Origin of the sequence: Paenibacillus terrigena DSM 21567 (assembly GCF_000374845.1) — a bacterium.
GTDB lineage: Bacteria > Bacillota > Bacilli > Paenibacillales > Paenibacillaceae > Paenibacillus_K > Paenibacillus_K terrigena.
The window spans coordinates 780429-838099 of record NZ_KB895412.1; the positions used below are offsets into that span (position 1 = coordinate 780429).

The 57671-nt window shown below is 48.2% G+C and carries 60 protein-coding genes (2 of these 60 cut by a window edge); 49 read left to right on the forward strand and 11 right to left on the reverse strand.

Annotated features, from left to right (window positions below; translation table 11 throughout):
- The 7 genes from C558_RS0103545 to C558_RS30275 form a co-directional block, all read left to right on the forward strand.
- Window positions 1-1553 carry the 3' portion of a histidine kinase gene (locus tag C558_RS0103545; protein ID WP_018754852.1) on the forward strand. 790 nt of this gene lie to the left of the window's left edge, so only the last 1553 of its 2343 coding nucleotides appear in the window; its start codon lies beyond the left edge, outside the window; it ends in the stop codon at window positions 1551-1553.
- Window positions 1546-2202: a response regulator transcription factor gene (locus C558_RS0103550; protein WP_018754853.1), complete on the forward strand. Its 657-nt coding sequence runs from the start codon at window positions 1546-1548 to the stop codon at window positions 2200-2202. Before C558_RS0103545 ends, C558_RS0103550 begins: the two co-directional genes overlap by 8 nt.
- A gap of 61 nt (window positions 2203-2263) precedes the next feature.
- On the forward strand, window positions 2264-3100 hold the full coding sequence (locus C558_RS0103555) for an ABC transporter permease (protein ID WP_018754854.1): 837 nt from the start codon (window positions 2264-2266) through the stop codon (window positions 3098-3100).
- A gap of 166 nt (window positions 3101-3266) precedes the next feature.
- A complete protein-coding gene (locus C558_RS0103560; protein ID WP_026263702.1) occupies window positions 3267-4004 on the forward strand; it encodes an energy-coupling factor transporter transmembrane component T family protein in 738 nt (245 codons plus the stop codon).
- A 43-nt stretch (window positions 4005-4047) separates the two neighbouring features.
- Window positions 4048-4635: an ECF transporter S component gene (locus C558_RS0103565; RefSeq protein WP_018754856.1), complete on the forward strand. Its 588-nt coding sequence runs from the start codon at window positions 4048-4050 to the stop codon at window positions 4633-4635.
- Window positions 4632-6116 carry an ABC transporter ATP-binding protein gene (locus C558_RS0103570; RefSeq protein ID WP_018754857.1) on the forward strand — a complete coding sequence of 495 codons (1485 nt, stop codon included), beginning with the start codon at window positions 4632-4634 and terminating at the stop codon, window positions 6114-6116. Before C558_RS0103565 ends, C558_RS0103570 begins: the two co-directional genes overlap by 4 nt.
- A gap of 83 nt (window positions 6117-6199) precedes the next feature.
- The gene (locus C558_RS30275; RefSeq protein ID WP_156825969.1) at window positions 6200-8905 is read left to right on the forward strand and encodes a putative bifunctional diguanylate cyclase/phosphodiesterase; all 2706 of its coding nucleotides are present in this window, start codon (window positions 6200-6202) and stop codon (window positions 8903-8905) included.
- A 10-nt stretch (window positions 8906-8915) separates the two neighbouring features.
- On the opposite strand, the gene C558_RS0103580 is transcribed toward C558_RS30275, so the two are convergent.
- Window positions 8916-9389, reverse strand: coding sequence for a MarR family winged helix-turn-helix transcriptional regulator (locus tag C558_RS0103580; RefSeq protein WP_018754859.1), 474 nt, complete (start codon window positions 9387-9389; stop codon window positions 8916-8918).
- A gap of 165 nt (window positions 9390-9554) precedes the next feature.
- Between C558_RS0103580 and C558_RS0103585 the strand changes: the two genes are divergently transcribed.
- Window positions 9555-9974: a hypothetical protein gene (locus C558_RS0103585; RefSeq protein ID WP_018754860.1), complete on the forward strand. Its 420-nt coding sequence runs from the start codon at window positions 9555-9557 to the stop codon at window positions 9972-9974.
- A 127-nt stretch (window positions 9975-10101) separates the two neighbouring features.
- Here the strand turns inward: C558_RS0103585 and C558_RS0103590 are convergent, their stop codons facing one another.
- Window positions 10102-11364, reverse strand: coding sequence for a BaiN/RdsA family NAD(P)/FAD-dependent oxidoreductase (locus C558_RS0103590; RefSeq protein WP_018754861.1), 1263 nt, complete (start codon window positions 11362-11364; stop codon window positions 10102-10104).
- 238 nt (window positions 11365-11602) lie between these two features.
- Between C558_RS0103590 and C558_RS30280 the strand changes: the two genes are divergently transcribed.
- From C558_RS30280 to C558_RS0103625, 6 genes are all read left to right on the forward strand, one after another.
- Window positions 11603-13201: a two-component system sensor histidine kinase NtrB gene (locus C558_RS30280; RefSeq protein ID WP_211220729.1), complete on the forward strand. Its 1599-nt coding sequence runs from the start codon at window positions 11603-11605 to the stop codon at window positions 13199-13201.
- Between the two features lie 26 nt (window positions 13202-13227).
- Window positions 13228-13929 carry a hypothetical protein gene (locus C558_RS0103600; protein WP_018754863.1) on the forward strand — a complete coding sequence of 234 codons (702 nt, stop codon included), beginning with the start codon at window positions 13228-13230 and terminating at the stop codon, window positions 13927-13929.
- 299 nt (window positions 13930-14228) lie between these two features.
- Window positions 14229-14663, forward strand: coding sequence for a BrxA/BrxB family bacilliredoxin (locus tag C558_RS0103610; protein WP_018754865.1), 435 nt, complete (start codon window positions 14229-14231; stop codon window positions 14661-14663).
- Between the two features lie 94 nt (window positions 14664-14757).
- On the forward strand, window positions 14758-15567 hold the full coding sequence (gene nadE, locus C558_RS0103615; RefSeq protein WP_018754866.1) for an ammonia-dependent NAD(+) synthetase: 810 nt from the start codon (window positions 14758-14760) through the stop codon (window positions 15565-15567).
- A 155-nt stretch (window positions 15568-15722) separates the two neighbouring features.
- Window positions 15723-16247, forward strand: coding sequence for a PadR family transcriptional regulator (locus tag C558_RS0103620; RefSeq protein WP_018754867.1), 525 nt, complete (start codon window positions 15723-15725; stop codon window positions 16245-16247).
- Between the two features lie 28 nt (window positions 16248-16275).
- The gene (locus C558_RS0103625) at window positions 16276-17802 is read left to right on the forward strand and encodes an MDR family MFS transporter (protein ID WP_018754868.1); all 1527 of its coding nucleotides are present in this window, start codon (window positions 16276-16278) and stop codon (window positions 17800-17802) included.
- 40 nt (window positions 17803-17842) lie between these two features.
- Here C558_RS0103625 and C558_RS0103630 read toward each other — a convergent pair whose 3' ends face one another.
- Entirely contained in the window at window positions 17843-19207 is a 1365-nt protein-coding gene (locus C558_RS0103630; protein ID WP_018754869.1) for a Na+/H+ antiporter NhaC family protein, read from the reverse strand.
- 45 nt (window positions 19208-19252) lie between these two features.
- The gene (bioA, locus tag C558_RS0103635; protein WP_018754870.1) at window positions 19253-20620 is read right to left on the reverse strand and encodes an adenosylmethionine--8-amino-7-oxononanoate transaminase; all 1368 of its coding nucleotides are present in this window, start codon (window positions 20618-20620) and stop codon (window positions 19253-19255) included.
- Between the two features lie 218 nt (window positions 20621-20838).
- Here bioA and acpS point away from each other — a divergent pair, with 218 nt between their 5' ends.
- Window positions 20839-21249: a holo-ACP synthase gene (gene acpS / locus C558_RS0103640; protein WP_018754871.1), complete on the forward strand. Its 411-nt coding sequence runs from the start codon at window positions 20839-20841 to the stop codon at window positions 21247-21249.
- A gap of 30 nt (window positions 21250-21279) precedes the next feature.
- On the opposite strand, the gene C558_RS0103645 is transcribed toward acpS, so the two are convergent.
- On the reverse strand, window positions 21280-21633 hold the full coding sequence (locus tag C558_RS0103645; RefSeq protein WP_018754872.1) for a c-type cytochrome: 354 nt from the start codon (window positions 21631-21633) through the stop codon (window positions 21280-21282).
- Between the two features lie 137 nt (window positions 21634-21770).
- Between C558_RS0103645 and mutY the strand changes: the two genes are divergently transcribed.
- Window positions 21771-22892: an A/G-specific adenine glycosylase gene (gene mutY, locus C558_RS0103650; protein WP_018754873.1), complete on the forward strand. Its 1122-nt coding sequence runs from the start codon at window positions 21771-21773 to the stop codon at window positions 22890-22892.
- 65 nt (window positions 22893-22957) lie between these two features.
- Here the strand turns inward: mutY and C558_RS0103655 are convergent, their stop codons facing one another.
- A complete protein-coding gene (locus C558_RS0103655; RefSeq protein ID WP_018754874.1) occupies window positions 22958-23569 on the reverse strand; it encodes a superoxide dismutase in 612 nt (203 codons plus the stop codon).
- Window positions 23570-23943: 374 nt separating this feature from the next.
- Here C558_RS0103655 and C558_RS0103660 point away from each other — a divergent pair, with 374 nt between their 5' ends.
- The 11 genes from C558_RS0103660 (at window position 23944) to C558_RS34160 (ending at window position 32209) form a co-directional block, all read left to right on the forward strand.
- Window positions 23944-24366, forward strand: a complete 423-nt coding sequence (locus tag C558_RS0103660) for a GNAT family N-acetyltransferase (RefSeq protein ID WP_018754875.1) — start codon at window positions 23944-23946, stop codon at window positions 24364-24366.
- A 76-nt stretch (window positions 24367-24442) separates the two neighbouring features.
- A complete protein-coding gene (locus tag C558_RS0103665; RefSeq protein WP_018754876.1) occupies window positions 24443-25000 on the forward strand; it encodes a DUF402 domain-containing protein in 558 nt (185 codons plus the stop codon).
- A 6-nt stretch (window positions 25001-25006) separates the two neighbouring features.
- The gene (lepB, locus tag C558_RS0103670; RefSeq protein WP_018754877.1) at window positions 25007-25588 is read left to right on the forward strand and encodes a signal peptidase I; all 582 of its coding nucleotides are present in this window, start codon (window positions 25007-25009) and stop codon (window positions 25586-25588) included.
- 220 nt (window positions 25589-25808) lie between these two features.
- A complete protein-coding gene (gene queG / locus C558_RS0103675) occupies window positions 25809-27515 on the forward strand; it encodes a tRNA epoxyqueuosine(34) reductase QueG (RefSeq protein WP_018754878.1) in 1707 nt (568 codons plus the stop codon).
- Between the two features lie 99 nt (window positions 27516-27614).
- Window positions 27615-27833, forward strand: coding sequence for a YneF family protein (locus tag C558_RS0103680; protein ID WP_018754879.1), 219 nt, complete (start codon window positions 27615-27617; stop codon window positions 27831-27833).
- Between the two features lie 18 nt (window positions 27834-27851).
- Window positions 27852-28445 (forward strand): GTP cyclohydrolase I FolE, encoded by a 594-nt coding sequence (gene folE / locus C558_RS0103685; protein ID WP_026263705.1) that lies wholly within the window; start codon window positions 27852-27854, stop codon window positions 28443-28445.
- Window positions 28446-28596: 151 nt separating this feature from the next.
- Window positions 28597-29442 (forward strand): electron transfer flavoprotein subunit beta/FixA family protein, encoded by an 846-nt coding sequence (locus C558_RS0103690; protein WP_040674359.1) that lies wholly within the window; start codon window positions 28597-28599, stop codon window positions 29440-29442.
- A complete protein-coding gene (locus C558_RS0103695; RefSeq protein WP_018754882.1) occupies window positions 29439-30461 on the forward strand; it encodes an electron transfer flavoprotein subunit alpha/FixB family protein in 1023 nt (340 codons plus the stop codon). The genes C558_RS0103690 and C558_RS0103695 overlap by 4 nt, the downstream gene beginning before the upstream one ends.
- Window positions 30454-31749, forward strand: coding sequence for an FAD-dependent oxidoreductase (locus C558_RS0103700; protein ID WP_018754883.1), 1296 nt, complete (start codon window positions 30454-30456; stop codon window positions 31747-31749). The genes C558_RS0103695 and C558_RS0103700 overlap by 8 nt, the downstream gene beginning before the upstream one ends.
- Entirely contained in the window at window positions 31746-32042 is a 297-nt protein-coding gene (locus tag C558_RS0103705; protein WP_018754884.1) for a ferredoxin family protein, read from the forward strand. Before C558_RS0103700 ends, C558_RS0103705 begins: the two co-directional genes overlap by 4 nt.
- Before the next feature lie 5 nt (window positions 32043-32047).
- Window positions 32048-32209, forward strand: a complete 162-nt coding sequence (locus tag C558_RS34160) for a hypothetical protein (protein ID WP_018754885.1) — start codon at window positions 32048-32050, stop codon at window positions 32207-32209.
- 66 nt (window positions 32210-32275) lie between these two features.
- Here the strand turns inward: C558_RS34160 and C558_RS0103715 are convergent, their stop codons facing one another.
- The gene (locus C558_RS0103715) at window positions 32276-32731 is read right to left on the reverse strand and encodes a DUF6843 domain-containing protein (RefSeq protein ID WP_018754886.1); all 456 of its coding nucleotides are present in this window, start codon (window positions 32729-32731) and stop codon (window positions 32276-32278) included.
- A 192-nt stretch (window positions 32732-32923) separates the two neighbouring features.
- Here C558_RS0103715 and C558_RS0103725 point away from each other — a divergent pair, with 192 nt between their 5' ends.
- Together C558_RS0103725 and C558_RS30285 are read left to right on the forward strand one after the other, a co-directional pair.
- Window positions 32924-33898, forward strand: coding sequence for a phosphotransferase (locus C558_RS0103725; RefSeq protein ID WP_018754888.1), 975 nt, complete (start codon window positions 32924-32926; stop codon window positions 33896-33898).
- Window positions 33899-34034: 136 nt separating this feature from the next.
- Window positions 34035-34838, forward strand: a complete 804-nt coding sequence (locus C558_RS30285; protein ID WP_018754889.1) for a YqjF family protein — start codon at window positions 34035-34037, stop codon at window positions 34836-34838.
- A gap of 84 nt (window positions 34839-34922) precedes the next feature.
- Here C558_RS30285 and C558_RS0103735 read toward each other — a convergent pair whose 3' ends face one another.
- Both C558_RS0103735 and C558_RS0103740 read right to left on the reverse strand, forming a co-directional pair.
- Window positions 34923-36068 (reverse strand): Fe-Mn family superoxide dismutase, encoded by a 1146-nt coding sequence (locus tag C558_RS0103735; protein ID WP_018754890.1) that lies wholly within the window; start codon window positions 36066-36068, stop codon window positions 34923-34925.
- Between the two features lie 87 nt (window positions 36069-36155).
- Complete coding sequence (locus tag C558_RS0103740; RefSeq protein WP_018754891.1) at window positions 36156-37139, reverse strand: alpha/beta hydrolase; 984 nt, start codon at window positions 37137-37139, stop codon at window positions 36156-36158.
- A 441-nt stretch (window positions 37140-37580) separates the two neighbouring features.
- Between C558_RS0103740 and C558_RS0103745 the strand changes: the two genes are divergently transcribed.
- Window positions 37581-38324 carry an IclR family transcriptional regulator gene (locus C558_RS0103745; protein WP_018754892.1) on the forward strand — a complete coding sequence of 248 codons (744 nt, stop codon included), beginning with the start codon at window positions 37581-37583 and terminating at the stop codon, window positions 38322-38324.
- A 95-nt stretch (window positions 38325-38419) separates the two neighbouring features.
- On the opposite strand, the gene C558_RS0103750 is transcribed toward C558_RS0103745, so the two are convergent.
- Entirely contained in the window at window positions 38420-38728 is a 309-nt protein-coding gene (locus tag C558_RS0103750; protein ID WP_018754893.1) for a winged helix-turn-helix transcriptional regulator, read from the reverse strand.
- A 184-nt stretch (window positions 38729-38912) separates the two neighbouring features.
- Between C558_RS0103750 and C558_RS0103755 the strand changes: the two genes are divergently transcribed.
- The 3 genes from C558_RS0103755 (at window position 38913) to C558_RS34165 (ending at window position 40355) form a co-directional block, all read left to right on the forward strand.
- Window positions 38913-39302, forward strand: a complete 390-nt coding sequence (locus tag C558_RS0103755) for a DoxX family protein (RefSeq protein ID WP_018754894.1) — start codon at window positions 38913-38915, stop codon at window positions 39300-39302.
- A gap of 26 nt (window positions 39303-39328) precedes the next feature.
- Entirely contained in the window at window positions 39329-40036 is a 708-nt protein-coding gene (locus C558_RS0103760) for a pirin family protein (protein WP_018754895.1), read from the forward strand.
- Window positions 40037-40199: 163 nt separating this feature from the next.
- Window positions 40200-40355: a hypothetical protein gene (locus tag C558_RS34165; protein WP_018754897.1), complete on the forward strand. Its 156-nt coding sequence runs from the start codon at window positions 40200-40202 to the stop codon at window positions 40353-40355.
- A 95-nt stretch (window positions 40356-40450) separates the two neighbouring features.
- On the opposite strand, the gene acnA is transcribed toward C558_RS34165, so the two are convergent.
- Complete coding sequence (gene acnA, locus C558_RS0103775; RefSeq protein WP_018754898.1) at window positions 40451-43165, reverse strand: aconitate hydratase AcnA; 2715 nt, start codon at window positions 43163-43165, stop codon at window positions 40451-40453.
- 298 nt (window positions 43166-43463) lie between these two features.
- Between acnA and C558_RS34925 the strand changes: the two genes are divergently transcribed.
- The 16 genes from C558_RS34925 to bioB all read left to right on the forward strand — a co-directional run.
- Window positions 43464-43598, forward strand: a complete 135-nt coding sequence (locus C558_RS34925) for a hypothetical protein (protein ID WP_018754899.1) — start codon at window positions 43464-43466, stop codon at window positions 43596-43598.
- A gap of 183 nt (window positions 43599-43781) precedes the next feature.
- Window positions 43782-44024 carry a hypothetical protein gene (locus C558_RS34415; protein ID WP_211220730.1) on the forward strand — a complete coding sequence of 81 codons (243 nt, stop codon included), beginning with the start codon at window positions 43782-43784 and terminating at the stop codon, window positions 44022-44024.
- A 367-nt stretch (window positions 44025-44391) separates the two neighbouring features.
- The gene (locus tag C558_RS0103790; RefSeq protein ID WP_018754901.1) at window positions 44392-45408 is read left to right on the forward strand and encodes an amidase domain-containing protein; all 1017 of its coding nucleotides are present in this window, start codon (window positions 44392-44394) and stop codon (window positions 45406-45408) included.
- Between the two features lie 68 nt (window positions 45409-45476).
- Complete coding sequence (locus C558_RS0103795) at window positions 45477-46607, forward strand: D-alanine--D-alanine ligase (protein WP_018754902.1); 1131 nt, start codon at window positions 45477-45479, stop codon at window positions 46605-46607.
- A 94-nt stretch (window positions 46608-46701) separates the two neighbouring features.
- Window positions 46702-47025: a hypothetical protein gene (locus C558_RS0103800; RefSeq protein ID WP_018754903.1), complete on the forward strand. Its 324-nt coding sequence runs from the start codon at window positions 46702-46704 to the stop codon at window positions 47023-47025.
- A 72-nt stretch (window positions 47026-47097) separates the two neighbouring features.
- A complete protein-coding gene (gene uvsE, locus C558_RS0103805; protein ID WP_026263707.1) occupies window positions 47098-48075 on the forward strand; it encodes a UV DNA damage repair endonuclease UvsE in 978 nt (325 codons plus the stop codon).
- 141 nt (window positions 48076-48216) lie between these two features.
- Complete coding sequence (gene fabI / locus C558_RS0103810) at window positions 48217-48987, forward strand: enoyl-ACP reductase FabI (protein ID WP_018754905.1); 771 nt, start codon at window positions 48217-48219, stop codon at window positions 48985-48987.
- 232 nt (window positions 48988-49219) lie between these two features.
- Window positions 49220-50086, forward strand: a complete 867-nt coding sequence (locus C558_RS0103815) for an inositol monophosphatase family protein (RefSeq protein ID WP_026263708.1) — start codon at window positions 49220-49222, stop codon at window positions 50084-50086.
- 95 nt (window positions 50087-50181) lie between these two features.
- Window positions 50182-50424: a hypothetical protein gene (locus C558_RS0103820; RefSeq protein WP_018754907.1), complete on the forward strand. Its 243-nt coding sequence runs from the start codon at window positions 50182-50184 to the stop codon at window positions 50422-50424.
- Between the two features lie 75 nt (window positions 50425-50499).
- Entirely contained in the window at window positions 50500-51288 is a 789-nt protein-coding gene (locus C558_RS0103825) for an ABC transporter ATP-binding protein (protein WP_018754908.1), read from the forward strand.
- 2 nt (window positions 51289-51290) lie between these two features.
- A complete protein-coding gene (locus tag C558_RS30290) occupies window positions 51291-52946 on the forward strand; it encodes a hypothetical protein (RefSeq protein ID WP_018754909.1) in 1656 nt (551 codons plus the stop codon).
- A 214-nt stretch (window positions 52947-53160) separates the two neighbouring features.
- Entirely contained in the window at window positions 53161-53613 is a 453-nt protein-coding gene (locus C558_RS30295) for a MarR family winged helix-turn-helix transcriptional regulator (RefSeq protein WP_211220731.1), read from the forward strand.
- A gap of 83 nt (window positions 53614-53696) precedes the next feature.
- Window positions 53697-55361 (forward strand): FAD-dependent oxidoreductase, encoded by a 1665-nt coding sequence (locus C558_RS0103840; protein ID WP_018754911.1) that lies wholly within the window; start codon window positions 53697-53699, stop codon window positions 55359-55361.
- Between the two features lie 64 nt (window positions 55362-55425).
- Window positions 55426-56721, forward strand: a complete 1296-nt coding sequence (locus C558_RS0103845; protein WP_018754912.1) for a stalk domain-containing protein — start codon at window positions 55426-55428, stop codon at window positions 56719-56721.
- Between the two features lie 136 nt (window positions 56722-56857).
- Window positions 56858-57583 carry a dethiobiotin synthase gene (gene bioD, locus C558_RS0103850; RefSeq protein WP_018754913.1) on the forward strand — a complete coding sequence of 242 codons (726 nt, stop codon included), beginning with the start codon at window positions 56858-56860 and terminating at the stop codon, window positions 57581-57583.
- 1 nt (window position 57584) lies between these two features.
- A protein-coding gene (gene bioB, locus C558_RS0103855) for a biotin synthase BioB (RefSeq protein WP_018754914.1) crosses the window boundary here: on the forward strand, window positions 57585-57671 show its 5' portion. It continues 912 nt past the right edge of the window; 87 of the gene's 999 nt are visible here — the first part of the coding sequence; it begins with the start codon at window positions 57585-57587; its stop codon lies beyond the right edge, outside the window.

The window sequence follows — 57671 nt, forward strand, 5'->3', positions numbered from 1 at the left end:
TTAAATTCATGTTATTCGGTAATTTCATGTCGTTTTTTCCTTTTGTTTTTTTGTATGCGCTCCCGTGGATCTTGATCCATCGCGAGATTATCTCGGCGAGTACGGCAGCGATATTTCTGTTTCTATTACCGATTATTTATGTATATTTGATGGCTGCCAATCATTTGCTTGATATTGAGTTTGTGCTCGATCGATTGCGCTATTACTGTCTATTAGCTGTTATGCCAACGTCGGTTATTCTCATTGGAGTTTATTTTTTAGTCAGACAGCGTGAGGATGTATTCATCAAGTGGGCTCAAATGTTCATATTTGTATATATCGGAGTTATTTTGTTTTTATATGTCAAAGATATGCTCGATTTCAGGTTCCGTAAGAAGTTGTTCATCGGTACCTATAACTTTCAATCGAGTCTAGATCGATTCTCTAGTCAGATTAGCAAGATGATGAAGGTTCCGGATCTAGAGGAGCGGCTGCTTCGTGAAGTGCTCGACGTGCTTCCTGTGAAGTCAGCTGCACTGCTAGAGATGAAGAATGATGAGGGACACATTGTATTTATCCGATCGCAAGGTGATTTTCTACCAGCGCAAGAAGAGAGACTAACGGAGGAATTACAAGGCAAGATTCATGATTATGCCGTCGGTGATTGCATTAAGATTGACTCGGGCCTTTGCTGTGTCATCGGCAAACATCAAAGAGGGCATAACCTGTTATGGATATGCAGCAAAGAGAATCGCGTGCAGTTTAACCGTGATGAACTGGTGTGGTTACAGACGATTTCCAATTATGTCAGCATGGTGTACGAGAATTTACAACTAATTGAAGGAGTCATTATGGATTTAGAAGTGCGTTCACACGGGAAGGCTCCTGCATGGGTGCTCCGGATGCTATTTCAATTAACGGAGAAAGAAAGACGGCGGCTTGCTGCGGATCTACATGACTCTGCGCTTCAGGACCAACTGCTGTGGTATCGCAAGCTCGAGATGATTCTGGAGGAGACAGCGTTTGAACCAGAAGTGAAGGAACGACTCACTCAGATCAAAGAAGGTCTTCTGGATGTCGTACACCAGATTCGAGAGACGTGCAATGAACTGCGCCCACCGTTCCTGAAGGAAATGGGGATTGTCGAAGCGATTGAGAATCTGTGCAACTATGCTGAGTTCCATTCGAACTATTCCGTTGATTTTAACTATGATGGCTTTAATCTAGAGCTTGACGATGAATACGTGTTGACGATCTATCGGATTACACAAGAGTTAATGCGGAATACGACCAAGCATGCCAAAGCGTCAAATGTCGAAATATTACTGCGTCAGAATCATGAGCATATCGCGTATGTCTATCGTGATAATGGGGTTGGGATGGATATGGTCCAACTGCAGTCTTCCTTCAGTCATATGGGGCTGTCCGGAATTCGTGAACGGGTATCCGGGTTCGAAGGGGAGACGATGTTCCATTCTGCCGTCGGTGAAGGATTCGAGGTCATTATTACGCTGCCTTATCAGACCGTGCCGAGCAGCCAGTACGCCATTGCCAGGGGGGTCGTAAATGATTGAAATTTTGCTAGTGGATGACCATCCATCTGTTGGAGAAGGCACGAAGATCATGATTGAGAAGGAACCGGATATGAATGTCACGGTGGTCTTCTCAGGTCTCGAAGCGCTTCAACTGATTCGAGAGAATAAATACGATATTATGTTGTTCGACCTGAATATGCCTGGGATCAGTGGACTCGAGTTGACGCGCAGGGTGATGTCGATCAATTCAGGGTTCACGGTTCTGATCTACTCTGGCTACGATATTAGCGCACACTACAATATATTAATCGAGTCTGGTGTGGCAGGATTCATCAGCAAGACTTCGTCTCGTGAGCAGTTGATTGCGGCGATTCGATGTGCTCTGCGGGGTGAAGCCGTCATTCCAATTTCGCTCTTGAAGCAGCTAAGACGCAATGACATTCGTTCTGGAACGGGTCTCAGCCAGAAAGTTGAAGATGTCTCGATCAATGAGAAGGAACAAGAAATTTTGCAAGAAGTCGCCAACGGGTTAAGTAATAAAGAGATCGCAGGATTGCTCATTATGAGCCAGCGGACGGTCGAATATAACTTAACAAGGATATTTGAGAAGTTGAATGTACGATCAAGATCTGAGGCGATTATTGTAGCCAAACGGCTTGGATTAATTCATATTCAAGAGTTTATGTAGTTAACGAACGTTGATAATGGATAGAGACGGGGGATATGATGATATGTTTTGAGGAAGAACTATGAGATTGATTGGGAGCGTGATCGTGCGGGCTTTCATGGAACAAATCCGTACGCGATTCTATCTCGTTACAACGTTCTTCATGAGTCTATTCGTCATTGGTATATGCTATGCGGCCGACGGACAATCCCTTGCCGAACTTCCTATTTCCAAAGGGGAAGTGTATCTGCCCATCTATATTTTACTCGTCGTATTATTCGTCATTATCGTGGAATGTGGGGTATCGGCTGGGAAATCAATCTATCGTGATCGCGAGCTATTTAAGATAAAAGTTCATAAACGGTATAAGGACTTTGCCTTGATATTTATGGGGAAAATTATCGGGATTGGTACCGCAGGTGTGATCCAACTCCTGGTTATCGTCATTTTATCTCGGGTGTTATTGGATTATTGGCAGCTTGAGGCCGTAATGCTGAATTCGCAAATTTGGCTAGATTTACGTCATTTGACGCCATCCTTATTCGCATTTATGCTGTTATTTTTCGTCCTCGGTTATGGGCAGTATGTAGGATTATATGTCACGATCGGTTCGGTGCAGAAAAAAAGCTATATGCTGTTGTTGATGTTCATCGTAACCATTCTATTTATTGCAATGATCATGTTGTGTTTCTTCATTCCTGGTGTAGATCATGAGTTGCTGCTCAAAGTAGGGTCGATGTTCCCTTATTCGGCGCCGTTCTTTATGATTATTCGTTTAAGTACTGAGGATCTGACTTGGTTTCAGTTCATGATGCCGGTGTTCATCATGATTGGAGCGATATGGATTAGCAATTGGCTCACGATTCGTTATTATGAAGTCGTGATTCGCAAAATGAAGAAGCCGATCTCCCTGGTGTAGGGGGATTGGCTTTTTTCTTAAAATATAAGAATTTATAAGTTTCACGGATAAGCTGTTCTTATATTTCTCGCTTAAACGCTTTACGTCCTTTGGAAAGACGCCGAAGGCGTTTATGCTTGTGGGGATAGACATTTATCCAGGTTTCCTCCATACTGATACACAGAAAATGAACGACGGAGTTGTACTGATGCATCCACTCGCTAAATTAATAGCTGTTCTCTGTACTACGATTCTCGTACTCACGTACTCCACTGCTATGATTCAAGGGGTCATCTTCCTTGTAGTTGTGGCCATAGGGTTATCGCTTGGGAAGCATGTAAGACGTGTTTTTGGTAAAATGGCACGTTATTTGCTCGTATTCGCCATTCCGTTCTTTTTCATCCAATGGATTTGGCTTCCTGGCAGCACGCCTTGGTTCACATGGGGGCCTCTGCAGGTTACCTATGAAGCACTCAATTATGCCGCTGCGATTACGTTCCGACTGATGACGTTATTTCTTACTTCTGCGATGTTCATGGCAATGACCGAGCCCCGGGATGTCGTGCTGATGTTGACACAGCAGCTTCGTGTGCCGTACCGCTTTGCCTATGCAGTATCGCTTGCCCTACGGTTTCTGCCTATCTTGTCCGAAGAAGCGGAGACCATTCGCACAACCCATCAGATCCGTGGGATGAAGCCGCCTAGGGGTGTACGGGAGCATGTTCAGGCATGGAAGCGATTTTCGATCGCGCTTTTCACGAATTCGGTTCGCCGCATGCAGATGACAGCAAGTGCGATGGATACCAAAGGGTTCGGTGCTTACCCGGATCGGACATATTGGCGAGAGAACCCCGTTTCCATTTTTTCGTGTGTTGCCATGGGGGTATACCTAGCAGCAACGGCGTTCTGTTTATATCGTTTTTAATTTTATTTATCATATTAAATTATAAGCAAAGGAAGATGAAAGCATGTCTACTCCGACAACCAAACTTCAACGTTTTACAACGATTGAGATTGTATTGATGGCGATATTGGCTATGGCGAATGCAGTATTAACCGTATTCCTATCTTCGGTGAATCAATTCTTAACGACACTTGGAGGACCGATTGCAACCTCTACCATCGTTGGCATCTATATGATTTATGGTGTACTTGCGATGTATATCATTCGTAAGCCGGGAACAGCATTTATTACGTTCATGTTAGGTGCGACGGTTCAGACCCTGCTCGGAAATTCTTATGGCATGGCTGCATCTGTAGTGGCTGCGCTATGTTATGCACTGGCGGTTGAGCTGATCTGCATGCTCTTCCGATATAGACGATGGAACGTAGGTGTTATGATGACCATTGGCTTCTGTGCTGTACCGCTATGGTTTATTTTCGCCGCGAATATGTTCGGCTATCTGAAATGGGGCCTGCCGCAACTGACGATTGCACTCATCGTACGCTGCATTAGCGGGATCATCCTGTGTGGATGGCTTAGCAAAATGATCGGGGATGCGATGGCACGTACGGGGTTACTCCGAACCTTCAATATTGGTAGAGATGCCAAATGACACGACAGCAAGTTCTGATCGAATGTGATCACGTGACATATACGTATGAGGGGGAGGAGCGCCCTGCTGTTCGGAATGTGTCGCTGACGATTAGACAAGGAGAATTCGTAACGATCTACGGGCCGAATGGCAGCGGGAAATCGACCTTATGTCAGATGATGAATGGTTTGATTCCCGGACAAATGGGCGGACAGATGCAAGGCAAAATGACCGTACAAGAGTACGAATTGCAAGGCCATGCAGAAGAAGTCCACCAGTTGTCGCCGCAGATCGGATTTGTCTTTCAAGACCCAGATGCACAATTAGTCGTGGGCAGCGTAGAAGATGAACTTGCCTTTGCTCCAGAGAATTTGCGCATAGAGCGAGCGGAGATCATCCGGCGATTGGAAGAAACACTTCGTCAGGTTGCAATGGAGGATTATCGAGATCGCCATGTGCATCAACTCTCTGGCGGACAGAAGCAGAGGATTGCTATCGCCGCTGTACTAACCATGAAGACACCTATTCTGATCTTAGACGATGTCACCTCGAGTCTCGATGCAGCAGGCAAGCAATCCATCTTCAAGCTACTGCATGCCCTGCATGAACAAGGGGTCACTTGCATTGCGACCGCATCGCGATTCGATGCGATTCCTCGCGGGACAACGCGATTAATCACGATGAAATCGGGTGAGATTCAATCGGACGAGTCCATTACGAATGTGAAGCAATTACCCGTATTCCTATCATCTCTCGAATCCGTGAAGACAGCGGAATCCAAGCGACATATTGCCGTTGAGCCGATCATCGAGGTGCGCGAGCTTACGTATCGATACCCGAATGGTCATGTTGGTCTGAAGCCTTGTTCATTCAATTTATTCCCTGGGGAGATTGCGGCGCTCACAGGCCCGAATGGGTGTGGAAAGTCAACGCTGACGAAGCTGCTTATGGGTCTGCTCCCGGCAGCTAAAGGGACAATTCGTATGCAGGGTAAGGATATAAGCAAGTCCTCAATCTATGATCGTGCGAAATGGCTTAGTTATGTGCATCAGCAGCCAGAACATCAGTTTATTGCGAATACGGTCATGGAAGAGTGTATGTATAGCTTACGTATGATGCGAGAGCGCCGTCTAGATCAGACATCGAATCAGAGTTTGATGGAGGAGCAAGGTAAGCAGATGCTAGATCGGATTGGATTGTATGAGAAGCGGGATCGGCACCCGTTCCAGTTGAGCCAAGGGGAAAAGCGGCTCTTGAGTGTTGCTTCGATGTGGTTGACTGATCCGAAGCTGCTCATTCTGGATGAGCCAACAAGCGGCCAGGATCTAGCGAATACGCAGCGGATGTTCGAACTCTGTACGGATATGGCGGAACACGGAGTATCCATCCTCGTCGTTACACATGATCAGCGGTGGATCGAATCGTGGGTGACCCGGACGATGCAGCTTGATTCATTAGCGGTCAAAAGCGAAAAATATAGGGATTCATTAACCAATAAGTAGGAAAAACAAATTAAATGTCGAACCTATTAAAGTAAGGTTTTTCCATAATTTTGCTATAGAGGGTGTTCGATCTGTCTCACAAGTTGAATCCGCTTTCTACCTATCGCTCATTGATCGCACTTGTCTGTTGTATTGGATTAGCGATGCTCGGGACGCAATGGGTTATTGATTTTTCGTATGGTGCGCGAATTTTCTTCTGTAGCGCATTTCTATTTATTATCTTATATTTATTCGGACCATACTGGGCAAGCGCATCAGCGATTGTCGTGAGCATGGTGTCCTATTTTGTGCTGGAAAGCTCGATATATGTGCTCTTAATTTGTGTTGAAGTCATCGTTGTCAGTACCGTATTTACGCAGAAGAAGCGATTCCTGTTCATATGGGATGGGCTGTTTTGGCTTTTCCTGGGGGCGCCGTTAGCAGGGCTAATTTATTATTTGCAGATGGGCACATATGCTTCAGAGATGTATCTGCAAGTTTTTATGATTGCAATGAGCGGATTATTGAACGGCTTACTTGGAGATGTCATGATTACCTATCTACCATGGAGGCGATTATTCCCGAAGCTGAAGAAACGCTCCATATATTTGAATCAGCTATTAACGCATCTCTCCATTGCGGCAGTCATCGGACCCTTTCTCTTAAATATGTATATGGATAGCTTCCAAATTCGAAATCGGGTGGAACACGATTCTAGGTTGTTGGTGCAGACGCAGATGCAGCATATGCTGAATGAGATCGAACGTCTCCAGCAAGAAGCGAGAGATAAACGCACGACACTTCAAAAAACAATTCTTGCAGGGGGCCTCGTACAAGAATTGGTCAATAAATCGGCGAATGGCCCGATCTCGATTGGATTGTTCTACTCGAACGGCCAACTTGCGGGCTCGACGGACGGCAACACATTCCTGCAGCACTACAATCGCATGAAGGCCGAGGAAATGACGCAGATTGAATCAGAAGCTTCGCTGGAAGAGCTAGGCGTGGTAAGCACCAAATTGAATACGAAGAGTTACTTCTATCAATGGATTCCGGTCAATACGCATTACAGCTATGAGACATGGCGGTGGAACCATGGTTATTATGTGTTAATTACGGAGCTGCAGGGCTTGAACCCAAGCAAGGTCGTTGCCTATATCCCGATATCGTATTATCAGCAGGGAACGATTCTAGCTTATACCAATAAGTTTATTATGATGTTCACCTTTTGCTTGGTTGCGGCGATTGTCTCGCTGTTCTTCAATTCATATCTGATGTTGTCGCTTAATCAATTGATGAAGATGACGACGGATTTACCTGAGAAATTGAAGCGTCAGCAAGTATTCGCATGGCCTCGAACAGCGATCCACGAGATTGGATCCTTGGTGACGAATTTCCGAATCATGTCGGATCGCGTAGTCGAAATGTTCCATGAAATGCAGCATATGAACAGTCAGTTAATCGAACAGACCGAGATGCTCGCGAAGTCGGAGGAACGTCTGGAGCAGCTGGCGTACTACGATTCTTTGACAGGGTTGCCGAACCGCTATCAATTCACGGTCTATCTCGAGCAGGCGATCACCGAAGCTTCATTGCATGGGCAGGACCTCGCTGTGATGTTTATTGATTTGGATCGATTTAAACATGTGAATGATACGCTCGGTCATGATGTCGGGGATATGCTGATCGCCGATGTATCCAGACGATTGGCCAGCATCTTCCATGATCGGATGCAGCGATCCAGCTGTGCAAGGCTAGGTGGGGATGAGTTCGTCGTCGTCTTGCAAGACGTGAAGCGGAGTGAAATTGACCATTATGCCGAAGTGATTATCGAGAACATATCAAAGGCCTTCTTGATTCAGTCTCATGAATTGTTCGTAGCGGCAAGCATTGGGATCAGTCTATACCCGCAGGACGGCGATAGTCTAACATCCATGCTGAAGAATGCCGATACGGCGATGTATGTTGCGAAGGACAAGGGTGGCTCCTGTTATCAGTATTATCATGAGATGACGACGGAGCATATCCCGGAACGAATGATGCTGGAGAATCAATTACGCAAGGCCCAGGAACGCGGCGAATTGCTGCTGCATTATCAGCCATTACTCGACGATCGTGGGGAATTGATTGCCGCAGAAGCGTTGATTCGGTGGAATCATCCGATTCATGGCTACGTTTCGCCATCGCAGTTCATCCCGTTAGCTGAAGAGACCGGACTCATAATACCGATTGGGGAGTGGGTGCTTCGGACCGCATGTCTACAGCATTTAGCGTGGGCTACGGAGGGCCTCTCCAAAATTCAGATGAGTGTGAACGTATCCCTGCGGCAATTTTCCAAAGATGATTTTGTTGCATCGGTAGATCGTGTATTGCAAGAGACGGGATTTGATCCGCGGTATCTAATACTAGAGATTACGGAAGGTTATGTACATCACGATATGGAACGTGCCATTGACGTCTTGAGACAGCTGAAAGAGCGTGGTATCCAGATTGCGATTGATGATTTCGGTACCGGATATTCTTCATTAAGCCGGTTGCGGAATCTACCGATCCATATGATCAAATTGGATCAATCGTTCGTTCGTCATTTGCCATCTGATCAGGTGAATGCTTCTATTGTAAAGACAGTAATCCAGCTCGGCCATAGTCTTGAGGTTGCGGTGACAGCGGAAGGAATTGAGACAGAAGAGGAGCTTGCGTTCTTGCGAGACAGCGGCTGCGATAAATTCCAAGGTTATTTGTTCAGTAAACCAATGGAAGCGGATGTATTTGCGTCCATCTATACCGCAGCATTGACAGGAAGAACCTGACCCCCAGAGGTCAGGTTCTTTTCATTGTAGACGGAGTTGTTCGATCCGCTGTAGTACCTAATTTTTTGAGTAGGCGCATCGTTAATGCCTTCTCTTCTTCCGTTAGACCGCTCATAGCTGTCGCAATCGCACGAGTATGTTCGGAATATATCTTGTCCATCACGGCTTTACCTTCATCTGTGAGTTCTGTATTGATGACACGGCGGTCCTTGGAGCAATGCTTGCGCCGTAAGAGTCCAGTCTGTTCGAGTTTATCAATGACATAGGTTACGTTACCGCTCTGGAGGAGCAGCTTGGAACCAATTTGTTGGACGGGTTGAGATCCTTTCAGATACAATACTTCTAATACAGCGAATGCGGTAGGGTTGAAGCCTTGTGTTTTGCTGCTTAGATTGAAATGCTCAGATACGCTTTTGAACGCTTTGGCGAATACGTGGAATAATTGAACGGATGGATCTAATCGTCTTTCCTCAAGTTCCTGCAAACTCTGCACCCCCTTTATACGATTGGTTATGCGATTATCTTACGGGATAAATAGGTTAAATTTAAATAACTTTTATCACATCTAATGATTCTTACGAACATGAATCTTCCTAGAAAAGGGTATAGTATCGGATAGGTATTGAATTTTGATGAGAAGGGGGATTCGATGCAACACACAGCAATTTCGTTTCAATTCCGTGACCCTCACAGCGCTAAGCTAGCTTATGATATGATGCAAGAACTTGGCTACGAGCCGATGCTCGACAATGCTGTAGGGACGGAGTTGCATATTCATGTGGAACATACCGATTTAACATCGGCGCTAGAGATTGCTCAAGCGTATGGCGGCGAGTTACAGGAGCAAGCTGAGATGACGGAAATGGCTGTTCATGATGAAGCCTACGGCTTGGACCATTTCATCCCCGTTCCTGCTCATGTGGTGAACGAGGATTGGGTGGATGGCTATGCAGACGGTCCGGCATTTCGCGAAGCCGATCATTATGAGAATCTAGATCTGCGAGATGAAGATCATTTGGCTTATGTTGATGAGACAACGGATCATTTCTCAGGTGAAGTAAAAATATAGCGAAGTACCCATAAAGTGATGTATTGGCTTCGAAGCAATTCAGGTGCTTCGCGGGGAACCCGAAACTTTCTGAATTCTACACATAAGAAGAAGGTGGCGAATCGTAATGATCCGCCACCTCTTTGTATTATTTACATCGCTGAGCTGCGCTCATCCCAGCCGTATAGCCTGTTGTGAAGGCCGCCGTAATGTTATAGCCCCCCGTATATCCATGAACATCCATGACTTCACCGCAGAAGAAGAGCCCTTCCGCGAGCTTGGACATCATGGTCTTCGGATCGATTTCCTTCAGATGTACGCCCCCGCCGGTGACGAAGGCTTCTTCGATGGAGAGCGTCCCGTTCGCCTGCATCGGGAATTCCTTCATTAGATTCGCAAGCGTAAGCCAAGGCTGCTTCGGAATGTTATCGAAAGTTGTATCTTCCTGAAGGCCAGCAAGCTTCAGGAACAAAGGTATCAGCCGTTCAGGAAGCAGTGGTTTAAGGACATTCTTAATCGCTTTCTTCGGGTCTTTTCGTGCTAAATCCAAGGATGCTTGATAGAGCTCATCAACGGACATATTGGGAAATAAATCGACGGTCACGCGTATCAAGCGGGTATCGAATTTTTTCTGTGCTTTGACGACGAACTGGCTTGCGCGAAGTGCTGCGGGACCCGAGATGCCGAAGTGGGTGAACAGCATATCTCCTTCATGTTCAATGATTTTCTTGCCCTTCGGATTCCACACCGAGAGTGTAATATTACGAAGCGACAAGCCTTGAAGCTCCTTGCTGCGAATGAATGGCTCCTGGACAGTAATCGGGACTTCCGTGGGAAATAATTCTGTTATTGTATGACCGGCTTCCATCGCCCAAGGATAACCGTCACCTGTCGAACCGGTCTGAGGAACAGACTTTCCGCCTGTCGCGATGATCACGGTGCGACTGCTTACTGTCTCCCCTGACCGGAGCCGTACGCCGACGGGGACATTGTCGCGATATTGAACCTTGTCGACGGGACGGTTGGTGCGAATCTCAACCCCGAGCTTTCGCGCCTTGCCAATCAGAGCATCCACAACGGTCTTGGCTTTATCCGAGACCGGGAACATCCGTCCGCGATCTTCTTCTTTGAGGGCAATCCCTAAATTTTCGAAGAATCGAATGATGTCTTTATTGCTGAAATGTGCGAATGCACTGTGCAAAAATCGGCCGTTCCCCGGAATATATTGAATCAGCTCGTCGATCTCCTTCGCATTGGTCACATTACAGCGACCGCCGCCTGAAATCCCTAGCTTCCGTCCGAGCTTGTCCCCCTTATCGATCAATAGCACCGAAGCTCCGTGCTCCGCAGCTGCGATGCTGGCCATGAGTCCCGAAGGTCCCCCGCCGATGACGATGACGTCATATTTCATGATGATGTGCTCCTTTAATTCATTTTCATGACTCTATTGTAACGTGTTTCGTTCTTGTTTAAAATTCTAAACTCTAAAACGCATATATTGTAAAAACCTGTAACTTGTGATTTAATTTTTGTAATTATATATATTCCTGAGGCCGGTGATCGTTTCTGTGATTTTTACGCCAATTAAAGAAACCTTCTTACAAGAACTCATTGCATTGTTACCTGCATTTATGCTTCAAATATGGACAATGAGACCCAAATTATCTGGTCTGCTTAGTAATTTCAGAATATTGTTTGCATTCTTTTGCATGATTGCCTTTCTATTATCCATGGCTTTCTCGTATTGTACGCCCGATGAGTTTTACTATGATTTCCGAGTGGTACCTCTATTGATTGGCATCCTGTACACTGGATTTCGATCGAGTTTCGCATTGGCTGCGATTTATATCGGTGCGCATTTTCTGTTCTTTGATCAAGGAGAGTTATGGAATCTTCCGAGTGATGTTGGCCTCTATCTCATTCCTATCGCCATGTATTTTATTCCTCAATTTCGAGTAGGTGATGCATCCAAGCGTGTTCGCATTGTTACGTATATCGTTGTTGTTGGGATGATTTTTTCTTATGTCGACTACATAGTTAGTGTTCGCAGCATGATGGTTCAATTGAATTTTTCTAAAGTTCTATTTGAGGTGCTGTTCAGCGGGATTTGTATGCTTACAGCCTATTTATTGCTATTTTTCATTGAAAGTATTCTAGAGAAGATGTCACTGCAAGAGCAGCTCCACCAAGTATCGGGCCAATACCATCAAGAAGCGCAGACAATGAAGCAGCTCATCGATGCCACACCGCTCGGCGTTATGTCGGTCGATAAGATGGGGAATGTGACGGCGATTAATGATATGATGCTGCGACTATTCCAAGTGCAGGGCCAAGTACGAAGCGAAGACCTGATTGGGAAGCCGTTCAATTATTTGCGCAAGCATTATGGCATGGAGTATCCGGATATTCAGTTGGCACGTTCCTTGCAAGGCGAGAAGACCAATGCAGAAGTGCTCCAATATAACGAGAAAATACTCATCTCCACGATCTCGAGTATTCGTAATCCGAAGACAGATGAAGTTGTAGGTGCGGTAGGGATGGCGCATGATGTGACGGAGCTTCAAATGCTGCGCACGGAGATTGGCAATTTGGAGCGGCTTAGTCTAGTTGGGCAAATGGCGGCGAGTATTACCCATGAGATCCGGAATCCGATGGCCGTCGTACGAGGGTTCGTCCAATTGATGCGCGAGAAGAGCGATCAATCGCTGCATGATTATTATCGCATTGTGTTAGAAGAATTGGATCGTGCGAATATGATTATAAATGACTTCCTCTCCTTGGCGCAGAATCGCATTGTGGAGACGGAAGAGAGTCATCTGCACGATATTGTAAACGATTTAAGTCCTCTCCTGTGGGCGGATGCGAATTTGCGCGGACTCGGGATCGATATGCGTTTTGCATCAGATGTTCCACATTTGCATTTGAATGAGAAGGAAATTAAGCAATTGATATTGAATCTAGTGCGTAATGGCATGGAAGCGATGAATGGCAAGGGGACGCTAACGATTGAGACGAAGCGGGTGAAGAATGCGGTTCAGCTCATTGTTCAAGATACAGGGGAAGGCATCCCACAAGACACGCTGGACAAAATGTTCGAACCGTTCTATACGACGAAATCCAAGGGTACGGGCCTTGGTCTGCCGCTGTGTCTGAGTATCGTAGAGCGGCATAAAGGCAAGATCGCCGTTGATTCTGTACAAGGACAAGGGACGACATTCGTCGTTACCTTCCAAGCAGATGTCGCATAACAAGAGATCGGAGGGAAGCATCGAAGATGAATTATGCGTGGTCCCTAGGTCCCTTTATTCTAACGCAAACGACACTTTTGTATGTGATATCGACGTTCGTAGGGGTTGCTGTCATGCTCTGGAGGCTGTACTTGGATGGTGAGAAGGTTCGGGTATGGCTGGATATTTTCGCAACCTATCTGATGATCGTTGTCCTATGTTATAAATTTGGTTTCTTATTCGATGACCCAGGGATTCTGCTTCGAAGTCCTCGGGTTATCCTGTTCATGAGCGGCGGATCGACTGGGGGATGGGTCATCGGGGTCTTCTGTATGCTGGCATTCACCTATCGCGGGATGAGTCGAGGCTTACTGTCTTTTCGCGTCCTCGCGAATATCTTGCCCTATGGTTTCGCGGTGATGGGGATTTCCGCGTATGCCTTGCAATGGTTCTGGGATCCATCGCTCCTGAGTGCGGTACGCCTTCTGCTGCCGCTCGGACTCTTGATCGTGCTTCTGCTCCAGCGCGGTACATTGCGAGAAGGAAATCATCTGGCGATATTTCTTGTGGGGCTTGGGATCGGCGGCATGGCACTGTCCATCGTGGAGCCACATCTGGGCGGATCGCTAGGGAAGATCACCACCTGGATTGGCTTAACAAAAGCCCAGTGCAGCTGGGTCGGCATAGCCCTGATTGGGATGTGGCTCCTTCACTTGAAGCGGCGGATGAAGCCGGATAATCCCTCCTGATGCGGAACATAATAGGAGGGAGCTCAAGGAAAGGAGGCCGATTTCGTGGCAAAAGATAAGGAAAAATCTAAAAATCGGAATGCAGGTCCGTACAAACCTTCCCAAGATGGAATGGATAAGAAAACGGACGTGGACAGCCCAAATCGTCCGGCTACCTAATCACATGAAGAGGGAGCGCCAATTGGCGTATCTCAGCCTTGTGAAGCAAGGGTTTTCCCTTGCTTTCATTCTTTATGAATGTATAATAAAGGGTAGCAATAATAAGTTTGTTGCTAAGAATTCGTAAGGAGTGAAAGCAAATGTCAATGTCTTTTGATCGATATATGAAAGATATGGTTCAACCGATGCGAGACGATCTTACTCGTGTTGGAATTGAAGAATTAACAACACCGGAGGCGGTTGAAGAGAAATTACCGACTGCAAAAGGTACAACACTTCTCGTGATTAACTCCGTATGCGGCTGCGCAGCAGGCCAATGTAGACCAGGTGTTGCAAAAGCGTTGCAGCATGAGGTAACACCGGATAACTTATTCACGGTATTCGCTGGGCAAGATAAAGAAGCGACTGCCAAAGCACGTGAGTACTTATTGCCTTATCCTCCTTCATCCCCTTCGATCGCGCTATTGAAGGATGGCGAATTGGTTCATTTCGTTGAACGTCATAGCATTGAGAACCGTGGTGCAGATGACATTGCGGCTGAATTGACGGCAGCATTTGATCGTTTCTGCAAATAAGATGCTTCCCCGTCGTTACTCGTGAACGGCGGGGATTTTAATATGGTTAATGAAGTACATAAGAACACGTAACTTAGAATAAGGCGGTGTCGACATGAGTTTGCAGCAGGAGATTATTGAACGGCTTGGAGTCAAGCCTTCCATTCGAGTAGAGGAAGAAGTTCGGAAGCGGGTAGATTTTCTAAAGAAGTACGTAACGAAGTCAGGCGTAACAGGGCTTCTGATTGCGATTAGCGGCGGGATCGACAGTGCCGTGGTTGCAGGACTATGTAAACAAGCAACAGACGAGCTCAGCCAGGAGACAGGGCGCGAATATATGACCCTCGGGGTATTCCAGCCTTATGGCACACAGGAAGACATCGATCACAGCTATGAAGTGGCTAAGGCATTCAACCTGAAGCATACGGTGGAGACGAATATTGAAGATGCCGTCAATGAGATCGCGCTTGAGACGGAGCATGCGTTCAAAGCGTTAAGTATCCATCGCCACATCAGCATTCCTGGCAAAGGCAATGTTAAAGCGCGGACACGGATGGTCGTGCAATATGCGCTTGCTTTTGACCTGAACTTGCTCGTGGTTGGAACGGATCATGCTTCGGAGGCGATTACTGGTTTCTACACGAAGTGGGGCGATGGCGCCGTTGATATTACGCCGCTGAGCACGCTCAACAAACGTCAAGTTCGCGAGCTTGCAGCACATATCGGAGTGCCGAAGAGCGTACTGGATAAAGCACCAACCGCAGGACTATGGGAAGGCCAGACAGACGAGGGCGAGCTTGGGATCACGTATGATGAGAACAGCGATTACCTCGAAGGGAAGGACATCCCGCAAGCGGCGCGCGAAAAGCTGGAGAAGCAGTATTTGAAGACCGAACATAAGCGCTCTGCGATTCCGGGGATTTAAATTGAATATAAGATTGGCATAGGAACCATCGACCCAAGGTCGGTGGTTTTTTTGTTGTGTCATTTTATATATATTGACTTGATATATATCGAAATGATATATTATCTCCATTAAGAAGGGAATAAATTACAGATCATGTATGCGGAGGGACAGAAATGAACAGTCAGGATGTCATTCTCGGGATGCTGCTCAAGGGCCCGATGTCGGGATACGATATGAAGCAAGTATTTCAGAGTGTGTTTTCTTATTTCTATGATGCAAGTTATGGAACCATCTATCCTACCTTAAGTCGAATGGAGAAGGATGGACTAATCACGAAGGAGAGTGTCGTACAGGAGGCGAAGCCGAACAAGAATGTCTATGCGGTTACGGCGCAGGGGCGTGCTGCGTTCATGCAGTATATGCATAGTGAGATAGAGCCAGAGAGCTTCCGATCCGATTTATTGATGCGCATGTTTTTTGGTGAATTTGTCGACAAGGAAGTGGTGATTGGGTGGTTTGAACGCGAAATTGACAAGAAGGAACAACAGTATCAGCAGCTTAGCGGCGGGTATCAGGAGTTTGCAAGGTTGTGCAGCCCTACGAAGCGATTATGTGCGGAATATGGGATGGAGTCACTCGCCCATGCGATTCAGTTCCTGAAGAAAGGGCTTCGAGAAATTCGTGCATTAGAAGTGTAGAAAAAGAATTAGAGGAGTGGGAGAACCGATGGATTTTTCCAAACAAAAAAGAGGACTCATTATTCTGGCGATGGCGTTAGGACTATTAATGTCTTCCCTCGACAACACGATTGTATCGGCGAGCATTGCCAAAATTCTTGACGATTTTGGAGGCTTCAGCCAGTTATCTTGGGTATTCACGGCATACATGTTAGCGACGACGAGCACGATGCTGGTCCTTGGGAAAATGTCGGATTTATTCGGGCGAAAGCTATTCTATCTCATTGGGATCGGCTTGTTCATCTTGGGTTCCGCATTATGCGGCGTTGCACAGAGCATGGATCAGTTGATTTGGTTCCGTGCGCTTCAAGGGATTGGCGCAGGGGCGCTTTTTCCGATTAGCTTTACGATCATATTCACGATCTTCAAAGATCCGAAGGATGGCGCGAAGTTAAGCGGCGTAATGGCAGGGATTTTCGGTCTGTCCTCCGTCGCAGGACCGCAGCTTGGCACCTATATTACCGAGCATTGGGGATGGCGATGGTGCTTCTACGTCAATCTACCTATCGGGATTGCATCGTTCCTCGTCTTATTGTTCGCACTGAAGGAGACGCGTTCGGAACGGAAGCCGAAAGTCGATTATTTAGGGACGTTTCTCCTCGTCATGACTTGTCTCTCGGTAATGCTCGCGATGGAATGGGGCGGCAAGGATTATGCATGGAGCTCGTGGCAAATTCTTGGTCTGTTCGGTGTAGGGCTGATCGGTTTAATCGCTTTCATTCAGGTAGAGAAGCGAGCAGAGGAGCCTGTCCTTCCGCTTGAAATTTTCCGGAATCGAGTGGTTCTCGGCACGAGTATCATCAGCTTCTGCCAAGGCGTGATGATGTTCGGCGCGATTACGTATTTGCCGATCTTCTCGGTCGCGGTGCTCAATCATGCGAATACGAATAGCGTCTTAACCCCGATGATGGCTTCGATGATATGTGGGACGATCGTGAGCGGGATGCTCATGATGAAGTTCAAATATCGTACGCTGATGACGATTTCGATGCTATTCGGCGTAGTGACGTCAATTCTGCTTATTACAGCATCGCGTCAGATCGGTAACTTCGAGATGATCCTGATCATGATTCTACTTGGGTTCGGTGCGATTGGCCCGATGATGAGTATTGGGCAGAATGCGATGGCCAACAGCGTCGATCCACGTTATATGGGCGTCAGCTCATCCATTGTTGGCTTCTGGCGCAACATCGGTGGTGTAATGGGTGCATCGGTGATGGCGGTGATCGTCAATCAACAACTCAAGGGATTTATCGAGCAGGGTGCAGCCCAGAATCATATTCCAGCGGGACAAATTAATACGCTAGCGAATCCGGAAGTGTTAATGCATGCGACAGATAAAATTCCAGCGACCATCTTAAGCTTTTTGCGCGATTCCATGGGATCTGCGATTAATCAAGGCTTCATTCTGAGCTTGTGTGTGGCGGTCGTTGGCGTTATCGTAGCGCTGAGCATCGGCAACAGCAAGTTCCAGGCGCCGAATCGGAAGGGCGAGACGGGAATGAGCGCTGAGTAATTTTGTATGATAGAGAAAGAAAAAAAGAACGAGCTATCCTTTACTGGGATAGCTCGTTTTGGCGTGATGAGGAAATCCGTTTCATATTGACCAGATCGATGATGTAAGAAGTGATCACCGTAAGGAGCGGCAAGCTCCATAGGAAAATCGCATAGGGCACATACGAAGCGATTGGGATGCCGATAATGGTGCCGCACAGCACAGCGAGCAGATTCCAAGGAATCATAGCGGCTGCAATGAGCGCTGTATCTGCGATGACACGGGATAGGTGCTCGCGTGGGAATTTCCGCTCCCAGAGCGGGAGGAGATTCCGTCCGGTCATCATGATTGGCAGCGTTTGGGTACAGGATAGCAAGCCTAAGATGATGCCGAACAAACCGGTCCGCAGCGTACCTGAGGTCATGGATGGTGCTGTGCCTAGTATTTTCTCCATGTAAGGTTGTAACGTGCCGGTTTTCTCCAATATCCCGTTATACGCTCCAGCGAGTGCGATCAACAGGACCAAGTCCAGCATTTGAAGCATGCCTTTGGTATGAAGGGAAGGCAGTTCAGCGAGATTGTATCCACGCCATAAGGAATGGAGCCAGTCGACGAAGGAGACCTGCTGCAGCCAGGTACCAACGATGATGCTGGCGGCGATGGACAGGAGGAACGCGTACTTCGTCTTGAGACGGAATACATTCGCTCCGAGCAGGATGATCACAGGGATCAAGAGCCAGGGGGACAACTCAAAATGGGCGCTGAAATTCGTCGTCGGCATGGTGACATGCTGTGCATTCCAATCCCCTCGTAGGTCAAAGATCCAATAAAAGGCTAGCGAACATAGCACAGCTGCTATCGTCGTTGGTATCAGCTTCGGATATTGCTTGCGGACCGTCGTGCCTGTCGAACTGGCAAGCAATTGATGGGCACTGGAAAAGGGAGAGGTCCGGTCGCCGACGAATACGCCAGAGACCAAAGCTCCTGCGAGCAGAGGAAGCGGGATTTGAAGCACCGCCCCCATCCCCATGAGTGGAATGCCAATGGCACTAAGCGTGCCTGTTGACGTGCCTAGAATCATCGAGACAACCGCACAGAAGACGAAGGAGAGTGTGACCAAGTAGGTGGGGTCAATCAACTGCAGCCCTTGCTCGATGAGGTAAGGGATGGTGCCGCTCTCCGTCCAAGCCGGAATAATAAGACTGACGAAGAGGAGAATCCAGACTACCTCTTTGGTATGCAGAACGCCTGACTTGATGCTCCGCCCCAGCGAGCTCCAGGATGTACCGGCCTGGATCGTGAAGAAGATCAGCGATCCAAGGCCGAGCAGGAAGCCAAACGCTAACGGAATGTGCATGAAATAGGCGAGCAGTAGCCCGGCAATCGTCAAGCTAATCATGATGCCCAATTGAAGCGGACGAATCATGGGTCGGTTCCTCACTCTCTCTCGATATGACAATTTATATTCGAATCATGAACCCAACACGCGTTGGAATACGCGCAAGGTGCGTTCGGTAATCTCTACAACTTGCTCTGGCGTCGTACTGAGCGGAAGCCAGTAATAGATCGTATCGCCGAGTGGGCGGAGGATTAATCCTTCTTCGAGCCCTGCTTGATAGATGCGATTGCCGATGCGCGTTCCGGATTCGAATGGCGAGCGGCTGGCCGCATCCTGATACAAATCCATCGCGGCAATCATGCCGATCTGGCGTACGTCGGCGACTTGCGGCAGTGCTTCGAACGCACGCAGTTGTGCGGAGAGCTCAGCGGCTGCGCGATGAGACTGTTCGAGCACGCCTTCTTCTTCGAATAAGCGAAGGCTCTCTAAGGCGACAGCGCACGCGACGGGGTTCCCCGTGAAGCTGTGGCCGTGGAAGAATGTCTTCTGCGTGGCGTAATCGTCATAGAACGCCGCGTAGATCTCTTCGCGGCACAACGTCGCCGCGAGGGGCATCATGCCCGCCGTCAATCCTTTGCTGACGCAAAGGATGTCGGGGCTAATGCCCGCGTGCTCGCAGGCGAACATCGTGCCGGTTCGCCCAAACCCTGTGGCCACCTCATCAGCTATGAGGTGGACATCGTACTGCGCGCAGAGTTCGCGCAGTCCTGCAAGATAGGCGGCGGGGTAGATCACCATGCCGCCAGCTGCTTGAATCATCGGTTCCACGATGATTCCCGCGATTGTGTCCGCGAGCTCCTGGAACAGCGCGCGCACGGCTTCCAGCGCATCCGCCACGAGGGCGGCTTCGCGCTCAGGGGTTCGTGCGCTGCCGAGCACGCGCACGTCCGGTGAAGGCACGCGATGCGCGCTGAAGAGCAGCGGCTTGAACATCGCGTGGTACAGATCGACGCCGCCGACGCTGACGGCACCGATCGTATCGCCGTGATAGCTGTTCTCCATGAAGACGAAGCCTGTCTTCGACGTACGCCCGATTTGCTGCCAATACTGGAAGGACATCTTAATGGCGACTTCGACAGCCGTCGAACCGTTGTCAGAATAGAAGACCTTACTTAGCCCTTCAGGTGTGATATGTACCAGCTTCTCTGCAAGCTCGATGCCTGGCTGATGCGTCAGACCGCTGAACATGATGTGGTCGAATTGATCGAGCTGGCGCTGGATGGCTGCTTTGATACGCGGATTGCCGTGTCCGTGCACATTGCACCACCATGAGGACACCGTGTCGTAGTAAGCTTTGCCCTCGGCATCGAAGAGTTCAATACCTTGAGCGCGTGTGATCAATAGATGATCCTGCTCGGCATAATCTTTCATTTGCGTGAACGGATGCCATACATATTGGCGATCCTTCGCGAGCAGTTCTTTTTTATATTGTGATTCCATGTTGTTGTAACCTCCTATCCGATACAGGACAAATGACGAGTCCATGTTCAAGCTTAATCCTCTGTACGGTTCTTTGCAAGATCGCTTGTGCATCGGATACGGATGGAAATGAGAATGGAAAGGGGGCGTTACTGGTTTCAAATAGGCATCGAATTGGCATTCTGCTATAATGATACGCATGTAATAGTTCATTACGTCGGAAATCAAGGGGGATCAGCATGATCGTTGGAATGGGTCACGATATTCTAGAAATCGAACGGATTGCGGATATGCGTGAGCGGTCCTCGTGGGAACGGTTCTTGCATAAGGTACTAACGGATGCAGAGCGTGAGCTGGCATTGGAGCGTGGAGGCAGGATCATTGAATTCGTGGCGGGTCGGTTCGCTGCGAAGGAAGCTGTCGTCAAAGCGCTGGGCTGCGGGATTGGAGAAAAGGTCGGGTTTACGGATATTGAGATTTTACCGGATGCGCTCGGCAAGCCTGGTTGTACACTCTCGCAGGAAGCATGGAGCAGACTATGGATGGACGAGCCCTGCTACACGATTCATATTAGTATTACACATCAGCGATCGCTTGCATCGGCCATGGCGATTGTCGAACGCAGGGAGGACAGTCAAGCTTACGCTTGAGAGCCTGCCCGAACCCGAGATAACACATATTTATTTTTTGGTCGATAACCAGTCAGCCAACTGTTCAATTTCCTGCTCTTCAAGCATTTTCTTAAATGCAGGCATTTTGTTGCTGCCCTCGGCAATTTGAGTGACAATCTCATCTTTGGTCATTTTCGCGCCAACCTTTGTTAAGTTGGTATCTGCACCCATACGTCCCGTCAAGTCCGCTGCATGGCAGCTCATACATTTTTTCTTGAATAGGGTAACGGTCTCTTCAGGTCCTTCAAGGGCTACTTCGTTCTTCGCCGTTCCACCGCTTGCGCCGCATGCGGAGAGGACGAGGAGAGCCGTACAGAGTATGACGGATGCACCGATCGTACGTAATTTGCTATGTAATATCACAGGGTTTCCCTCCATGTATAGATCTTACAATCAGTATAGGTTAGTAGGGAGCACCCTACAAGCCTACTGAGGAAAATGACACCACTTGTTCAATCTAAATTCATTAGCCTCGTATAGAAGGAGTTTTTATAGAAATTATGCAATCATCTATTGAAGCCAAACATTATTTTAGCCGCGAGCTGCTCGCATGGTACAACTTGTACAAAAGAGACTTGCCTTGGCGCCGTCATCGCAATCCCTATTATATTTGGGTCTCCGAAATTATGCTGCAGCAGACACGTGTTGATACCGTCATTCCTTATTTTCACCGATTTATTGATCGTTTTCCGACGATTGAAGCGTTAGCGGATGCGCCGGAAGAAGACGTGCTCAAGAGCTGGGAAGGACTTGGTTATTACTCCCGTGCTCGCAATCTTCAATCCGCAGCGCGTGAAGTGAAGGAGCAGTATGGGGGAGAGGTCCCTGCCACGAAGAAAGAAATCTCAGGTCTGAAAGGCGTAGGCCCTTATACAGCAGGAGCGGTGCTCAGTATTGCTTATAATCAGCCAGAGCCTGCAGTCGATGGCAATGTCATGCGGGTGTTATCGCGATATTTCCTCATCGAAGAAGATATTATGAAGGGGAGCACGCGTGCCTTTATGGAAGGGTTGGTCGTCGAGCTCATCCCAGAAGGGGAAGCGTCGAATTTCAATCAAGCGTTGATGGAGTTAGGTGCGCTCGTCTGTACACCGAAATCACCGCAATGTCTGACTTGCCCTGTTATGGCACATTGCGCGGGCCGGATCGCAGGCATGGAGGAATCGTTGCCCGTGAAGACAAAAGCGAAGCCGCCGCGTCCTGAGTATCGATCTGTCGCGATTATCGAAGGGACGGGGGCGAATGCAGGCAAAGTGATCGTGCGTCAGCGTCCTGCGGAAGGATTGCTTGCCCGGATGTGGGAGCTGCCACATATTCTTGCCCCACAGCAAGCCGCGCTTGCTGGTGCCGATGACCCCGTGCAGATGGATATGCTGCGAGGCGCGATGCATGAGGAAGGTATCGCCATGGTGCCAGATGACTTCGTGATGGAAGCGGATCATATCTTCAGCCATATTCATTGGCATTTGAGAGTCTACCGTTGTGCATCGAAGCTGCCTGATAACACTTCTCTGCCCGAATCTTATCGATATATTGAAGAGAAGGATATGGATGAGCTCGCGTTCCCGAATGTGTTCATTCGTATTCTGCGTGCGTACTTCAAGGAAATTCTTATCACATGAAGAAAAAAAGCTCGACCTTTACGCTAGCGCAGAGGTCGAGCTTTTTTTTACGTGCGAATTGCTTATTACTTCGCTGCTGTGTAACGTTTTCCAACTTCTTCCCAGTTCACAACGTTCCAGAATGCTGCGATGTAATCCGGACGTTTGTTTTGATATTTCAAGTAGTAAGCATGCTCCCATACATCAAGACCAAGCAATGGTGTTTCGCCATCCATGATCGGGCTGTCTTGGTTAGGCAAGCTGTATACTTTTAAGTTGCCTTCTTTGGATAGTGCAAGGAATGCCCAGCCGCTGCCGAAGCGAGTTGTTGCTGCTTTTGCGAAATCTTCTTTGAACTTATCGAAGCCGCCAAGCTCATTGTTGATTGCATCAGCAAGTGCGCCAGTTGGAGCGCCGCCAGCGTTTGGTGCGATTGTCTCCCAGAACAAGGAGTGGTTCGCATGTCCGCCACCGTTGTTGCGAACTGCTGTGCGGATTGCTTCAGGAACGCTGCTCAAATCAGCGATTAGATCTTCAACGCTCTTGCTTTGAAGCTCAGGAGCAGACTCCAGTGCTGCGTTCAAGTTCGTTACATACGTGTTATGGTGACGATCGTGGTGAATCATCATTGTTGTTTCGTCGATGTGTGGCTCAAGTGCATTGTTTGCATAAGGTAGTGCTGGTAATTGATGTGCCATCGTTAAATACCCTCCCGTAAATATGTAGTTTCACTTCTTTATTAAAACCTATTTAACATAATAAATCAACATTTATGTATGTAAAGTCGAGACGGCGTTGTGAACTTCTTCCACTGAAAAAAATACGATCCGTGAGCGGTAGCGTACTTGGATGAAGAGGAAACCCTTGGCGCTCTAGATCCAAAGTCGATTTTTGGTATAATTTGAAAGCGCTTAAGTTTAAGCGCTTTCACGAGATAAACGGAGTATTATCAAGTTTATTGTAGATTTTGTTAAGAAAATAGAAGATTTTCCGCGAATTTTGTTGTATTATAACAATATGTTTTTTCAGGAAGCACGGGGCAGTACAGTTGAATAATAAAGGAGATTGAAGTATGCAGGTTCGTTCCTTTCAGTTGTCGGATTATATGCGTGTGACTCAGCTATTTGAAGAGTCGCTGTCGGATTTATGTTACGAGCAGACGATGGAGGCTTTTGCAAGGCAGTTATCTTGGGATAGCGATCTTGTACTGATCCACCAAGAAGACGATGTAATCAAGGGCGCCATTATTGGAACGATCGATAATAACCAGGGATGCTATTACAGACTGGCTGTTCATCCTTCTTACCGTGGACAAGGTGTCGGCAAATCGCTGATTACCTCGATGCAGCAGCGTTTCCAAGGCCGCAACGTATCCAAAATTTGCATCGCGGGGGACGAGCATAACGAACCGATATTACCGCTGTTCGCATCGATGGGATTTGACGCAACGAATGTTCTTCAAGCATTTCAGAAACTCCGTATTGTAACGGGTTAATTACGGGAATCATCCTTTATAGGGCATATCTTTCCACGCCATTGCAAATGGTGGAAAGATATGCTTTTCTATTATTATGAAGAATCTAACGTACACTCCTACATTAATCAAAAGTTTCAAGCACAATGGACATTTACATCGGCAGTGGCTAGAGAATTGGCTTGTACCCCAGGAGCTCCTCGATCCTGAGCATCAGCGCGAAGGTATGGTCGTATTAATCAATTTTCAGACGCCTATTAAGGAAGCCGACGGTAAGCAGTGGATGAGTAAGGTTCCCGCGGTTTCTTTTTTTATCCCGGGTGCGTGGTACAATATCGTGGCCTTAATTGAAGAGACGGGTGTGCGCTATTATTGCAATATTGCCTCACCACCTTATCTGGCCAGAGACGTCGTGACGTATATCGATTACGATTTGGATGTTGTACTTTACGTAAGCGGGCATATAGATATTGTAGACCGTGATGAATATGAGCGGCATAAGGCAAGTTATCACTACCCTGAGATCGTAGATCAAAAAGTGGCCACGGGCCTCTCGCAGCTGTTAGATCGCATCCAGAATAAGAAGGCTCCCTTTCAAGACGGTCTCGTGGTGTCGTATTACAATGCATGGAGACAACATTTCGCCAAGGAGTAAGAGCCTATGGATAACTTGTTACCGACGGGAAATGAGCCGCCGAAGACGCTGACAGAGCCTCCGCGCAGATGGAAGCTGGTGTTCAGGGATTGGCTCAATGCATTAATTATTGCGGCTGTGCTCGTCATACTGCTGCAGACGTATGTATTTAATTTGTCAAAGGTGAAAGGGGAGTCGATGCAGCCCACGCTGCATGATCAAGATCGGTTATTTGTCGATAAAATTGTATACGCCTTCGCAGAGCCGAAGCGCGGTGAAGTCGTTATTCTGCAAGATCCTTCACCAGATGTGGCCAGACAGTTCCTTGTGAAGCGGGTTGTTGCGATTCCGGGAGATGAGGTCGAAATTCGTGACCGTAAGCTGTTTGTGAACGGCGTTGTTCAATCAGAGGGTTACACAGATATTTGGATTGAAGATGATAAACCTTTGCATACGTTTTTGGAAAAGGATGAATATTTCGTGCTGGGGGATAACCGGCATCATGAGAAGAGCAAGGATAGTCGGCGGTTCGGACCGGTGAAGCGGGACCTTATTATTGGGAGGGCGGATCTCATCATATGGCCCTTCAATAAATTCACCTGGCTTTAGAGGAAGTCAAAAAAGTTGGCTTTTGATCACGAAGTATTTCGAGAAGGAGTCTCGACATCGAATCTTGCATTCACCCTCGAACTCCGGTACTCACGTAGGTTTCGCCTACGCTCCGTTCCTCCTTCTTCGGGTTCAAGCAACCTTCTCGGTGCTGAAAAGCCAATTTTTTGACCATTATTGTAATAGAATCAATTAAATAACAATCAACGAGGTGAAAGAAGTGACGGATTTACGTAAGACCGATGCGCCATCAGAAGCGCAGCGCTGGGCACAGCTCAAGTCAGACATCCTAGAAGCAGCAACCTCCCTCGGCATCGACAGCATCGGCTTTGCATCGGCGGATCCGTTCACGACGCTTAAAGATCGACTTATTACACATCGCGCCAAAGGGCATGAATCGGGTTTTGAGGAAAAGGATTTGGACAAGCGTGTCACGCCTGCGCTCTTGTTCGACCGTCCGAAGTCGATTATAGCCATCGCCGTGGCCTATCCTTCCAAGCTGGTGAACCCGCCGAAGTCGGAGCCGGGCGCCTATCGAGGGATATTGGCGCGTTCATCTTGGGGACGGGATTACCATCATGTTCTCCGGGACCGCTTGAAGCGTCTAGAAGCGTTTATTGCAGAGCGTGTGCCGGAAGCCCGCATGGAGAGCATGGTCGACACAGGGGCACTCTCAGACCGGGCTGTTGCGGAACGTGCCGGCATTGGCTGGAGTGCGAAGAACTGTTCGATTATTTCGCCCAAATTGGGATCGTGGATCTATCTTGGCGAGATGATTACGAATATTCCGTTCGAGCCGGACACGCCGGTAACAGAAGGATGCGGGGAATGTACCAAATGTATAGATGCGTGTCCCACAAATGCGCTTGTAGGTCCAGGGCAACTCAACGCACAGCGCTGTATTTCATACCTGACCCAGACGAAGGGTGTGCTCAGCGACGAATTTATGACCAAGATCGGGAATCGTCTCTATGGCTGTGATACTTGTCAGATCGTCTGCCCGGAGAATCGGGGCAAGAACTGGACGCAGCATCCCGAGATGCAGCCAGATCCCGAGATTGTGAAGCCGCTGCTGATTCCACTGCTCTCGATGAGTAACAAGGAGTATAAGGCAAAGTTCGGCGATAACTCATCTTCCTGGCGTGGGAAGAAGCCGATTCAGCGGAATGCGATTATCGCACTGGGGAATTTCAAGGATGTTACGGCCGTACCGCATTTGCATGCACTCATGAAGGAAGATCCGAGACCGGAGCTTCGCATCACAGCGGGCTGGGCACTCGGCAAGATCGGAGGACAAGCATCGATGGAAGCGTTAGAGGATATGCTGCACCGTGAAGCGGACAGTGATGTGATTGCGGCGATTAGGCAAGCCAGAGCGAAGCTAGGGCAGCATACGACCCCATTATTGTATACCGAGATGGACTCGCTGATCGGGCCGTTAACGGTAGTGCGTTCGATGCAAGGGCTATGCCGCATCGAATTCGGCGCATACGCAGATCAAGAGGCATCGATTCAGGAATGGGCAAGTCGGTGGTATTCGGAACCTGAGCTGATTCGCAATCATGCTGCGATGAAAGATATCGTGATGCAGCTGCAACAATTTTTTGCTGGCGAGCGCAAGGCGTTCGATCACCCGCTAGACATGAAGGGAACGCCGTTCCAGCTGCAGGTGTGGTCAGCATTAACCGAAGTGCCTTATGGGGAGACATGGTCCTACAAGCAAATTGCCGAATGGATCGGTCAGCCGAAGGCGGTACGTGCCGTTGGCGGCGCGAACAATAAGAACCCGGTATCGGTAATTGTACCTTGTCATCGCGTGATAGGGATGAACGGCAAGCTGGTCGGGTATGGCGGCGGGTTGGATAAGAAGCAGATCTTGCTCGCACTTGAGCAGAAAAATACGGATTTACCGTTTGTCAGTGAATAGTGGACATGCTATGATATTTGCAAATATACATCTGATCAAGGCTCGCTTAGACTGTGTAAGCTTTGGGATGTTACTAAATAGATGAGGTGACTTAATCGAATGAATGTTGTTATTCCAATTGTGACATTAATCGTGGGGCTAATTCTTGGGTTTATTATCGGCGTATTCTACTTGCGCAGACAAATGACGAAGATGCAGAGTGACCCGCAAATGCTTCAGAAGATGGCGAAGCAAATGGGCTATAACTTGAACAATAAGCAAATGCAACAAGCGCAGCAAATGATGAAGGGTCAAAAAGGCGGGCGTAAATTTAAGTAATTGAAAGTAGGGTGCATCTTGTCAGGAGTAAAGGATTATGTGAATGAACACGTACAGCAGAATCACGAGAAGATTGAATATCATGTACAGCAAATCCTGAAATTGATCGGTGAGGATGTAGAGCGGGAAGGTCTGCTAGAGACGCCAGCTCGGGTCGCTCGGATGTATGAGGAGATTTTTGCTGGATATGCAGTCGATCCGCGTGAAGTGCTCGGTGTGACATTCGATGAGCAGCATGAAGAGCTTGTCATTGTCAAAGATATTGTCTACTACAGTCAGTGTGAACATCATATGGCGCCTTTCTTCGGGAAGATCCATATTGGTTATATCCCTAGTGGGAAAATTGCGGGTCTTAGCAAGCTCGCACGCCTCGTTGAAGCGGTGACGCGTCGATTGCAGGTGCAGGAACGGATTACATCCGAAATTGCTGATATTATGGAAGAAGTGCTGAAGCCGCACGGCGTAATGGTTGTTGTGGAAGGGGAGCATTTGTGTATGTGCGCGCGAGGCGTGAAGAAGCCGGGCAGCAAGACGGTAACGTCCGGTGTCCGCGGCAGCTTCCGTCGCAGCTCGACACTGCGCAACGAATTTTTATCGTTAATCAAATCATAATCATTGTTGGGTAGAAGAATCGCTCGTAAAGCTCTTACATAGAGGCTTTGCGGGCGATTTTTTTGTTTCCGGAACGGTATAGAACCGCCTGTTGAACAATAAAGTGATAAGAAGAGTTGTGACGATGTATCGTGAAAAGGAGTGGCTGCAAATGCTGCACATTGTTGCTTGTATCAAACAAGTACCTGACACGAAAATTATTAAAATGAACCCGAAGACCAACACCATGGATCGGTCCAGTGCCCCTGCCATCCTCAATCCCTACGATGCGCATGCGGTGGAGGAGGCTGTCCGCTTAAAAGCGAGGTATGGCGGAAAGGTGTCTGTCGTCACGATGGGTCCGCCGCCAGCGGTCAAAGCCATTCGCAAATGTATTGAGATTGGGGCTGATGAAGGCTATCTCATTACGGACCGTGCCTTTGCTGGGGCAGATACGCTTGCAACCAGCTACTCACTCACCAAGGCGATCGAGAAGATCGGGACGATGGAGCCGATTGACCTGATTATTTGCGGGAAAATGACCATTGATGGTGATACCGGACAGGTAGGTCCCGGTATTGCACGGAGGCTGGATATTCCGCCGCTGACGAGTGTGAATAAGGTGGTCGAGCTTGATCGTGAAGTGGGCTATGCGGTTGTTCATCGGAAGCTCGAGGATGGGTATGAAGTGATTCAGACGACATTGCCTTGCTTGCTGTCTGTAGAGAAGGAGATTAATGAAATTCCGTATTCGACCTTACCGAATATGATGCGAGCTGCGCGGTATCAACCGGTGATTTGGTCGGTTGAAGATTTGGGGATCGTGGATCGGACGAAGCTTGGGCTTAAAGGCTCGCCGACGATCGTCGCCAAAGTATGGCCGCCGGATAAGCCAAAGGGCGGCGAGATGCTGCAAGGGAGCAGCGAGGAGCAGGTGAATCGGTTATTCAGTATTCTGATGAATAAGAAGGAACTATTCCATAAGTCAGGCGCCACAGAGGAAGGAGGCGTGCAATGAATATCGAAGAATATTGCGGTATTTGGGTGTTTCTCGAGCATAAAGATGGAGCGATTGTCCCGGTCTCCCTTGAACTGCTCGGCGCGGGCAGACGGCTTGCGGACAAACGCGGCGTTCCGCTATCAGGGATTCTTATTGGCGATGGCGTGAAGGGTCTAGCAGCAGAGGCAATCACTTATGGTGCGGAGACGGTCTATGTGTATGATGATCCGATATTCTACCATTACCGCACAGAATCGTACATGAGGGCGGTTATTGCTTGTGTCGAGAAGTATAAGCCGGAAATTTTCCTCTATGGCGCGACCTCGACGGGCAAAGATTTGGCGAGTGCTGTAGCGACAGACCTCGCGACAGGCCTTACGGCGGATACGACGATGCTTGATGTCGACGCCGAGACCGGGCTGCTGGAGGCGAGTCGACCAGCGTTCGGCGGCAATATTATGGCGACGATTCTCTGTAAGAAGGACCGCCCGCAGATGGCCACGGTGCGGCCGAAGGTCGTCAAGGCGCTGGAGCGGGACCCTGAGCGAACGGGTGAGGTCATCGAAGAGCCTGTAGAGCTTCGTGAAGAGGATATCCGCACGAAGGTACTGGATATTGTCAGGCATACGGTGAAGAAGGTTCGACTCGATGAAGCGGATATTATCGTGGCGGGCGGCAAAGGGCTTGGCGGCCGAGCTGGCTTCGAGATGATCGGCGAGTTCGCGAAGCGAATCGGCGCTTCGGTTGGCGGAAGTCGGGATGCGGTGGAAGCGGGCTGGATTGAACATAGTCGACAGGTCGGACAGACAGGGGTCACGGTGACACCGAAAATTTATTTTGCGATCGGCATCTCAGGAGCGATTCAACATCTGGTCGGCATGCAGAACTCGGGCTTAATTATCGCGATCAATAAGGATTCGAATGCGGCTATTTTTCAGGCTTGTCATTATGGCATTGTGGGGGATGCATTCGAGATTGTGCCGATGTTAACGGAGGCCTTCGATCAAGCGCTGCGAGAAGAGGTGGAACATGGCTGAGAAATTTGATGTCATTGTCGTTGGCGCCGGTCCAGCGGGGACCGCATGCGCATATACTTTAGCGAAGCAAGGTGTAAGCGTTTTACTCTTGGAGAGGGGGGAATATCCCGGATCGAAGAATGTGATGGGCGGTGTGCTCTATCGTAAGATGATGGAGGATGTCATCCCGGGTTTTTATAAGGAAGCACCTGTCGAACGGCCGATTGTGGAGCAGCGGTTCATGATGCTGGATAAGGAATCTGCTACGACCTTCAGCTACAAGGGGATGGAGTGGGGGAAGGAACCCTACAACAACTTTACGGTGCTCCGTGCGAAGTTCGACCAATGGTTCGCTGATAAAGCGGTAGAGCAGGGCGCACTGCTCATTAATGAGACGGTTGCGCTCGAATGTATCGTGAAGGATGGTAAGGTCGTCGGGGTTCGAACGGATCGGCCGGAAGGCGATATTTATGCCGATGTCGTGGTCCTTGCGGATGGGGTAAATTCGCTCCTCGCGAAGTCTCTTGGGTTCCACAAGGAATTCAAGCCGGATGAGGTGGCGCTTGCCGTGATGGAGGTGCTGAAGCTCGATAAGAAAGTGATCGAGGACCGGTTCAACCTGGAGGGGGACCAAGGTTGTACGATTGAAATTTTCGGCGACTCGACCAAGGGAATCCTCGGTACGGCATGGCTCTATACGAACAAAGATAGTCTCAATATCGGCGTCGGCACGATGCTGTCAGGGCTCATCAAGCATAAGCTGAAGCCTTATGAACTGCTGGAATATGTGAAGACGCATCCGATGATTCGTCCATACATTCAAGGAACAGAGCAGCAGGAGTATTTGGCGCATCTCATTCCAGAGGGTGGATATCGGTCCATGCCGAAGATCGTCGGCGATGGCGTACTCGTCGTTGGCGACGCGGCACAGATGGTGAATGCCATCCATCGAGAAGGATCGAATATGGCGATGACCTCCGGTGTCATTGCGGCTGAGACGATTATCGAGGCGCAGTCGACAGGTGACTTCTCCGAGAAGGCACTGGATGTCTATCGCCAGCGATTAATGTATTCGTTCGTTGGGGAAGACCTGAAGAAATATAAGGATGCAACGCATCATTTCGAGAAATACCCGCACTATTTCGAGCAATATATTCCGATGATCAATCGAGCGGCGAGCCAGATGTTTACCGTCGATGGAACCTCGAAACGGGAGAAGCAGCGGAAGATCTGGCAAGGCATCGGTACAGTCGGGGATAAAATCAAAATTGCTCGTGACTTGTTTCAAGCTTGGAGGGTGATGAAATGAGTGATGGAACGAAAGGGCAATCGATTGAAGAGAAGCAATATTTGATCCGATTCAAGGCCGACACCAATTCGCATCTGCATGTGCTGGACTATGATACGTGCGCGACCAAATGTCCGGATAAAATCTGTACGATTTTCTGTCCTGCGGAAGTGTATAAGTGGGAAGACATTCGGATGCATGTCGGCTATGAAGGCTGTCATGAGTGCGGCAGCTGCCGGATCGGATGCCCGCATGAGAATATCAAATGGGTATACCCCAAAGGTGGTCACGGGATCATCTTCCGGTTAGGGTGAGCGCCATGTTCCGGGTCGGGGATCGCGTCGTATTCGTGACGGACGGGACGGTTGGGATTGTAATGGGCATTGAAGAAGATCGATGTCAAGTGATCTGGGAGGATTTCTTCGCCAGCTGGGAGAAGAAGGAGCTCTTGCGCAAGGAAGATCCACAGGCGATGATGTAGGGGATAAGGAACGATTGTACGGTGATAAAAAAGAGCTGACCTCGTGGTCAGCTCTTTACATCATGATTATGGCTTGCTGCGCTGCGCCTCATCCAATTGTTCGGTGGTTCCGACAAAGAACTTGACCGTCTGAGGGGTATGGACTGTCGTTCCATCGCCGTGAAGTGTACTTGATGACGATGTGCCAAAGTGATGAACCATGGCGCTCTCGCCAAAAGGGATACTCTTCCTGGTACCGTCCGCAAGGACATAATAGTAGGTGACGGGACCTGAAGCATTTGGACTAGCAGTTATTAATTTCCCTGACGGCGGAATTTCATAGACGAGCGCATTTTTCTCCTGCTTTAACTCGGGATATCCAGGTTGGTCATATTCCACTTCGACCCATCCGACATAACCATCGGGGATTAAATACATATGTGCTTTATAATCGTCATAACGATTTACTATAAAAGCTACTAGAATTGCTATTGTGAGGCAAAAAACGACTACAGAAGTTAACATGATCCATGTATTTTTCACTCATGCTTCCTCCCTTGGGGATGCATATGGCTATAAAAAAGCCTTTGGAGTACATGCTCCAAAGGCTTATTAATTTTATCGAGACCTTATTCGACATCATAACAAATCGTGAAGAAACAGTCTATATTTTCAGGGAAATTTCCGCTACAGTTGAAGTGCCGGCAATAACTTAAGAAATGGAGTGTTGCTAAGATGGAACGGAATTTTCACCTCGATTTATCTGATTTGCAAACTTATGTAGGGAACGTGTTTGGAACGAATCATCGGGTTACGGATATGGTGAGATTGCACGGCGGTGCACAGAAGGTCATCTATAGGCTGAACTGTAGCAATGGATTTTCCTGTGTACTCTATGTGTGGGATCTGACAATGAATTTCTTTCAAGAGGAAATCGAAAGCAATGGTGCGGATCATCGATCGTATGGTAGTGATTTATTCGCGATGAATAATAGATTTTTCAAGGAACAGGGGATTCGAACGCCTGCTCTGTACGACTTGAATCAGGATCAAACGAAGTATCCGTTCGATTATGCACTCGTAGAATACATGGAAGGGCAGAAAGCGGAGGTCTATTTTCACGAGTCAGATACGCGGGTACAGGATGCATTGTTCCATCAGATCGGCGATATGCTGGCTGGCATGCATGGGAACATAAGGCAGACTTTTGGGAAGGTGAATGATCGGGAAGAAGCTAGAGAGAATTGCCACTTACTTCAGAAGAAGGATGCCGAAAATCAGTTGTTGTATGCCTCCCAGTATATCGAGCCAATCAAGGCCCATTATAGCCAGCTGCTCGATATGCTGCATGTGCTCGCATCACGCATAGCACCTCGCAACCGTTATGGATTTATCCATGGCGAATTGGGTCCCGATCATATATTGGTGAATCAGCAATTGGAGCCTTACTTGATCGATATCGAGGGAGCGGAATTCTATGATATCGAGCTTGAACATAGCTTCCTTGAACTCCGTTTCGGCGAATATTATCGGTATCTTAAGCATGATACGCTTGATCCGAACCGAATGGCTTTTTACCGATTTTATTACCACATCTCCTTAACGGCGGGTGGCCTAAAGCTGCTGCATCGTGGTTTCCCGGATCAACAATTTGCAAGAGATCTTGCTGCGTATCATTCCAGGTGTGCGTTAGGGTATTTGATAAAATAGACTGTTCTATCTATTGTGCAAAACGAGGCTTCTTGTATAGATTTATCAAATTATCGCATCCTACATTCCAATACTGTATGACATGGTGTATCCTACCATCCCGGAGTATACGCGTATTGGAGGGACTGACTTATTCATGCAATTATCAGAGCTGAATCCCACGCGTCCTTGGCCACTGCCTCAAGCACCGTGGATCATGTCGCAGCAATGGCGTGACCTCACCTTCATCCATTACGCGGTGGACTCGAATATGCTCCACCCGTTCATCCCGAAAGGACTTGAACTGGATACCTATAATGACCAAGCTTGGATCAGCATTGTCGTTCTTCAGGTGCATCACCTGAGATTACGCTTCATGCCGCCCATACCGGGCATGATGGACTTCAATCAGGTCAATATTCGCACCTATGTTCGATCTAGTGAAGGCAAACCCGGGGTCTATTTCTTGCGTATCGGTGCCACTAGTCGCTTGGCTGTGTTAGGCGCTTCGACATTTATGCATATGCCGTTCATTCATGCCGATCTTCGCATCGATCCGATGCATCCGGACAAGCTGCAATTGAGCCATCCGCCAGATCAACGTATCGACTGCAGTCTTTCGGACCATACCAAGCTGCGTCTGCATGCAACGCCGGTCTCGAGTCCTTATCCCGCGGTCACTAATCCATTAACCAAATGGCTTACAGAGCGTTACTGCCAGTATAGCGATAAACGACATCCCGTGCCGCTTCAAGCGAAAGGTGTTGTGAGCAGTGAACTGATCATCACCGACATTCAGCACTCGCCTTGGTCCGTCCAGACTGCAAAGGTGTCCGTGGAACAGAACTCACTGCTTCAGCCCTTTGGTATCGCTCTTCCTTCTTCGCCGCATCTCGCAACGCATACGAAGAAGGTGCAAGCGTATATTTGGTGGCAGCGGCCTGTGAAGCCTATACGTTAACAGCAGTTCGTGCGAGGTATCGCCGCTTTATAACAAAACATAACCCGCGCAGCTGCGAAGCTGCGCGGGTTGTCATCATGCCGTTCACCACGGCTGCCATCTCAATTGTTTAGCTTGCTTGTAGCGGGCTGCTACCGCAGGCCAATAGACGACTTTCCACCAATTATCGATATATTTGCGGCGATTGTTCTGATACGTCAAATAATAGGCGTGCTCCCAGACGTCGACTGGGAGGAGGGGAATGTTATCCCACTGTGATAAGTTCTGGTGCTTCTCAGCTTGTAAAATCTGCGTACGACCGCTACGAGGGCTCCAGACGAGGATCGCCCAGCCACCGCCTTCTACCTTCTCTGCTGCAGCACTGAAATGGGCCTTGAACTTCTCGAAGCTGCCATAATCCTGGATAATTTGCTCGGCTAAGTCTCCTTCAGGCTTCCCGCCGCCTTCAGGGTTCATGATTTCCCAGAAGAGGGTATGTAGATAGTGCCCAGCACCATTAAAGGCCAACTCGCCTTCCCAATATTTAACGAGGTCGAAGTTCCCGTCTTCACGTGCATTGGCAAGTGCTAATTCTGCATGGTTAAGACCATCGACATACGCTTGATGATGTTTATCGTGATGGATTCGCATCGTTGTCTCATCGATGTAAGGTTCAAGTGCATCGTAAGGGTAGGCGAGAGGCGGCAGTAGATGACCACCGATAGGAACGGGCTCCGGTTGTTTGGGGGGAAGCATATCGGACCATGTCTTCATCCGGTAATCCTCTGAAGTGATGGGAGACTGGTCTGTAACTGCGGGAGCAGTGATCCCCGGATGTACCATCGGTTGCGCGGTATGGATGAAAGACTCGGTTTGTTCAATGATACGGCGTAGGGTCTGCTGCGCTGGAATATTTCGTTGAATCGCAGGGCTTGCGGCAATCACTTCGCGAAGCTGTGTGACCCATGCTAGCGAATGGGCTAGGGAAGCGTTCAATAAATGATCGACTTGTTCTTGAAGTTCGGGGGCATAGGGCTGATGGGTATGGCGAAAAGGATGGATATAGAACTGTGTATAGTGAATGGTTCGGTGCACGAGTCGTTCCCATTCGTTAAGCCAAGTGACATATTGCGGTTCAAGTGCGGGTAGCACGGAAGGAATGAAGGCCATGTTATCTTTCTCTTGTCGTTTCCATTGCAGAATTTCTTCGAGTACGCGCGCGGGCATGAGCGTACCATATACAAACAGCATGTCATAAGCACCTCCCTCAGAACATCTCTATTCAAGATATTCCAAGTTGTTGATGCCTATGCCATGCTGTCAGGGTAGACTCTAAGATTAAGATACGGCATTTAAGAAAGAAGCAGTTCGCTTCAAATATTCTTTGGGATGTTGACGATAGATCATCTCATGCAATGCGCCATTCGAGATCCAAACCTCGGAGTTGAGATTGCTCTGCTTCGCTGCGAGTTCCTCTGCAATTGGATAAGGAGCCTTCTCATCATTCGTTCCGTGAATGAAGAAGATCGGCATTTCATAGTTATGATTTTTCACGGCCTCATAAGGAATTTGCTGCAAGCTCGTGCCATTAATGATAGGGAATAAGGATCTTAGAATCGGCAGCGATACATCACGCGGTAGCTTCATATGTTGACTGATATTATGATACAGAGTATCCGGCTCGAGCAGGAACGTACTATCTAAGATCATTGCATCGATGTCATCTGTCTTAAGCGCGGCTTGTAAGGCCGTGCCGGCACCCATAGAGAAGCCCCATACGACAATTTCTTGCGATCCGCGTTCCTTCGCATATTGAATGGCGCCGAGCAGTTGTTCACTTTCGATGGCGCCGCCCGTTGCGGCAAGCTTATGGGTCTTGGAGGCGAATCCGTAATCGAACATAACGACGTTGTAATTCAATCGATGTGCGAATTGTGCGAGATCGTACATCGGTACCCACAACTCTTCGCGGTTCGCGCCATAGCCATGACTGAATACGATGGTCTTCTTCGAGTTCGCAGCGGGGATATACCAACCTTCTAAATTCGTACTGTTATCTAAAGCAGGGAATGTAATATTCTCGTAATGCAAGCGTTTGGCTTGATAGGGATTGGAAGTGATGTCCGCAACCGTTGGATTGGACAACACCCATGCAATATATCCATGCAATGCTAGAAAGGCAAAGACGAGGAGTGTGACAAGTGATAGAGTAAGTGCGATCATGACATGTCTCAGACGCAGACGACGATAAGGTATTGCAGGTGCAGTAGGCTGTAGAATTTCGCCTTGAAGTACAGGTTCAGTCCAAGTAGATGTCGTCATTGCGTATACCTCCTCTAGAATCTTAGATGTGAATTTATTATTGAAGCTAAGATCAGGTTCAAAAAGTTGACTTATCAGCACCGAGAAGGTTGCATGAACCCGAAGAACGAGTAGCGGAGTTTAGGGATACCTAAATGAGCAACGGAGTTCGATGGGTGAATGCAAGATTCGATGCCGAGATTCTTCTTGAATAATCTTCGTGATCATAAGGCGACTTTTTGAACTTCCTTATATAGAGATCTATGAAAGCGTTTTATAAATCTTTGGTAGTTCTATCGTATGATGAGATAGGTCTAGGGTCAATGGGTGGTCGTAATTTGTAAGGTCCTTGTAATCTACCTGTAACAGAGGTAATCTCAGCTTTACGAAAGAGTAGATTTTCGTTATACTAGATGTAACTTTGTTTCATTCTATGAAACTACTTTAAGGGGGAATCCTCTCTTGGAAGAACGTAAATTAACGGTTCGAGCCGTCGAGCGGGCTTTAGATATACTGATTTGCTTTACATCGGATACGGATTTGGGCTTGACGGAAATCTCCAGCAAGATCGGCTTGCATAAGAGTACCGTGCATCGGTTGTTAACGACACTGGAGGAAAAAGGATTTGTCACGCGCAATCAAGCGACGGAGAAGTACCGGCTAGGCATGCGAGTATGGGAACTTACTGCTAACTTGTCCCAAGAGGATGATCCAGCAAGTATACTGCTGCCGGAAATGGAGCGGCTGCGTGATCTCATCGGAGAGACGATCAGCTTGTACTTGCGTGATGGCAAAGAGCGCATCCGAATTCAAGCCGTACAGAGTAATCATGCGATACGCAGGGTAGCTCCTGTGGGTATGCGTGCGCCGCTCTCGGTGGGGGCATCGAGTAAAGTATTGATTGCATATGCCAATGAGGCCATGCAAGCAGAATTAATCCAGTCATTAGACTGGACGTCTGAGACGGAGAAGGAGCACTATATCCGTCAGCTATTGGAGATTCGGGAGCAGGGCTATGCGACGAGCTTTGAAGAGCGTGAATCTGGTGCTGCAGCCCTATCTGCACCCATATTCGACAGATCTCACCATTTGGCGGCGGCCTTATCCGTCTCAGGACCTGTGAACCGCTTCTCGCTGCAGGCGATGCAGGATCAAGCGCCGCTTGTCATTGAAGCAGCGAAGCGCATGGGGAAGATGTTACGGTAGGAAGAGCGCCAAATAGGAATGAAGAGCACTAAAAAAGAGCCAATATCACTGCAGTAGAGACTGCATGGTATCGGCTCTTTTTTGTCGTTCATGATTCACATCCATTTTTCGCCCCAGGATTGAATTTTCTCAATAACGGGTTCTAGATCTTTACCTTTATCCGTTAGGTCATATTCGATACGAACCGGGGTCTCCGGATAGACATTTCGGACGAGAATGCCGCAGTTCTCCAGCTCCTTGATCCGATCCGTCAGCATTTTATCGCTCATTTCCGGAATTTGCTCTTTAATTTCTTTGAATCTTCGTGGACCGCCTAACAGTACGCGAATGATTAGACCTGTCCAACGCTTGCCAAGCAGCTCAGAAGCGTGCTCGTATTTTGGACACATTTTAGAGTAATCCATTGTAACACCTCTTTTCCGGGCAAATGCAATGTGCAATGTCCTTGTCATAATTTTAACATATCTAATGTCAGAAAAATAGGTTATTTAAAAATATTTTTAGTTGCTTGACAAAAGTTAGTTAAGGGGTGTATATTAATTTTAGTAAGTAACAAACAAAATATAAGTGTTAAGGGGAGAGTTACACATGTTAGATGTAGGTATTCTTATTATTCGCTTGGTGATTGGTCTTTTATTTATCGGTCACGGCGCTCAGAAATTATTCGGGATGTTCGGGGGACACGGATTACGTGGTACAGCAGGATGGCTTGAATCCATTGGCATGAAGCCAGGGATGTTGATGGCACTTATGGCTGGCGGCGGCGAGCTTGTAGGCGGGTTGTTATTCGCTTCGGGGGTATGGTTAACGATCGGCGCTGCACTCATCGTCATTACGATGCTGGTCTCGATCATTACGGTTCATGGTAAGAATGGATTGTGGATCACCGCAGGCGGTTACGAATATAATCTGGTTCTCATTGCTGTTGCTGTAGGTATCGCCTTGATCGGCGGCGGGCAATATACATTGATGAACTAATTTCATCGGAGTGAGGAGGGTCTATGATGATTAATATTTATCCAGCAGCATCACGATATACAGCCGATCACGGTTGGCTGAAGAGCAATTTCAGCTTCTCATTTGCAGATTATTATGATTCGAGTAATTTGAATTTCGGTGCAATGCGCGTGCTGAATGATGACTTCGTTACGCCGCAAGAGGGGTTCGGTATGCACCCTCACCGTGAAATGGAGATTGTGTCTATCGTGCTATCGGGGGAGCTTGAGCATCGGGATAATCTGGGTAATCAGGCGATTACTTCATTTGGTGAAATCCAGCGGATGTCAGCGGGGACGGGCATCTTCCATTCAGAGTTCAATGCTTCGAGCGATGAAACCTTAAATTTCTTGCAAATGTGGTTCATCCCCGATGAATCGAATCTACATCCGTCCTATGAGACTTCGAAATTCGATGTGAGCCAAATGCGCAATCAGTTGCTGCCTGTTGTCTCAACCGAAGGTGGGGAGAACGTTGCGAAGATTCATCAAGATATGACGATCTATTTGTCTGATCTGGATGCGGGGAAATCCATTTCTCACATATCGACTGCCGATCGCAAAATCTTCGTCTTTGTCCTCGAAGGGGATGTCACCTTAAATGGTGAGGCGAAGCTTGGCACACGAGATTCTGCTCGGATTTCCGATATCACGACGCTGAAGATTGAAGCGAGTCATGATGCACGATTCATGCTCATTGATCTATGTGATCTGTAACACGACATTAGCTCAGGCGCACCGCTCGTCCTTTAGGATGGGCGGTTATTCGTCTTTACATGCACGCTTCGACATTTTGTTAAATTCGTTAACATATATCTGAGCATCGCCTTTGTATACTAGAAGTACACCCATCCAATCCTCCTGAAGGGAGACGGTATACATGGAGACGTTCGGCCGCGGTTGTCTGTATATTATCATTGGCTTCGTACTTATCTTCATACTAGCCATATTCGTTGGGGGGATTACGATCCCTTGGTTTATTCTGATCCCGCTTATTATATTCGCATTCTGGATCGCAAGCCAGAAGAATAAGTGACAGCGCACGAGCTGTTGGGAGAATGAAGAAGAGCTCCGAGATGTCCTATAAATCAGACATCTCGGAGCTCTTAACATATGATATGAGTTCGTTCTTTATTGGTTCGCGATCATTTGACGAAGTACCGTCTGCAAGATACCACCGTTATGGTAGTAGTCAACGTCCACCATGCTGTCTAGACGCACGATAGCCTCAAAATCAAAGCTGCTGCCATCTTCGCGAGTCGCGATAACTTTCACCGATTGTCCTGGCTGTACCTCGTTGGACAAGCCAAGGATATCGAATGTCTCACGGCCCGTAATGCCAAGTGTCTTCCAGCTCTGTCCATCTTGGAATTGAAGCGGAAGGACGCCCATACCAACAAGGTTACTGCGGTGGATACGCTCGAAGCTCTCAGCGATAACCGCTTTGACGCCGAGCAAGAATGTACCTTTGGCAGCCCAGTCACGGGAGCTTCCTGTACCGTATTCTTTACCTGCGATAACGACGAGGTTCTTACCTGCATCTTGATATTTCATGGATGCATCATAGATCGACATGACTTCTTCATTCGGCAAGTAAGTCGTTACGCCGCCCTCTGTACCCGGAGCCACTTGGTTACGAATACGGATGTTCGCGAACGTACCGCGCATCATCACTTCATGGTTACCACGACGGGAACCGTAGGAGTTGAAGTCTTCTTTCTTCACACCGTTCTCGATGAGATATTCACCTGCTGGACTGTCAGCTTTGATGTTACCTGCAGGGGAGATATGGTCCGTCGTAACGGAATCGCCCATCAATGCAAGCACGTTCGCGCTGCTGATGTCTGTAATATCATTCAGGCTTGTGCCTAGGTTCGAGAAGAATGGCGGGTTCTGAATGTAAGTCGATTTCTCATCCCACTCATACAATTCACCTTGTGGCGCTGCAATTTGATTCCAACGCTCATTCTGTGTGAATACGTGCTCGTATTTATCACGGAACATTTGCGGTGTTAATGCGGTTGCTACCGCTTCTTTGATTTCTTGCGATGTTGGCCAGATGTCTTTGAGGTACACTGGCTCATCGTTCTGATCGTAGCCGATCGGATCGTTCGCAAGGTCAATGTTCACCGTACCTGCTAGTGCGTAAGCAACAACTAGCGGCGGGGAAGCAAGGTAGTTCGCTTTCACTTGAGCGTGAACGCGTCCTTCGAAGTTACGGTTACCGGAAAGAACGGCTGCAACCGTCATATCGTTATCCGCGATCGCTTGGCCCACTTCATCCGGCAATGGACCGGAGTTACCGATACAAGTCGCACAACCATAACCTGCTACGTGGAAGCCCAGTGCTTCGAGCGATTCCAATACGCCAGCTTTTTGCAGATATTCAGTTACCACAAGGGATCCTGGTGTTAAGCTGCTCTTCACATAGCCAGGCTTCTTGAGTCCGCGCGCAACAGCTTTCTTCGCGACAAGACCTGCACCGAGCATAACGCTAGGGTTCGATGTATTCGTACAGCTCGTAATCGCTGCGATCACGACTGCACCCGCAGCCATTTCACTCTTCTCGCCATTCGGATGGGAGACAGGAACGGATTGTGCGATTTTCTCGTCGGACAAGCCATAGCCGCCTTTATCGATTGGTGTGCGAATAATGCTGTTGAATGCTTCTTTCATGTTCGATAGCTCGACACGGTCTTGTGGACGTTTCGGTCCAGCTAAGCTTGGTACGATCGATCCTAGATCCAGCTCAATCACATCGGAGAAGATTGGATCTGGTGTCGCGTCTGTACGATACATGCCTTGCTCTTTATAGTAGCTTGCTACAAGCTCGATTTGCTCTTCTGCGCGACCTGTACTGCGCATGTAGTTCAATGTCTCATCATCGACTGGGAAGAAACCAACCGTTGCGCCGTATTCTGGTGCCATGTTGGCAACTGTTGCACGGTCTGCAAGGCTGATGTTGGATAGACCTGGTCCGTAGAATTCTACGAATTTGCCGACAACGCCTTTCTTACGAAGCAATTGCGTTACTGTTAACGCAAGGTCTGTCGCTGTTGCGCCTTCAGCCAAGTTACCTGTTAATTTGAAACCGATAACTTCCGGTGTAACGAAGTAGAGCGGTTGGCCGAGCATACCAGCTTCTGCTTCGATACCGCCAACACCCCAGCCAACAACGCCAAGACCGTTGATCATGGTTGTGTGGGAGTCTGTACCGACGAGGGAGTCTGGATAGACTTCAGTCACGCCGTCAACATCTTTCGTTGCAGCTACGGATGCAAGGTACTCAAGGTTCACTTGGTGAACGATACCTGTGCCCGGAGGAACCGCGCGGAAGTTATTGAACGCCGTTTGCGCCCAGCGCAAGAAACGGTAACGTTCTTCATTACGTTCGAACTCGACATTCATATTGTACTCTAGCGCGTCGGGAGATCCGAATGCATCTACCATGACCGAGTGGTCGATAACAAGGTCAACCGGTACAAGCGGATTGATTTGTTTTGGATCCCCGCCAGCTTTTTTGACCGTATCGCGCATAGCTGCAAGGTCAACGACAACCGGAACGCCAGTAAAATCTTGCAATACAATACGTGCAGGAATGAACGGAATCTCTTTGTTGTCGTCGCGGCCTTCCGCCCAGCTCGCGATTTGCTTCACATGTTCACTTGTAATGGCTCTGCCGTCGAATTGACGTACAGCAGCTTCCAATAACACTTTAATGGAGAATGGAAGCTTGTTAATGCTGCCGATACCTTGCTCTTCAAGACCCTGAAGACTGTAGTAGCGGTAGCTTTTCCCGTTCACTTGCAGGTCGCGGGCTACGGAGTAGTGATCCTTTTTGGACATGATGCTGCGCCTCCTAAATTTATTCTCGAAGGAGTTCCCTTCGATCAAGAGTCCAATTTGAAATGATATTCGTTTCATCTAGTGAAACGCAATTTCAAATTATTGATTTACCTTAAGTATACCTGCATAATCTCTCGTCGTAAAGGGTTTTTTCACTGGGGATCCTCTAGGATTCTTTCAATAAAATATCGATAATTCCTGAAGATTTTACCATGAATCGATCATAAAAATGTTTACAATGAATGGAATATGACCACACCCCGCAAGGATGCTGAAGCGGTAGGAAGGAGACACTGATATGCCATTCTTCGAGAAGCTTCTATTCAAGTTCATTCGTTTCAAGTTGATATTCGGGTTCCTCATCGTCATGCTCCCGCTTATTGTCTTCCTGCTCTACAACAATTTCTACGCCATCGAGGTCGTCCGCAATTAAATCGCGAAGTCCTTCAGTAATCTCACCGCCTTATATATGGGGCAAATTGATCGGAATTTAGAGGACTTGATAAGTACCTCTACAATTTGTCAGCACAATTAACTCGTCGCGGCCCCCAAGTGGCTGAAATAACTGCAGAAACGCAGTTAATTGATGCTCCCAAGTGGCTGAATAGCTGCAGATATGCAGTTAATTGACTCATTACGCTCTCAAGTAATTGAAATAACTGCAGAAATGCAGTTATTTAGCTCCTCGCGTCTCCAAGTCGCTGAAATAGCTGCAAAAACGCAGCTAATTGACTCGTTACGCTCCCAAGTGGCTGAAATAACTGCAAATCCGCAGTTAATTGGCCAGTCACGCCACCAAGTGGCTAAATTAACTGCAAAAACGCAGTTAATTCGCCCTCTGCGGCCCCGATGGCCGTAAACAACTGCAGAAATGCAGTTGTTTACGGCACGCCGCTCCCCCCAACACCCTCCATGGATGTGCTCAATTGAAAAGTGGTACCCCGCACACCGTAGCTCCGAAGAGGGGATGGATATAGGGTGGAGGAGCGAAGCGCCCGCCTTTGAAATTCGTGTGAAAACCACTAACCATCCAATCCAATTCACACGAATTTCAACAGCGGCTGGAACCCCATATCCACCCCTCCCCAACGCGCCAATGTAGAAGTTCAGCCATCTACTTTTCAATTTGAGCATCATCCATTCCCCCCCCTCATATTTCCCCCCAGCATGTCATATACTGAACCAACCTTGCTTACGGTAAAAAATCTTTGGGGAGGTCCTTTGGTATGCGAAAAGATTGGAAAAATGCCCTTTATTCCTATGTGAATCAATTCAACCGCACAGAAATCGATTATAGGCAGCCCGCAGATCAAGTTGTGGTGACAGATTTAGATCATTTAATGCGCAAAAGCAACCGCATGCATATGCTAAAGGAATGGTATCAAGCGCGGGAGTCAACGCCGCTTCGCAATGAGACGCGGACGAAGCTGCTGCGGACACGTGAAGGTGAAGGTGAGGTCGTCGTCGATCTGGAGTTCCAGACACGCCGAATCTATGAGAAACGCCATATTGCCCACGTCGAAGAACGATTAGAACAAGAGCGCATTACGATGAACAAGGATGGCAACACGTGGATTATTACCCGCATTGAGCAGAATATTCCTGAGCGTCATCCCGAGGAACGAAGAACGGAGAAGGAGGAGATTGTGAGTCACCCTGAACAGCAGACATCCGAGCATATCCCATCAATCCCTCTCTTAAATACAGATGTTCTCGGGATGTCCAAATCTTGGCGTGCGAAGTCTTATGCGAGGGAACGTGCGGTGCAATATGCGGATCAGTGGTGGAACGGAAATAACCCAGAATTTCTAGCCTTTGAAGTCGATTGCACGAATTATATATCACAATGTCTCGTTGCAGGGGGGGGACCAATCCACTATACTGGTAAAAGAGAGACAGGTTGGTGGTACCGGGGCATGGTGAACAACCAGGAAGCTTGGAGTTACAGCTGGGCTGTCGCCAATGCACTGAACAACTATTTGAATCATAGTGATTCGTATTTGCAAGCTGTTCCCGTAGAACGGCCGTCGGATTTACAGCTAGGCGATGTCATTAGCTATGATTGGGATGGCGATGGTCGATACCAACATAGCGCGATCGTCACAGCGTTCGATGCAGGCGGAATGCCGCTTGTTAATGCGCACACGACGAATAGTAGACATCGCTACTGGGATTACCGGGATTCTTATGCGCATACGGAGCGTACACAATATCGTTTTTTTCATATTATGGATTGGTTCTAATGTCTAACAAACAATGAAATAAAGGGCCCAATCGGGCTACAAAACATGTTCTATTGCGGAGGAAAGTCATGAGCGGCATAAAGAAAACACGCGTAGGTCTTATCTACGGAGGCAAATCAGGCGAGCACGAAGTATCTTTATCCACAGCACTTGCAGTGATGAAGGCATTTAATTACGACAAATATGAGATCGTGCCTTTCTATATAACGAAAGACGGCGAATGGCGGAATGGTCCGCTCCTACAAGCGCCAGTAGAGCATTCAGGTTTGTTGCAGTATGAAGCAGATAAGAATAAACCGGCAGGATCAGCAATTATGCCCTTGTTCACAGATGCAAGGCAACCAGCAGGAAGCAGCGGCGTACAGAGTATTGATGTGATCTTCCCACTGCTTCATGGTACATTTGGCGAAGACGGTACGATTCAGGGTCTGTTCGAGATTGCGAATGTGCCATACGTTGGCGCAGGGGTTCTCGCTTCTGCGGTGGGTATGGATAAGGTCATCATGAAGAAATTGTTCGCTCAGGCGGGATTACCGCAGTGCATGTATCGTTACTTCACACGCAAGCAATGGGAGAAAGACGCGAGCTATCATACGATGGAGATCGAAATATCGCTAGGTTATCCTTGCTTCATCAAACCAGCGAATCTTGGTTCCAGTGTCGGCATCTCCAAAGCGCGCAACCGGGAAGAGCTCGTAGCAGCCATCGACCTTGCGCTTCGTTACGACCGTAAAGTCATTGTCGAAGAGTTCATTGATGCGCGTGAGATTGAAGTTAGCGTACTTGGGAATGAGGAGCCCAGAGCTTCGGTACCGGGCGAGATTACGTCTTCAAGTGAATTCTATGATTACCAAGCCAAATATACGGACGGGAATTCTTCAATGATGATTCCGGCGAACATTTCGCCAGAGCTGACAGAGGAACTTCGTTCACTTGCCATTCGTGCGTTCCAGGCGATTGATGGTTCGGGACTATCGCGCGTTGACTTCTTCGTGCAGAAACATGATAACCAGATTATGATTAATGAAGTGAATACGATGCCGGGCTTTACGCCGTACAGTATGTATCCGCTCATGTGGCGTGAGACAGGTGTATCGTATGAGGAACTGCTAGATACATTAATCCAGCTCGCGCTTGAACGCTTTGAAGAGAAGCAGCAGATCGATTTCGGCAATAACAAACCACAGACGGTTGTCTAAGAGGTTCATGTCGTAAAATAAACGGATTTATAGTAGCAGGGAGGTGTTCGCTTCCCTGCTCTATTTTTAACCATATTATAAGGAGGAACGATTAATGGGATTTCAGACGGAGTTTAATTCAGTGTGCAAGTTCAAATCGGAGCAAGAATTGTACGAGCTGTTAGAATACGGCCGCGGTAAAATGGTGAAGAGCGGATTCCGCGTATTCCCGACAGGTCAGAAGGTCATTGCATATACACCGGATAACCAAGCCATTGCGATCGTGAAGATCGTCGCATCCATTGCAGAGATCAACTTCCAAGGGGAAGAAGTGACCGAGGTGGAGATGGAGTTAATCCGTAAGTTGAATGATGAAGAAGCGCGTGTGCAGACAGCGCTCGCGTACGAGATGTTTTTTGGTGATCCCGGTAAAAAGTAATCGGATCTGGGCACACTTAGAAGTATGTGAATTTCAACGTACAATAAGGAGGCCCACGCGGTGAAGAAGGCAATGCAGGTTCGGATCGGCTACGTCGCGATGTCTACGGTAATCAAGAACGCATCGCCTTCGCGGACGATGACCTACAAGCAGTTCGAGAAGCTGGATGACATCGAAGCGGGTTACCGTCGATTAGAACGAATAGCAGAAGAGAACCTGCACAATACGCTGCGGCTGCTGAAGCATAACCGAATGCATGACATTCATCTCTATAGGATGTCATCGAAGCTGATCCCCTTAGCGACACATCAATCCCTTCAGGATTGGGATCCTTTCCCCTATCTGAAACCAGCGTTCTCGGCCATTGGTGACTATGCGAATCAAGCAGGCATGCGTCTGTCTTTCCATCCCGATCATTTCACCGTATTTAGTACCCCGCGAGAAGAGGTTCTTCGTCATTCAATTCGCGATCTAACGCATCATGTTAGGATGCTTGATGCAATGGGATTGGATGATCGCGCGAAAAATAATATTCATATTGGCGGTGCATACGGGGACAAAGCGACAGCAGGTGCACGGTTCATTCATCAGTTCTCCAAGCTTGACCCCACACTAAAGCGGCGAGTGACATTAGAAAATGATGATAAGACATTTAATGCGGTAGAGACCCTTCAGATCAGTGAGAAGCTACGACTGCCCATGGTGCTCGATATTCATCATCAATGGGTGAATAATGAAGGCGAACGTCCTGAAGAGCTATGGCCGCGTATTCACGCGACATGGCGTGAGGAACATGTAGTCCTTCCGCCCAAAATTCATGTATCTAGCCCCAAGAGTGATAAAGATCTTCGAGGACATGCCGACTATGTGCAAGTCGGGCCGCTGCTTCACTTTCTGCGGGCGATTGCTCCAATCACGACGCATCTGGATGTGATGATTGAAGCGAAGATGAAGGATGATGCGCTATTCAAGCTTATGGACGATCTGAAGCAATACACGAATGATGGCGTTACGATAAAGGATCAAGCTAGTGTTGAAATCGAGGGATAATTTGGTAAAATAACCATATAACGTATAAAATACTTGAAATTCGCCTGTAAATAAGGTAATTTGGACAAAGGACTGATTGTTAGCTCGTACGATTCGAAGGATGGACAAGCTAGGAATCGGTGAGAGGAGGAAAAGGAAGAAATGAGTCAATTATTAGCAGGTAAAAATATTGTAGTCATGGGTGTCGCTAACGATCGCAGTATCGCATGGGCGATTGCACAATCCTTAGCGGCGCAAGGTGCACGTCTAGCATTTACATATGAGAGTGAACGGGTACAGGAACGGGTAGGTAAACTTGCAGCTACAATCCCGAATTCAATTATACTTCCATGCAACGTAACGGTGGATGAGGAAATTGATATCCTCGCAACACAACTAAAAGAAGAATTCGGCGTTCTTCACGGTGTCGTACATAGTATTGCATTCGCGAAGGCGGAAGAGCTTGAAGGATTATACGTGAATACATCCCGTGCTGGATTTGCGTTAGCACATGACATTAGCGCGTACTCGCTTGTTGCGGTATCGCAGCGATTGTATCCGTTAATGACAGAGGGCGGCAGCATCATGACGATGACGTATCTTGGTGCAGAGCGTGCCATGAAGAACTACAACGTGATGGGTGTTGCGAAGGCAGCGCTTGAAGCATCCGTTCGTTACCTTGCCAATGACCTCGGTCAATACAACATTCGCGTGAACGCGGTATCGGCTGGTCCAATCCGTACGCTTGCTGCGAAAGGGATTAAAGATTTCAACTCGATTCTGCGTGAAGTGGAAGAGAAAGCACCGCTTCGTCGTACGACAGAAACGGCTGAAGTTGGTGATACGGCGATGTTCTTAATTAGCCCGTTATCCCGCGGAATTACAGGCGAAGTAATCTATGTCGATGGTGGGTTCCACATCGTAGGCGTGTAGCGTTTCGCCATTCAAGTTCAAGAGTTCGTTTCTACAACATAGCGCCTTTGAGACGCTTAGGAGAAACGGACTTTTTTGCTCTCAGGCTACAGGCCGTAACCATAATGATCACTTGAGTTGTGCATGAGTTGGTTTCTGCGCGCATATCGTAATCGTGACGAAACTTGCTGATCCCTAGAGCGTATACTTTGTATATGGATAGGAGATTCAATAGGAAAGTAGAGTGATAGCCTTGAATCAAACGAACCAAGAGCCGTATGTGGTTAGCAGTAAAAGTTTTACCGCCGTGGCCATTAATTGCGCTGCGAAGGCAGGAGAATGGATTAAGAGTAAATTAGGAAACTATGAAAAATTGGATATAAAAACCTCGTCGCACGATTTAGTGACTGAAGTGGATAAAGGCGCAGAAAAACTCATTCGCCGCTTAATCATGACACATTTTCCCGATCACTCTTTTCTAGGTGAAGAGAGTACGGGTGTCGGCGCAGCTGCAGCAGCTTCCGCATTGAATGAAGTGAAGCAGTCCGATTATTTGTGGATCGTAGATCCGATCGATGGAACAACGAACTTTGTGCATGGACTACCGCTATATTCGGTTTCCATTGCGTTAGCGCATAAAGGGGAAGTCATTGTAGGCGTAATCTATGATCCGGCGCGTGATGAGTTGTTCGTCGCGGAGAAGGGCAAGGGAGCATATGTTCATGGCGTACGAATGAAGGTCTCCCAAGAAGAGAAGCTTGTGAGCAGCCTGATCGCAACAGGTTTCCCAACAGACCGAGATGTATTGCTGCCGCTCAATTTGGCAGGTATTCAAGCGGTTGCACCGCGCGTTCGCAACATTCGTACGATTGGGTCTGCCGCGCTTAGCCTTGCTTACGTGGCGACAGGCCGCTTAAGCGGATTCTGGGAGTTGAATTTGAATGCTTGGGATCTGGCAGCTGGCGTATTGCTCATTCAGGAATCCGGCGGCAAGGTGACGGACACCGCAGGCAATCCGTATCATCTTGGGGTGCGTCATGTCCTGGCAACCAATGGTCATATCCATGAGGAGTTGCAACAGGTGCTGGCAGAAGCCAATGTAACAGGGTTAGATCGTTAATTTCACACATCGATTGAGCTAGTCCGGTGAAGACTATATGCGTAGTAAGTTGCAGAACAACGCATATTTAGTAGACAAAGGAAGGGTTCTGAAACATGGATAAACAACGTCAAAACCAATCGGCTCAAGAACTAGAACAGCAGCTGAGCGACATGTTGACTGAAGGCGAGATGGAAGCGGTTGATCGCAAAGCGCAAGAACGCGAACAAATATCTCCGAAATACGAAATTCGAATTCAGACGGAGCTGGATCCCATTCGAGAAGAGACGAAGAAGTTCCGCAGCATGGCGAAGGAAGTCGACGGTCGATATGATCGATATGTGAAAGACAAAGAATAGCGCACCAGAAGAGCAAAGAGGCTTACGTTTCTTTGCTTTTTTGTCTATGAGGACGGCGTGAGAGGGGATTTGGGGATGAACACAGAACAACCCGTAGTATCTATTCGTGATTTGTATATGGCTTATGGGACCAAAACCGTACTCCAGAACATTGATCTTGATGTCTATCCAGGGCAGATCATTGGTTATATTGGGCCGAATGGGGCAGGCAAGAGCACGACGGTGAAAATTATGTTAGGTCTTGTAACGGGGTATTTGGGCGAAATTCAACTGTTCGGTCAAGATATTGCGAAGGGGGATCTACAGTATCGGAACCGGATCGGATACGTGCCCGAGGTTGTAGATATTTACGATAATTTAACGGCGAGTGAATATTTAACGTTTATTGGCGAGTTGTATGGGATGTCATGGGAGCATGCGAATCGCAAAGCAAGCAGATTGATGGAGCAGTTCGGCCTAGCGGCAGATGTCTTTCATAAGCCGATCGCATCGTATTCCAAAGGCATGAAGCAGAAGGTAATGTTGATCTCCAGTTTGTTACATAATCCGGATTTGCTATTTTTAGACGAGCCCTTGAGTGGATTGGATGCGAACAGTGTCATGGTCGTCAAAGAGATTCTGGCGCAGCTAGCAGCTCAAGGGAAGACGATCTTCTATTCCTCGCATATTATGGACGTCGTTGAGAAGATTAGCCACCGAATTGTGCTGCTCAATGGCGGAAGGATCGTCGCAGACGGGACATTCGATGAGCTGAAGGAACGCAATCACGAAGGAACCTTGGAAGAGATCTTCAATGAACTGACAGGCTTTCACGAGCACAAATCGATTGCCGAGGATTTCGTATCCATCGTGCAAGATGTGTAGCGATGCAGGAATTCAGAGTGTTGAAGATCTTAGATCGTTGCCAAGGGTTATTCGCGAAGGTAGGCGTTGATTATCCTGTCATGCGTAAAATTTTACAAGTGAAGCTTCTGATGGATCGTCGGCGAGTTCCGACGGTGCTCACGATGATGTCCAAGAAGAAGCAGCAGGACGATATGCTGACGGAGACGAACTATTTTGGCAAATCGTTATTAGTGTATGGGTTTATTGGGTGCATGATGATTCCGTTTCTGATGCTCGGCAACCAACCGATGGTCCAGATGAGCATTATCTTCAGTATGATGTTGTTCATGATGACGACTTCAATGATCTCCGATTTCTCTTCGGTCCTGCTCGATGTTCGGGATAAGTCCATTCTGAGTACGAAGGCTGTCCACCCGCGAACGATTAGTATGGCGAAGGCGCTCCATATCGGCAATTATCTGGTCATTATCACCGCTGTATTGATGGCGCCGGTATGGATTGTGTCAATCATCCGGTACGGTGTACTCTTTGGGGTGGTTTTTCTCGTAGAGATTATTCTACTGGATCTACTCATTCTTGTTCTTACTGCACTGGTCTATTTCGGCGTACTCCGAATCTTTGATGGCGAGAAGCTGAAGGATATGATTAATTATGTGCAAATAGGCCTCTCCGTCGGACTCGTCATTGGTTATCAGATTGTGATTCGATCGTTCGATCTGGTTCAGATTAATTTCGATTGGGTGCCGGCTTGGTGGAACATGCTGCTGCCACCAATTTGGTATGCGGCGCCGTTTGCACTGCTCCAAGGAGCGACAGATTCGTATTTGATTGCGATGACGATCCTCGCGATTTGCGTTCCGATTCTTGCGGTGGCGGTCTATATCCGTACGCTCCCGAGGTTCGAGCAGCATCTCATGAAGTTGACCTACCAAGGGGAAGGCGGAGGAGGAGCGCGCCGTCCTGTGCAGCACGCGTTGGCGAAGGTGCTCTGTACATCGCGGGAAGAGCAAGCTTTCTTCCGGTTTGTACTCCGAATGTTCGGGAGCGAGCGGGAGTTTAAACTCAAAGTCTATCCATCGCTCGGGATCGCCTTCATACTGCCGTTTATTCTACTCTTCAATACGCTGCGGAGCGGGGGGTTCGCAGAGTTGAGCTCGAGTTCGCTGTACTATACGATATATTTCGGTCTAACGATTATCCCGACCTGTATCGCAATGGCGAGATTCTCTGGTCGACATAAGGGGGCTTGGATCTATCATGTGGCTCCAGTTCAAGATATTACGGCATTCCATCGCGCGGTGTCCAAAGCGGTCTTGCTGCGGATGTTCATGCCTGTGTTCCTGGTGCAGGCGATCATCTTCATCGCGTTGTTCGGAGGCCATATCATTCTCGATCTCTTCATCGTCATATTGAATGCGATCGTCTATACGAGCCTGTGCTACAAATATATGTCCAAGTCGCTGCCGTTCTCGGAACCCATGGCAGAATCCCAGCAAGCCTCAGGGTGGGGGATCATGCCTTATCTGCTTATGATCGTCCCGTTCGTCGTAGTACACTTTGGCAGCACGTTGTTGCCATATGGGCCCTATCTCTATCTGGCCGTGTTAGTCGTGAGCAGTATCTGGATTTGGACGGGGGGAAGAGGCAAGGGAAGACGGGTAAATATTAACGCTTAGCGTAGGATAAAAAAGGCACTCCTTCATCGATATCGATGAAGTGAAGTGCCTTTTTCTGTGTGGATCTATTTGACGAGTACTGTACTTGGATGGTCTCATACAGAGACCGCTTCTTCACGTGCCGATGTTAGCTGTGAGAAGTGCATTTATTTAGATAAATATGGGTTTACAACGATTTATCTTACGAGTAGAATTCTTACTAGTAAGATATTTTTTGACTCGCAGAAAGAGGGTGGACCGCATCCAGAAGCAAGATATTCATCACATTTACAACATGTATAACGTCCTTGGACGGCGATGGATGACGGATTGGAATAAGCGTACAACCATGAATGTACCTCATACGCATTTTATGGCGCTTGAAATATTGGAGCTGGAAGGGCCGCAACGTGCGACGGTACTCGCGAACACGCTTGCGATTACCTCTGGCGGTGTCACCGTGATGACCGACAAACTGGTGAAGAACGAGCTGGTGAAGCGTGTCATGCAAGAGGATGATCGGCGTGTTGTTATGCTCGAAATCACGGAGAAGGGTAGAGCGGTGCTATTCGAATTGCAAGAGCAGCGGACTATCATGATTGATGATCTCATGAAAGATTTGACGGAGTCCGAAGTGCAAGAATTGCTCCGCATTTATAAGAAGCTGCTTGATGCACATCAAGATTAGCGATTCAATCGGATTCAGCAGCAACGCTGTCAAATCCCATCATTTTATGTAAGCGTATACATAATTGGAAAGGAGATCGGTCGATGGGCAATACGTGGGATGCAAGCTATGATGTCGTCGTCGTAGGTTCGGGTGCAGGGGGATTAGCGGCAGCGTTGACAGCAAGATTGAAGGGACTGTCTGCACTAGTTATTGAGAAGACCGCTTTATTCGGTGGCTCTAGCTCCTTATCGGGCGGGGCCATCTGGGTACCGACGAATCACTATTTGGCGGAAGCGGGTCTAGGCGATACGTGGGAGAAAGCACAAGCTTATTTGGATGCTACGGTTGGAGATCGTGTACCGAAGGTTCGGAAAGAGGCTTATGTGAAACGCGGTGCGGAGATGGTGCGTTATTTCCACGATAATACGGCGCATGTTCGCTTCAAGTACATCCCGGGCTATTCCGATTATTATCCAGAAGCGCCGGGTGGATTTCCGCAAGGACGTTCTGTAGAACCGCTGATCTTCGATCTGAACAAACTCGGTGAAGAACGGAAGAATATGCGACGCGCCAATCTGCCAACGTATGGTATTGTCATGAATGCCTTTGAATTTCATAAAGTAAATATGATTACAAGAACATGGGTGGGCAAAAAAACCTCGTTGAAACTCGGTATGCGATTAATCCGAAGCGTTGTGACAGGTGCTCGTCTGTCTTCACTTGGTGAAGCATTGATCGGCCGACTGCGTAGATCGTTAATGGATGTGCAGGGAGAAGTCTGGGTGAAGACGGCTTTTCAAGATTATGTGATGGACGATGGGTGTGTTGTCGGCCTTAATGCTGTGCGGGATGGCAAGCAGATGCGAATTGAAGCGAAGAAAGGCGTGATCCTGGCTTCGGGCGGATTCTCTCACAACCAGAAAATGCGTGAGCAATATCTTCCGCTTCCGACGTCAGAGAAATGGACTTCAGCCTCGGAAGGGCAGACAGGCGATTTGATCGAGGCATCGTTACGTATTGGTGCTACGCTGGATCTCATGGATCGGGTATGGGGGGCGCCTTCGGTTATACCTCCGGGTCAGGCACCGTATTTCCTAGTCGCAGAGCGTGCGCTACCGAACATGATGGTCGTCAATGGAGCGGGTGAACGTTATTTGAATGAAGCAGTGCCTTATCATGAGTTCGTGGATCAGATGTATAAGAACGATAAGCCGGAAGCACGAACGACACCGTCATGGATCATTATCGATAAGACGACGAAGAGCCGGTATATTTTCTTAGGATTATTCCCGGGTCAGCCATTCCCTAAGAAATGGTTCGATAATGGCTTCATCAAGCAAGGAAATACGCCCGCTGAGCTGGCTCAAGCGATGGGGGTGCCTGCCGATAAGCTGACAGCAACATTCGAACGATTTAATCGTGATGCACGGCAGGGCAAAGATACAGCGTTCCATCGCGGCGATAGTGCTTATGACCGTTATTATGGCGATCCGAACTACCCAAATCCGAACTTGGCTCCACTTGAGAACGGTCCATACTATGCTGTACCAATTTATCCGGGCGATATTGGTACGAAAGGCGGTATCGTAACGGATGAGTATGCGCGTGCCCTAGATTCGGCTGGGGTACCGATCCCTGGTTTATTCGCCACAGGCAACTGTTCTGCCGCCGTCATGGGAGAGACATATCCAGGGCCGGGAGCGACCTTGGGGCCTTCGATGACATTTGGCTATGTTGCAGCGTCATACATGGCAGACCATAAGTAAAGCAGAACCTGATTATGATATAATAAATCGATAGATTCATAGATTGGTGTCGAGGTGAAATGTAATGAAATATCAACCACGAATGAAGCGTAGAGCTATCGCGGTGACAGTGATGGCGTGTATGCTCTGCATGAGCTGGGCGGGTGGTGCCTACGCGGCCGTTCCTGCGGGAAGTGCAGTAGAGGTGAAGGATGCTCAAGCTGCTGTGTCTGAGCTGCGTTATGTCGCGCTAGGCGATTCGCTCACCGTAGGATTCGAGCCGCAGCTGCTCAAGGAGAAGAACCCCGTTCCTTATGGCTTCGTTGATCGGGTCTTGGAGCAAGCATTGTACAAGGGCAGAGCGAAATTAAGCAATTATGGCATTCTCGGGTTAACGAGCGAAGGACTGCGTATTTACGTGAAGGCGATTCAATCCGGTCAGGCGTTCAAGTATGCCGATCTCAAGTCCGTCGTAGCAGATCCGCGGGCAGCTTCAATCGAGCAAGGCATTGCACAGGCCAAGGCTGATATTGAGCAAGCCGATGTCATTACGATTACGATCGGTGGTAATGATTTTGGTGCCTTACTGAACGAAATGAGTGATTTGGCAGATGACAAGGCTAATGGATTGGTTGATCGTCTGATCGAGCAGTACACATTGAATGTCACGGAAACGGTGAAAATGCTCAAAGCGATGAATCCGAAGGCGAAGATTATTATCGCAGATCAATATCAGCCTTTGCCGAAATACCAGCGTGAAGCGTTGTATCAGAAATTGATGGCTGTCGCTGACCAATTTACAAGCACCATTGACGGCATGGCGAAGGCCCTCTCGGATGACGGGACGGAGATCAAAGTCGCACATGTTGCTGAACTGTTCAAAGGCAGAGAAGGTGAGTTAACGCATACTAACTTGATGGAACAAGACATTCATCCGACGCAAAAAGGGTATGAGTTGATGGCGAAGTCGTTCGCAGAGTCGATCTGGGGATCCTATCGTGTACCGAAGCCAGACAGCACAGGAGCGACGACGATTGTTGTGAAAGGGCAAGAGATCGTAACAAAAAACCTGCCAACGATAAGGAACAATCGGACATTCGTGGCCATCAAAGACATCGTCGATGCGATGGGGGCAACCTCCAAGTGGGATAACAAAACATTAACCGCAACGATTTTCTATGGCGACCGCGTCCTGACACTGCCGATCGGCTCGAAATCTGCATCGGTGAATGGTCAACCGCTTGTCGTCGATGCTCCAGCCTTCCTGCTCAAGGTTGGGAAAGAACAGAAAACCTATGTTCCACTCCGTCTGCTCGCTGACGGATTAGGCTTCCAGATTGAGAATCGGACTAAAGCACATACGGTATTTATTAATCCATAATTCCGAAGAACTTCCGTCATTGCACTGGGTACGTGTGGTGAACGGAAGTTTTTTGTCTATTCTAATTGTTAACCCAATATATTATAATTGGTTGACAATTAGAATTTCATAGACGACAATATGAGGTGCATTAGCGATGAACAGTAGAAGAGGATTATTCATAACAGGAACCGATACCGATGTCGGTAAAACGCAAGTGGCTTACGGCGTCGCTGCGGCATTAACGCACCATCTTGGCATCGACGATGTTAGGCTGTGGAAGCCTGTGCAGACGGGGGTAAGCGTCGGGGAAGAAAATGCGGATAGCTATCGATTACGCCATGGAAGCCGGATCGGGAATCAGCAGGAAGAAGATATCGTTTCGGTTACTTTGCCAGATCCTTTAGCCCCTTGGATCGCGGCGCGGAGAAGCGGTTTAGCGCTGGACTATCATCACTTGGTTGAAGAGGGCAAGACAAGACTTGCACAAGGCGGCATGTGGATGGTGGAAGGTGCTGGCGGATTAGGCGTTCCGTTAACCAAGCAGCATCTGATATTAGATTTGGCGAAGGATTTAGCGCTTCCCTTGTTGATCGTAGCTAGAGCGGGGTTAGGTACTGTGAATCACGCCTTGCAGACGATTGCGTATGCAAGACAGGCAGAGATCGAGATCGCAGGCATCATTCTGAATGGATATCAAGATGGGGAAGAAGCGAATGTCAAAGACAACGCGATGATGATTGAAGCGTTCGGGGATGTTCCTGTGCTTGGGATTTTGCCTTGGATGGCTGAAGAGGCTGACGATGCATGGCGAATGGCTTGGGCCGCAACGGTTGCTGAACGTGTGAATTTGCATCAACTTATTGGATTGGAGAGGAATTGAAATGAGCGAATTACTAACAAAAATCGATTGGAATACATATGCCGACAAGGCTTTAAATGGAGAACGGTTAACAAAAGAAGAAGCATTA

Coding starts and splice junctions, on each gene's coding strand:
- C558_RS0103550 (WP_018754853.1), top strand. CDS start 1,546: ATGATTGAAATTTTGCTAGTGGATGACCATCCATCTGTTGGAGAAGGC.
- C558_RS0103555 (WP_018754854.1), top strand. CDS start 2,264: ATGAGATTGATTGGGAGCGTGATCGTGCGGGCTTTCATGGAACAAATC.
- C558_RS0103560 (WP_026263702.1), top strand. CDS start 3,267: ATGAACGACGGAGTTGTACTGATGCATCCACTCGCTAAATTAATAGCT.
- C558_RS0103565 (WP_018754856.1), top strand. CDS start 4,048: ATGTCTACTCCGACAACCAAACTTCAACGTTTTACAACGATTGAGATT.
- C558_RS0103570 (WP_018754857.1), top strand. CDS start 4,632: ATGACACGACAGCAAGTTCTGATCGAATGTGATCACGTGACATATACG.
- C558_RS0103585 (WP_018754860.1), top strand. CDS start 9,555: ATGCAACACACAGCAATTTCGTTTCAATTCCGTGACCCTCACAGCGCT.
- C558_RS0103590 (WP_018754861.1), bottom strand. CDS start 11,364: ATGAAATATGACGTCATCGTCATCGGCGGGGGACCTTCGGGACTCATG.
- C558_RS30280 (WP_211220729.1), top strand. CDS start 11,603: ATGAGACCCAAATTATCTGGTCTGCTTAGTAATTTCAGAATATTGTTT.
- C558_RS0103600 (WP_018754863.1), top strand. CDS start 13,228: ATGAATTATGCGTGGTCCCTAGGTCCCTTTATTCTAACGCAAACGACA.
- C558_RS0103610 (WP_018754865.1), top strand. CDS start 14,229: ATGTCAATGTCTTTTGATCGATATATGAAAGATATGGTTCAACCGATG.
- nadE (WP_018754866.1), top strand. CDS start 14,758: ATGAGTTTGCAGCAGGAGATTATTGAACGGCTTGGAGTCAAGCCTTCC.
- C558_RS0103620 (WP_018754867.1), top strand. CDS start 15,723: ATGAACAGTCAGGATGTCATTCTCGGGATGCTGCTCAAGGGCCCGATG.
- C558_RS0103625 (WP_018754868.1), top strand. CDS start 16,276: ATGGATTTTTCCAAACAAAAAAGAGGACTCATTATTCTGGCGATGGCG.
- C558_RS0103630 (WP_018754869.1), bottom strand. CDS start 19,207: ATGATTCGTCCGCTTCAATTGGGCATCATGATTAGCTTGACGATTGCC.
- bioA (WP_018754870.1), bottom strand. CDS start 20,620: ATGGAATCACAATATAAAAAAGAACTGCTCGCGAAGGATCGCCAATAT.
- acpS (WP_018754871.1), top strand. CDS start 20,839: ATGATCGTTGGAATGGGTCACGATATTCTAGAAATCGAACGGATTGCG.
- mutY (WP_018754873.1), top strand. CDS start 21,771: ATGCAATCATCTATTGAAGCCAAACATTATTTTAGCCGCGAGCTGCTC.
- C558_RS0103655 (WP_018754874.1), bottom strand. CDS start 23,569: ATGGCACATCAATTACCAGCACTACCTTATGCAAACAATGCACTTGAG.
- C558_RS0103660 (WP_018754875.1), top strand. CDS start 23,944: ATGCAGGTTCGTTCCTTTCAGTTGTCGGATTATATGCGTGTGACTCAG.
- C558_RS0103665 (WP_018754876.1), top strand. CDS start 24,443: ATGAAGAATCTAACGTACACTCCTACATTAATCAAAAGTTTCAAGCAC.
- lepB (WP_018754877.1), top strand. CDS start 25,007: ATGGATAACTTGTTACCGACGGGAAATGAGCCGCCGAAGACGCTGACA.
- C558_RS0103680 (WP_018754879.1), top strand. CDS start 27,615: ATGAATGTTGTTATTCCAATTGTGACATTAATCGTGGGGCTAATTCTT.
- C558_RS0103690 (WP_040674359.1), top strand. CDS start 28,597: ATGCTGCACATTGTTGCTTGTATCAAACAAGTACCTGACACGAAAATT.
- C558_RS0103695 (WP_018754882.1), top strand. CDS start 29,439: ATGAATATCGAAGAATATTGCGGTATTTGGGTGTTTCTCGAGCATAAA.
- C558_RS0103700 (WP_018754883.1), top strand. CDS start 30,454: ATGGCTGAGAAATTTGATGTCATTGTCGTTGGCGCCGGTCCAGCGGGG.
- C558_RS0103705 (WP_018754884.1), top strand. CDS start 31,746: ATGAGTGATGGAACGAAAGGGCAATCGATTGAAGAGAAGCAATATTTG.
- C558_RS34160 (WP_018754885.1), top strand. CDS start 32,048: ATGTTCCGGGTCGGGGATCGCGTCGTATTCGTGACGGACGGGACGGTT.
- C558_RS0103725 (WP_018754888.1), top strand. CDS start 32,924: ATGGAACGGAATTTTCACCTCGATTTATCTGATTTGCAAACTTATGTA.
- C558_RS30285 (WP_018754889.1), top strand. CDS start 34,035: ATGCAATTATCAGAGCTGAATCCCACGCGTCCTTGGCCACTGCCTCAA.
- C558_RS0103735 (WP_018754890.1), bottom strand. CDS start 36,068: ATGCTGTTTGTATATGGTACGCTCATGCCCGCGCGCGTACTCGAAGAA.
- C558_RS0103740 (WP_018754891.1), bottom strand. CDS start 37,139: ATGACGACATCTACTTGGACTGAACCTGTACTTCAAGGCGAAATTCTA.
- C558_RS0103750 (WP_018754893.1), bottom strand. CDS start 38,728: ATGGATTACTCTAAAATGTGTCCAAAATACGAGCACGCTTCTGAGCTG.
- C558_RS0103755 (WP_018754894.1), top strand. CDS start 38,913: ATGTTAGATGTAGGTATTCTTATTATTCGCTTGGTGATTGGTCTTTTA.
- C558_RS0103760 (WP_018754895.1), top strand. CDS start 39,329: ATGATTAATATTTATCCAGCAGCATCACGATATACAGCCGATCACGGT.
- C558_RS34165 (WP_018754897.1), top strand. CDS start 40,200: ATGGAGACGTTCGGCCGCGGTTGTCTGTATATTATCATTGGCTTCGTA.
- acnA (WP_018754898.1), bottom strand. CDS start 43,165: ATGTCCAAAAAGGATCACTACTCCGTAGCCCGCGACCTGCAAGTGAAC.
- C558_RS34925 (WP_018754899.1), top strand. CDS start 43,464: ATGCCATTCTTCGAGAAGCTTCTATTCAAGTTCATTCGTTTCAAGTTG.
- C558_RS34415 (WP_211220730.1), top strand. CDS start 43,782: ATGCAGTTAATTGACTCATTACGCTCTCAAGTAATTGAAATAACTGCA.
- C558_RS0103790 (WP_018754901.1), top strand. CDS start 44,392: ATGCGAAAAGATTGGAAAAATGCCCTTTATTCCTATGTGAATCAATTC.
- C558_RS0103795 (WP_018754902.1), top strand. CDS start 45,477: ATGAGCGGCATAAAGAAAACACGCGTAGGTCTTATCTACGGAGGCAAA.
- C558_RS0103800 (WP_018754903.1), top strand. CDS start 46,702: ATGGGATTTCAGACGGAGTTTAATTCAGTGTGCAAGTTCAAATCGGAG.
- uvsE (WP_026263707.1), top strand. CDS start 47,098: ATGCAGGTTCGGATCGGCTACGTCGCGATGTCTACGGTAATCAAGAAC.
- fabI (WP_018754905.1), top strand. CDS start 48,217: ATGAGTCAATTATTAGCAGGTAAAAATATTGTAGTCATGGGTGTCGCT.
- C558_RS0103820 (WP_018754907.1), top strand. CDS start 50,182: ATGGATAAACAACGTCAAAACCAATCGGCTCAAGAACTAGAACAGCAG.
- C558_RS0103825 (WP_018754908.1), top strand. CDS start 50,500: ATGAACACAGAACAACCCGTAGTATCTATTCGTGATTTGTATATGGCT.
- C558_RS30290 (WP_018754909.1), top strand. CDS start 51,291: ATGCAGGAATTCAGAGTGTTGAAGATCTTAGATCGTTGCCAAGGGTTA.
- C558_RS0103840 (WP_018754911.1), top strand. CDS start 53,697: ATGGGCAATACGTGGGATGCAAGCTATGATGTCGTCGTCGTAGGTTCG.
- C558_RS0103845 (WP_018754912.1), top strand. CDS start 55,426: ATGAAATATCAACCACGAATGAAGCGTAGAGCTATCGCGGTGACAGTG.
- bioD (WP_018754913.1), top strand. CDS start 56,858: ATGAACAGTAGAAGAGGATTATTCATAACAGGAACCGATACCGATGTC.